The 47610-nt window shown below is 71.5% G+C and carries 42 protein-coding genes and 2 pseudogenes (1 of these 44 only partly in view); 9 read left to right on the forward strand and 35 right to left on the reverse strand.

All coding sequences use genetic code 11. The features are described from left to right. The 4 genes from ACFVFH_RS34020 to ACFVFH_RS34035 all read right to left on the reverse strand — a co-directional run. Window positions 1-1270, reverse strand: the beginning of a protein-coding gene (locus ACFVFH_RS34020; RefSeq protein WP_383776273.1) for a DUF6493 family protein. It extends 1385 nt beyond the left edge of the window; only the first 1270 of its 2655 coding nucleotides appear in the window; it begins with the start codon at window positions 1268-1270; its stop codon lies off the left edge, out of view. Beyond that, on the reverse strand, window positions 1267-2640 hold the full coding sequence (locus tag ACFVFH_RS34025) for an SWIM zinc finger family protein (RefSeq protein ID WP_383776275.1): 1374 nt from the start codon (window positions 2638-2640) through the stop codon (window positions 1267-1269). The genes ACFVFH_RS34020 and ACFVFH_RS34025 overlap by 4 nt, the downstream gene beginning before the upstream one ends. A gap of 73 nt (window positions 2641-2713) precedes the next feature. Beyond that, window positions 2714-4294 carry an alkaline phosphatase D family protein gene (locus ACFVFH_RS34030; RefSeq protein WP_383776278.1) on the reverse strand — a complete coding sequence of 527 codons (1581 nt, stop codon included), beginning with the start codon at window positions 4292-4294 and terminating at the stop codon, window positions 2714-2716. A 91-nt stretch (window positions 4295-4385) separates the two neighbouring features. After that, a complete protein-coding gene (locus ACFVFH_RS34035) occupies window positions 4386-5873 on the reverse strand; it encodes a PLP-dependent aminotransferase family protein (RefSeq protein WP_383776281.1) in 1488 nt (495 codons plus the stop codon). A gap of 47 nt (window positions 5874-5920) precedes the next feature. Between ACFVFH_RS34035 and ACFVFH_RS34040 the strand changes: the two are divergent. Next, a pseudogene (locus ACFVFH_RS34040) lies at window positions 5921-6769 on the forward strand (DMT family transporter); the annotation flags it as partial. 75 nt (window positions 6770-6844) lie between these two features. On the opposite strand, the gene ACFVFH_RS34045 reads toward ACFVFH_RS34040, so the two are convergent. Beyond that, window positions 6845-7675 carry an alpha/beta fold hydrolase gene (locus ACFVFH_RS34045; protein ID WP_383776283.1) on the reverse strand — a complete coding sequence of 277 codons (831 nt, stop codon included), beginning with the start codon at window positions 7673-7675 and terminating at the stop codon, window positions 6845-6847. Window positions 7676-7828: 153 nt separating this feature from the next. Here ACFVFH_RS34045 and sigJ point away from each other — a divergent pair, with 153 nt between their 5' ends. Both sigJ and ACFVFH_RS34055 read left to right on the forward strand, forming a co-directional pair. Further along, window positions 7829-8722, forward strand: coding sequence for an RNA polymerase sigma factor SigJ (gene sigJ, locus ACFVFH_RS34050; protein ID WP_383776286.1), 894 nt, complete (start codon window positions 7829-7831; stop codon window positions 8720-8722). 334 nt (window positions 8723-9056) lie between these two features. Beyond that, window positions 9057-9824 (forward strand): GntR family transcriptional regulator, encoded by a 768-nt coding sequence (locus tag ACFVFH_RS34055; RefSeq protein ID WP_383776289.1) that lies wholly within the window; start codon window positions 9057-9059, stop codon window positions 9822-9824. 58 nt (window positions 9825-9882) lie between these two features. On the opposite strand, the gene ACFVFH_RS34060 is transcribed toward ACFVFH_RS34055, so the two are convergent. The 3 genes from ACFVFH_RS34060 to ACFVFH_RS34070 form a co-directional block, all read right to left on the reverse strand. Then, window positions 9883-11040 (reverse strand): ROK family protein, encoded by a 1158-nt coding sequence (locus ACFVFH_RS34060; protein ID WP_383776292.1) that lies wholly within the window; start codon window positions 11038-11040, stop codon window positions 9883-9885. A gap of 99 nt (window positions 11041-11139) precedes the next feature. After that, window positions 11140-11790: a response regulator gene (locus ACFVFH_RS34065; RefSeq protein WP_383776295.1), complete on the reverse strand. Its 651-nt coding sequence runs from the start codon at window positions 11788-11790 to the stop codon at window positions 11140-11142. A 220-nt stretch (window positions 11791-12010) separates the two neighbouring features. After that, on the reverse strand, window positions 12011-13192 hold the full coding sequence (locus ACFVFH_RS34070) for a sensor histidine kinase (protein WP_383776298.1): 1182 nt from the start codon (window positions 13190-13192) through the stop codon (window positions 12011-12013). 108 nt (window positions 13193-13300) lie between these two features. Here ACFVFH_RS34070 and ACFVFH_RS34075 point away from each other — a divergent pair, with 108 nt between their 5' ends. From ACFVFH_RS34075 to ACFVFH_RS34085, 3 genes are all read left to right on the forward strand, one after another. After that, window positions 13301-14233: an ATP-binding cassette domain-containing protein gene (locus tag ACFVFH_RS34075; RefSeq protein ID WP_383776300.1), complete on the forward strand. Its 933-nt coding sequence runs from the start codon at window positions 13301-13303 to the stop codon at window positions 14231-14233. 2 nt (window positions 14234-14235) lie between these two features. Then, window positions 14236-14973, forward strand: coding sequence for an ABC transporter permease (locus ACFVFH_RS34080; RefSeq protein WP_383776303.1), 738 nt, complete (start codon window positions 14236-14238; stop codon window positions 14971-14973). Window positions 14974-15092: 119 nt separating this feature from the next. Further along, window positions 15093-15530 (forward strand): hypothetical protein, encoded by a 438-nt coding sequence (locus ACFVFH_RS34085; protein ID WP_383776306.1) that lies wholly within the window; start codon window positions 15093-15095, stop codon window positions 15528-15530. 211 nt (window positions 15531-15741) lie between these two features. Here ACFVFH_RS34085 and mug read toward each other — a convergent pair whose 3' ends face one another. The 6 genes from mug to ACFVFH_RS34115 all read right to left on the reverse strand — a co-directional run bounded on the left by mug (window position 15742) and on the right by ACFVFH_RS34115 (window position 22949). Continuing rightward, window positions 15742-16305 carry a G/U mismatch-specific DNA glycosylase gene (gene mug, locus ACFVFH_RS34090; RefSeq protein ID WP_383776309.1) on the reverse strand — a complete coding sequence of 188 codons (564 nt, stop codon included), beginning with the start codon at window positions 16303-16305 and terminating at the stop codon, window positions 15742-15744. Between the two features lie 19 nt (window positions 16306-16324). Next, complete coding sequence (gene purB / locus ACFVFH_RS34095; RefSeq protein WP_383776311.1) at window positions 16325-17767, reverse strand: adenylosuccinate lyase; 1443 nt, start codon at window positions 17765-17767, stop codon at window positions 16325-16327. Window positions 17768-18210: 443 nt separating this feature from the next. Further along, window positions 18211-19512, reverse strand: coding sequence for a BNR-4 repeat-containing protein (locus ACFVFH_RS34100; RefSeq protein WP_383776313.1), 1302 nt, complete (start codon window positions 19510-19512; stop codon window positions 18211-18213). A 225-nt stretch (window positions 19513-19737) separates the two neighbouring features. Further along, on the reverse strand, window positions 19738-21036 hold the full coding sequence (locus ACFVFH_RS34105) for an extracellular solute-binding protein (RefSeq protein WP_383776315.1): 1299 nt from the start codon (window positions 21034-21036) through the stop codon (window positions 19738-19740). 66 nt (window positions 21037-21102) lie between these two features. Continuing rightward, the gene (locus tag ACFVFH_RS34110) at window positions 21103-22023 is read right to left on the reverse strand and encodes a carbohydrate ABC transporter permease (RefSeq protein WP_383776317.1); all 921 of its coding nucleotides are present in this window, start codon (window positions 22021-22023) and stop codon (window positions 21103-21105) included. After that, window positions 22020-22949 carry a carbohydrate ABC transporter permease gene (locus tag ACFVFH_RS34115; RefSeq protein WP_383776320.1) on the reverse strand — a complete coding sequence of 310 codons (930 nt, stop codon included), beginning with the start codon at window positions 22947-22949 and terminating at the stop codon, window positions 22020-22022. The genes ACFVFH_RS34110 and ACFVFH_RS34115 overlap by 4 nt, the downstream gene beginning before the upstream one ends. A gap of 434 nt (window positions 22950-23383) precedes the next feature. On the opposite strand from ACFVFH_RS34115, the gene ACFVFH_RS34120 reads away from it, so the two are divergent. Beyond that, window positions 23384-25684, forward strand: coding sequence for an FAD-dependent oxidoreductase (locus tag ACFVFH_RS34120; RefSeq protein WP_383776323.1), 2301 nt, complete (start codon window positions 23384-23386; stop codon window positions 25682-25684). 63 nt (window positions 25685-25747) lie between these two features. On the opposite strand, the gene ACFVFH_RS34125 is transcribed toward ACFVFH_RS34120, so the two are convergent. From ACFVFH_RS34125 to ACFVFH_RS34195, 15 genes are all read right to left on the reverse strand, one after another. After that, window positions 25748-26536: an IclR family transcriptional regulator gene (locus tag ACFVFH_RS34125; RefSeq protein WP_383776325.1), complete on the reverse strand. Its 789-nt coding sequence runs from the start codon at window positions 26534-26536 to the stop codon at window positions 25748-25750. Window positions 26537-26904: 368 nt separating this feature from the next. After that, complete coding sequence (locus ACFVFH_RS34130) at window positions 26905-27654, reverse strand: DUF6390 family protein (RefSeq protein WP_383776328.1); 750 nt, start codon at window positions 27652-27654, stop codon at window positions 26905-26907. Beyond that, a complete protein-coding gene (hypE, locus tag ACFVFH_RS34135; protein ID WP_383776331.1) occupies window positions 27655-28755 on the reverse strand; it encodes a hydrogenase expression/formation protein HypE in 1101 nt (366 codons plus the stop codon). After that, entirely contained in the window at window positions 28752-29855 is a 1104-nt protein-coding gene (hypD, locus tag ACFVFH_RS34140; protein WP_383776334.1) for a hydrogenase formation protein HypD, read from the reverse strand. The genes hypE and hypD overlap by 4 nt, the downstream gene beginning before the upstream one ends. Beyond that, window positions 29852-30148: a HypC/HybG/HupF family hydrogenase formation chaperone gene (locus ACFVFH_RS34145; RefSeq protein ID WP_383776337.1), complete on the reverse strand. Its 297-nt coding sequence runs from the start codon at window positions 30146-30148 to the stop codon at window positions 29852-29854. Before ACFVFH_RS34145 ends, hypD begins: the two co-directional genes overlap by 4 nt. A gap of 56 nt (window positions 30149-30204) precedes the next feature. After that, the gene (hypF, locus tag ACFVFH_RS34150; protein WP_383776340.1) at window positions 30205-32721 is read right to left on the reverse strand and encodes a carbamoyltransferase HypF; all 2517 of its coding nucleotides are present in this window, start codon (window positions 32719-32721) and stop codon (window positions 30205-30207) included. Between the two features lie 38 nt (window positions 32722-32759). Further along, window positions 32760-33290: a hydrogenase maturation protease gene (locus ACFVFH_RS34155; protein WP_383776342.1), complete on the reverse strand. Its 531-nt coding sequence runs from the start codon at window positions 33288-33290 to the stop codon at window positions 32760-32762. A 7-nt stretch (window positions 33291-33297) separates the two neighbouring features. Next, on the reverse strand, window positions 33298-33510 hold the full coding sequence (locus tag ACFVFH_RS34160) for a hypothetical protein (RefSeq protein WP_383776345.1): 213 nt from the start codon (window positions 33508-33510) through the stop codon (window positions 33298-33300). A 37-nt stretch (window positions 33511-33547) separates the two neighbouring features. Continuing rightward, window positions 33548-33667, reverse strand: a complete 120-nt coding sequence (locus ACFVFH_RS34165) for a DUF6893 family small protein (RefSeq protein ID WP_383776348.1) — start codon at window positions 33665-33667, stop codon at window positions 33548-33550. Continuing rightward, entirely contained in the window at window positions 33664-35067 is a 1404-nt protein-coding gene (locus ACFVFH_RS34170; RefSeq protein WP_383776351.1) for a hypothetical protein, read from the reverse strand. The genes ACFVFH_RS34165 and ACFVFH_RS34170 overlap by 4 nt, the downstream gene beginning before the upstream one ends. After that, window positions 35064-35705, reverse strand: coding sequence for a DUF6084 family protein (locus ACFVFH_RS34175; protein WP_383776353.1), 642 nt, complete (start codon window positions 35703-35705; stop codon window positions 35064-35066). Before ACFVFH_RS34175 ends, ACFVFH_RS34170 begins: the two co-directional genes overlap by 4 nt. Next, on the reverse strand, window positions 35702-36355 hold the full coding sequence (locus ACFVFH_RS34180) for a DUF5947 family protein (RefSeq protein WP_383776356.1): 654 nt from the start codon (window positions 36353-36355) through the stop codon (window positions 35702-35704). The genes ACFVFH_RS34175 and ACFVFH_RS34180 overlap by 4 nt, the downstream gene beginning before the upstream one ends. Then, window positions 36352-37272 carry a NifU family protein gene (locus ACFVFH_RS34185; RefSeq protein ID WP_383776358.1) on the reverse strand — a complete coding sequence of 307 codons (921 nt, stop codon included), beginning with the start codon at window positions 37270-37272 and terminating at the stop codon, window positions 36352-36354. The genes ACFVFH_RS34180 and ACFVFH_RS34185 overlap by 4 nt, the downstream gene beginning before the upstream one ends. 23 nt (window positions 37273-37295) lie before the next feature. Further along, a complete protein-coding gene (locus ACFVFH_RS34190; RefSeq protein WP_383776361.1) occupies window positions 37296-39089 on the reverse strand; it encodes a nickel-dependent hydrogenase large subunit in 1794 nt (597 codons plus the stop codon). A gap of 45 nt (window positions 39090-39134) precedes the next feature. Further along, window positions 39135-40190 (reverse strand): hydrogenase expression protein HypE, encoded by a 1056-nt coding sequence (locus ACFVFH_RS34195; RefSeq protein WP_383776363.1) that lies wholly within the window; start codon window positions 40188-40190, stop codon window positions 39135-39137. Window positions 40191-40448: 258 nt separating this feature from the next. On the opposite strand from ACFVFH_RS34195, the gene ACFVFH_RS34200 reads away from it, so the two are divergent. After that, the gene (locus ACFVFH_RS34200) at window positions 40449-40778 is read left to right on the forward strand and encodes a hydrogenase maturation nickel metallochaperone HypA (protein WP_383776365.1); all 330 of its coding nucleotides are present in this window, start codon (window positions 40449-40451) and stop codon (window positions 40776-40778) included. A 51-nt stretch (window positions 40779-40829) separates the two neighbouring features. Next, complete coding sequence (gene hypB / locus ACFVFH_RS34205; protein ID WP_383776367.1) at window positions 40830-41567, forward strand: hydrogenase nickel incorporation protein HypB; 738 nt, start codon at window positions 40830-40832, stop codon at window positions 41565-41567. 23 nt (window positions 41568-41590) lie between these two features. On the opposite strand, the gene ACFVFH_RS34210 is transcribed toward hypB, so the two are convergent. From ACFVFH_RS34210 to ACFVFH_RS34235, 6 genes and pseudogenes are all read right to left on the reverse strand, one after another. Further along, window positions 41591-43261: a hydrogenase maturation protein gene (locus ACFVFH_RS34210; protein WP_383776387.1), complete on the reverse strand. Its 1671-nt coding sequence runs from the start codon at window positions 43259-43261 to the stop codon at window positions 41591-41593. A 242-nt stretch (window positions 43262-43503) separates the two neighbouring features. Continuing rightward, window positions 43504-44352, reverse strand: coding sequence for an SGNH/GDSL hydrolase family protein (locus tag ACFVFH_RS34215; RefSeq protein ID WP_383776370.1), 849 nt, complete (start codon window positions 44350-44352; stop codon window positions 43504-43506). A 112-nt stretch (window positions 44353-44464) separates the two neighbouring features. Then, window positions 44465-45484, reverse strand: coding sequence for a hemolysin family protein (locus tag ACFVFH_RS34220; RefSeq protein WP_383776373.1), 1020 nt, complete (start codon window positions 45482-45484; stop codon window positions 44465-44467). Next, window positions 45481-46818, reverse strand: coding sequence for a hemolysin family protein (locus ACFVFH_RS34225; RefSeq protein WP_383776375.1), 1338 nt, complete (start codon window positions 46816-46818; stop codon window positions 45481-45483). The genes ACFVFH_RS34220 and ACFVFH_RS34225 overlap by 4 nt, the downstream gene beginning before the upstream one ends. Window positions 46819-46991: 173 nt before the next feature. Continuing rightward, window positions 46992-47417, reverse strand: a complete 426-nt coding sequence (locus ACFVFH_RS34230; RefSeq protein ID WP_383776377.1) for a GNAT family N-acetyltransferase — start codon at window positions 47415-47417, stop codon at window positions 46992-46994. Between the two features lie 67 nt (window positions 47418-47484). After that, window positions 47485-47610, reverse strand: a pseudogene (locus ACFVFH_RS34235) (lytic transglycosylase); the annotation flags it as partial.

A 47610-nucleotide genomic window follows, 5' to 3' on the forward strand; every position in this document is an offset into this window, starting at 1 on the left:
CCAGCTCCGGCAGCGTCGCGGGCGGCGGGCCGAGGAGCCGGAGGACCGGCACCGGGGGCAGCAGCTCCTCGTACTCCGCCGTTCCTGACGGCCCGGCCGCCGGACCGCCGAACAGCTCGGCCACCATCGTGCGGTGCGCCGGTCCCAGCAGCGTGGCCGACCGGGCGAGCTCTTCCCGCACCGGGGCGCCGACGGCGGACAGATACCGGCCCACGAGCTTGAGCGCCCGTTCCTGGACGTCGATGTCCTCGTGCTCGAACGCACCCGCGACGACGGGCAGCAGCGTGTCGGCCGCCGACGGATCGCGGCGCAGCACCTTGCCGAGCAGCACGAGCTGGGACCGGACCAGCTTCTTCTCGGTGCGGAACAGCACCGACACCGAGACGTCCGCCAGGGCCCGGACGGAGAGCGCACCGCGCCCGTCCAGCCGGGTGAGCACCCCCTGGGCGTGACCGGCCACGGTGGAGGGGCCGTCCGCGGCCATCCCGATCCAGTCCGGGATCCGCTCCGCTTCCTCCTGCTCGGTCAGGCCCAGCGCACGCAGCACGGTCAGGAAGAAACGCAGTTCGCTGGAGCTGCCGCCGCGCAGGAGCCGGGTCACACAGCCGTCGACGAGCACCGACCGGTCCAGCAGCCCTTCCGCCGGGAGAGCGGCCAGCGTACTGCCCCACTGGCAGGGATCCTCCGGATAGTCGGTCCAGAGCATCTGCGGCGGCAGCTCCGGCACCTCGAAGAGCCGCGGCAGGAGGACCGCCGCGTACGGGTCGGCCCGGAGCACCTCGACCAACGGCTTTCTGCGGCGCTGCCGCCACTGCCCCGCGGTCAACGCATCGGCCCAGCCCCGTACGAAGCCCTCCGTCGTGGGCACGGGACACTGCGCCTTCTTCACCAGCCCGGAGATCAGCTCGTAGGTGGCCTCCGCCGTCGCGGGCCGGGCCGCCAGACGGTGCGCGACGTCGGCGAGCCAGTCCGGCTCGCGGTCCGCGAGGGCCGCGAGGATCAGTGGGACGGGTGAGCGGTGCCAGCCGGACAGGTCCCGGCCGCCGATCCAGGTGGCGCATCCCGCGGCACCGGTGTGGCACCCCGCACCGGCCACCATCAGGGCCTTGGCGATCTTGCGCTGCTTCTCCCAGTGCCAGCCCCGCATCTCCTTCCGGAGGGCCTTCAACTCGACCAGCGCCGCCCTGCGTTCCCCCTGGTCCATCCGGACCAGCAGCGCCGGCACCTCGTGGGTGCGTGATTCCCGTACGGCGGTGAGCAGTTCCTTCATCGGACACCCCCGGCGACCTGGACCCCGCGGCGGACCATCCGGACGGCCAGGGCGTGTTTGCACGGGCCCCGCCGTCCTCGGTAGTCGGCCCACCACTGACAGGTGCAGCTCAGCATGCCGTCCCTCTCCCTCACCTGGTAGTGGCGCTCTCCCGAGGCCACGGACGCCACGTCCCCGTCGAGGACGACCGCACCCGAGGCGGCCAGCTGCCGGGCCGCCACCAGGCGCGGGTTGTGCCGCTCGGCCCGGTCGGCGTCGTAGGGCAGCTCGCGGTGGAAGTAGGCCGCGTCGGCGAGGTCGTAGCCGACCCGGCCCGCCGTGCCCAGCCGGGTGAGCGCGGCCCGTACCCGCTCCACCGCGAGTCCGGACTGCTCGGCCAGGTCGGCGGTGTCGATCCGCGGCTCCCAGGCCAGCAACACCGACACCAGCTCCGCATCGGCCGCGGCGTCGTCGGTGGCCAGCGCGTCGAGCACCCCGCCCTCCCCCGAGAAGCCCCGGGAGGCGTCGGGCGAGAGCGTCAGGGTCAGACGCATGCCCGGCAGCACGACCTCCCAGGCGCTCGCGGTCGCCGCCCCGTCGGCGACCGGCCCGTACACCCGCAGCGACGTGGCATGGCGCAGGACCCGTTGCAGCGCGGTCAGCCGTTCGGGGCCCGGCAGGCACACGGCCCCCGCCACGGGCCGGGTCGTCGGCCGGAGCGTCTTCCCGGCGGGAATCACCCACCGGGCGCCGCGCGATGAGCTCCCCGAGGAACGCGGCAGCGAACGGAGGAACCGGACGGCCTCGGCGGCCGGCAGCTCGGCCCGCAGATCGAAGCCCGCGGAGACCACCTGTGCCTCGGCGAAGCCGCGCAGCCACCGGTCGGGCAGCGGCACCTTCTTCTCCACGACCGGACCGTCCAGCGTGGTGACGGCCAGCTCGTCCGGGCCCACCCGCAGATGCAGCGGATCGTCGCCCCCTATCCGTGAGAGCGCCTCCCGCAGTGGGTTGTTGACATCGACATTCGTGGTGCCATGGCCCGTCCGCTCGCCGTCCAGACCCTCCTGGAGCACATCGAGGCGTGCGTACACCCCACAGCATCCGGAGAAGGACTCGAAGCGCAGACGGTCGCCGTTGCCCGTCACCACCGGGTCCAGCGACGAGGGCAAGGTGCGCTGGTAGTAGCGCGTGGACGCCACGTCCGCCACGGCCAACAGCCCCCGGGCCGCGATCTCCGGCGAGGTGAGGAAACCGGAGAAGAACCGGGGGTGGGGCTCGGCGCCGCGCGGAGTGAGACCACCGGCGGTCTCCAGACCGAGAAGCGGCCCCGCCTGCGAGGACTCCAGGGCGGACGGGCGTGCGTAGGCCAGTGCCTGAACGGATCGGGTCATGGAAAAACCGTAGAACCCACCACTGACAATCGGTCCCCGGAGACAGTCCGGGGACCGACCACCGGGCGGTGGTTCACTGCCCGACGCGCCCCGGCCGCAGCACCTTGGTGAACAGCACGGAACCGCCCTGCGCCCGCAGCCGCACGGTCAACTCGCCGCTGTCGCCGTCGATGTCGACCTCGCCGAAATACTGCGGCGACTCCATCGGCGACACGTTCGCCCGGTCGGGCGCCCGCACGAAGACCCGGTCGGGTCCGAACGTGGCGTCGAGTTCGTTCGCCTGGAACTGACCCGCCGCCAGCGGCCCCGACACGAATTCCCAGAACGGCGCGAAGTCCTTGAACGCCGCGCGCTCCGGCGCGTAGTGCTGCGCCGACGTGTAGTGCACATCCGCCGTCAGCCAGACCGTGCCGGTGATCCGGCGGTGCTTGATGAACCGCAGCAGTTCCGCGATCTGCAACTCACGCCCGAGCGGGGCTCCGGGATCGCCCTGCGCGACCGCCTCGAAGTCCGTCTCGCCGTCGGTGACCACCAGTCCCAGCGGCATGTCCGCGGCGATGACCTTCCACACGGCCCGGGACCGGGACAGCTCGCGCTTGAGCCAGCCGAGCTGCTCCGCGCCGAGGATGCCCGTCGTGTCGTCGGGCTGTCGGCCGGGGGAGTTGGCGTTGCGGAAGGATCGCATGTCGAGGACGAACACATCGAGCAGCGGACCGTGCCGCACCACGCGGTGCATCCGGCCCTCCCTGGAGCGGCCGTGCAGTGTGGACACCGGGAAGTACTCGGTGAACGCCCGCATCGAACGGGCCGCGAGCACGTCCACGTCCTTCTCGGTGTACCGGGCGTCGTCGAGGATCTGCCCGGGATACCAGTTGTTGCGCACCTCGTGGTCGTCCCACTGAACGATCGACGGCACCTGGGCGTTGAACGCCCGGAGGTTGTGATCGAGCAGGTTGTAGCGGAAGTTCCCGCGGTACTCGGCCAGGGTCTCGGCGACCTTCGCCTTCTCCTCGGTGGTGACATTGCGCCAGACCCGCCCGTCGGGCAGCGTCACACGCGGCTCGATCACCCCGTCCGCGTAGATGTTGTCACCGCTGCAGAGGAAGAAGTCCGGGTCGAGCCGGCGCATCTCGTCGTACACCACGTAGCCGCCGATGTCCGGATTGATGCCCCAGCCCTGGCCCGCGATGTCGCCCGACCACAGGAAGCGCACCCCGTCCCGGCGGCGGGCGGGCGCCGTACGGAACGTTCCGCGCACCGGTTCCCCGGTACGGCGGGGGTCATGGGGGTCGGCGAGCGTCACCCGGTAGTGCACCTGCTCGCCCGGCGGCAGCCCGTACAGCGGTGTCGTCCCGGTGAAGTCGGTGCCGGACCCGACGAGAGGGCCGTGCCAGACGCGCGCCCGCCGGAAGGAGTCCGTCGCCGACGTCTCCACGATCATCCGGGCCGGTCGGTCCGACCGCACCCAGACCAGCGCGGAGGAGGCGGTGACATCGCCCACCTGCACGCCCCATGCGGCACGCGGCCGGCCGGACAGCGCGAAGGCCGGGGCCGCCGCGCCCACCGCGGGGAGCGCCAGCGCGGCCGGGACGGCGAGGGAGCCGCGCAGCACACTGCGACGGGCGGGGGACGGGAATCGTGGACGGTCGGGCATCGGGCGCCTCCGGGGCACTGGTCGGCGGGACGAACGGGTGGCTGGGCCGGCGATTCCACCCTTGTGCCCGTCGGCGGCGCGCACACCAACCTCAGATGAACACCCGGCCCCGGTCGGCCGCGGGTCCGCCCGTGTCCCGTACGGCTGCCGCCAGCAGCCGTACGCCGTTCTCGATCTCGGACGGGGCCAGATGCGCGTAGCCGAGAACCAGACGCACCGCCCGGTCCGTGCGGGGCGCGGTGCCGCAGTCGCCGAGCGGCCGCAGGGCGACCCCCGCGGCCGCCGCGCGCGCCAGGAACTCCGGCTCCGGGCCGTACCGTCCCGGCAGCGCGGCGATGATGTGGAGACCCGCGGCGATCCCGCTCACCTCGGTGCCGGGGAAATGCTCCGCCAGCATTGACGCGAGCGTGTCGCGGCGTTCGCGATAGGCACGCTGACAGCGGCGCAGCTGCCGGTCGTAGCCGCCCCGGGCGATGAAGTCGGCGAGCACCGCCTGGTCGACGGCGGGATTGCCCAGATCCATCGTGCGCTTGCGGTCGACGAGCTCGTCGGTCAGCGCCGCGGGCGCGAGGAGCCAGCCCAGCCGGAGTCCGGGTGCCAGCGACTTGCTCACCGAGCCGGTGTACGCGACGCGCTCGGGGTCGAGCCCCTGAAGGGCTCCGACCGGCGCTCGGTCGTATCGGAAGTCGCCGTCGTAGTCGTCCTCCACGATCAGCCCGTCCGCGGTGCGCGCCCAGTCCAGGAGTCGGCTGCGGCGAGCGGCGGAGTAGGCGATTCCGGTGGGGAACTGGTGCGCCGGTGTGGTGACGACCGCGCGTACGCCCGAGCGTACGAGGGGCTCGACGGCGAGGCCCTCGGCGTCGAGCGGCAGCCCGAGGGTGGTGACCCCCGCGGACGCGAACAGCGCGGAGTGCTCGGGACTTCCGGGGTCCTCGACGCCGACGGTCCGCAGCCCCCGCCCGTGCAGTACGAACCCCAGCAGGGTCGTCGCCTGGGCCACGCCGGAGCACACCACCAGGCGCTCCGGATCGGCGACCACCCCCCGGCGCCTGGACAGCAGCGCGGCCAGCGCCTCCCGCAGCGCGGGCAGCCCGCGCGGATCGGGGTAGCCGAGCGCGCTGTGAGGCAGCCGGCCGAGCACCGAGCGGTACGCGGCGGCCCAGGCGCCGCGCGGGAACAGGGACAGGTCGGGGGTGCCGGGCCGGAAGTCCACGCGTACGCCCACGGCGCGCGGCGCGAGATCACGCGCCCCCGGCACCGGCGCCCGGACCGACTCGCTCACCCAGGTGCCCGCGCCGCGTCCGCTGCGCAGATAGCCCTCGGCCGTGAGCTGCTCGTACGCCTCCGTGACCAGCCCCCGCGACACCCGCAGATCGGCGGCGAGCGCCCGGCTGGACGGCAGCCGGGTACCGGGTACGAGACGGCCGGAGCGCACGGCGTCGCGCAGCGCCGACTGCAGGGCGCGACCGCGTCGGCGAGCCGGTTCCGAGACGGCCGGGAGCAGCAACTCCCAGGCGGCGGAGGCGGGCTCGTCGCAACCCGGACGGTCCGGCGGCGGATTGGTCCCCGAAGACGTCATGAAAGTGGACCTTAATCGGGTCCGCCGCGCTGCCTAGCGTCGGTTCCATGAACGCCAGCTCTCTGCGCGGGCCGCTCCTCGCCGCCTTCGCCTGCATCCTCGTGGGTGCTTCCTTCACCGCCAACAGTGTTCTCGGCGAGTATCCGTACGCGGGCGGCCAGGCCCTGCGCTACGGCCTCGCGGCCCTTCTCCTCGTCCCCCTCCTGGCCCGCGACGGGCAGCCCCGGCCGACCGCCGTGCTGCGCACCCTCACCCCGCGCCAATGGGGACGGCTCGCCCTGCTGGCAGCCGTCGGCATGGTCGGGTTCAACCTCGCCGTGCTCGGCGCGGAACGGTCGGCGGAACCCGCCGTGCCCGGGGTGTTCGTCGGCTGCGCCCCGATCCTGGTCGCCGTGCTCGTCCCGCTGGCCGACGGCCGCAGGCCCACGCGCACGGTCCTGTACGCTGCCGCGCTCGTCGCCGCAGGGGCCTTCACCGTCCAGGGCTGGGGGCGCACGGACCTGGCGGGCATCCTCTGTTCGGCCGGTGCTCTCGCGGGCGAGGTGGGCTTCGCCGTCCTCGCCGTACCGGTCCTGCGGCCACTGGGGCCGAAGCTGCTCTCCGCCACGGTCTGCGCCATCGCCGCCGTCGAATCGGCCGGGCTCGGCGTGGTCCTCGACGGCGGGGGCGCTCTGAGGATGCCCACCGGGGCGGAGGCGGTCGCGCTGCTGTGGCAGGCAGCCGTGGTCACGGTGATCGGTTTCGTCTGCTGGTACATGGGCATGCAGCGCATCGGCGCCGAGCGCGCCACGCTCTTCTCCGGTCTGATCCCGGTCTCCGCCGCGCTCACCGCCCCGCTCGTCGGCACCGGTTCCTACGGGGCCGCACAGGCGGGCGGCAGCCTTCTGGTGGGGCTGGGCGTCGCCCTCGGATCGGGCGTCCTGAACCGGAACGGGGCGGCCCGGAGCGCGGAGGCGGCGCCCGGTGCGGGCTCAGCGACTGGTGTCGAGGACGACGCGCGCCACGAGCGCCGGATCATCGTTCATCGGCACATGGCCGCAGCCCGGCAGCCGGACCAGCCGGGCGCCGGGGATGGTGTGCTTGGCCCTGACCCCCTGGCGGCGCAGCAGGATCCGGTCCCGGCTGCCCCAGGCGACAGTCACGGGCAGCCCCGGCACATCGGCGGTGAACGCGGCGTTCCGCCCGGTGGCGAGCGTCCGGTGGAAACCGGTCGCCTCGCGCAGGGCGAGGGTCTCCGCGACGACGGCATCGGGTGAACGACGGCCGGGCCGGGCATAGATGGTGCTGGTCAGCGCGGTGCGTCCGGCCGCGCTGTGCGAGAGCCGCTCGATCAGCGGGACCGGCATCGCCGACGCCGCCCGCCGCATGGCCCGCAGCGTTCCGAACGCGTAGCGCCGCTCGCTCTCGGTCCAGAAACCGGCGGGCGAGAGGGCCGTCACCGACCGCACGAGCTTCTCCCGGCCCAGCTCCAGCGCCAGGAGACCGCCGAGCGAATTGCCCGCCACATGCGGACGGTCCAGGCCTATTTCCTCGCAGAACGCGCCGAGCACCCGCGCCACGGTCGACAGGTCGTACGGCAGTCCGTCGGGCAGCTCGGGCGAGGTACCGAAACCGGGGAGGTCGATGGCCGTCACGTCCCGCTCCACGGCGAGCACGGACACCACCGGGTCCCAGGCCTGACGGTGGTGACCGATGCCGTGGAGCAGGAGCAGCGGCTCACCGGAACCGGTCCGTTCATACGCCACGGACACCGTCCGAGGGCCGTTGGGCGAGTCGACGCTGAACGAGACCGTGGTGGCCATGCTGGTGCTCCCGGGGTGATCCGGCATGAACGGGCCATGCCTGAAGGCGACTTAGACGTCTCGTCAATAACAATTACCGTTCGGTAGCCTGCAGTTCAAGGGGGCGGGCGATTCGCGCTGGACAGGGTGGGACGGTTCGGCTGGGATGGAGGAGTGACAGCCGACACCGCGACCGATGTCTTCGAGAGCCACCGCCCCGTGCTCACCGGCGTCGCCTACCGCATGCTGGGCCGGGTCGCCGACGCCGAGGACGTGGTGCAGGAGGCCTGGCTCCGCTGGTCCTCCGCGCCCCGCGAGGATGTACGGGAGCCGCGCGCCTTCCTGATGAGGATCGTCACGCGCCTCGCCATCGACCGGCTGCGACAGGCCCGGTCCCGTCGTGAGGCGTACGTCGGGCCGTGGCTGCCGGAGCCGGTGGTGACCGACTTCGGACCGGCCGTGCCCGACACCGCGGAACGGGCTGTCCTGGCCGACTCCGTGTCGGTCGCCGTGCTCGTCGTCCTGGAGTCCCTCTCGCCGCTGGAACGCGCCGTCTTCGTGCTCCGCGAGGCGTTCGGCTTCCCCTACGCGGAGATCGCCGAGGCGCTGGACCGGACCGAGGCCGCGGTGCGTCAACTGGCGGGACGGGCGCGACGCCACGTGGAGGAGCGCAAACCGCGCTACGACGTCGACCCGGCCCACCGCCGTGACCTCACCGAGCGGTTCCTGGCCGCGGCGGCCGGAGGCGACATCGAAGAACTGCTGGCCCTGCTCGCGCCCGACGCGCGTCTGGTCGGGGACAGCGGCGGAAAGTCCAAGGCGCCCCTGCGGGTCATCGAGAGCGCCGACAAGGTGGGGCGCTTCCTCTTCGCGGTCGCCCATGGCCAGGCCGAGCCCTTCGATTCCCGGCTCCTGGAGTTCAACGGAGGGCCGGGCCTGCTGCTGTTCCTGGGCGGGAAGGTCGACTCGGTTCTTCAGGTGGATGTCAGGGACGGGCTCATCCAGTGCGTGTACATCGTGCGGAACCCTGACAAGCTCACGCGTTTCGCGGACCTCCCCAAGGAGTAGCGGAGCCGGGGCCCAGGCTCGGCCCGCCGCTCGCTGTGCGTTCGGCCGACGTCGGCGGCTCCGGCCCGCCCGGGGCTCCTGCTCTCCCGGGTCCGCGTCGTTTTCTGGCAGAACCTCCCGCATCGTGCGTGTTTGCGGTGCTTCGCCCTGTGCTGGCCCCACAGCTCTACGAACGTCCTGTGAACGCTCTGCGGCAGAAGCCCGTTTCGCTGTGTGACCGACCGAGGATTGGTCTTGACCAAGGATGTGTACGGTCTTATGGTCTCAACGTTAAGACAGGAACCTTTAATAAATAACATCGCGGAATAGCCGCTGGGCGATTGCGGAGGACAGGGTGGGGACCACGCAGCTGGAATCGGTGCAGGAGCCGAAGTACTGGCACCTCAAGACCGTGCTCAGTGAGGCACTCGACTCGGACTTTGCGGTGGGGGAGATCCTGCCCAACGAGCGCGAGCTCGCCGCCCGCTTCGGAGTCGCCCGAGCCACGCTCCGGCAGGCGCTGGAGCAGCTCGAACTCGAAGGCAGACTGCAACGCCGCCGCGGTGTCGGGACCACCGTCGCCCCGCCCCGCGTCGGAGTCGCCGTCTCCACGGCGCAGCGGGACTGGTCCGGCGGCGGCGCGGGGGAGGCCTGGCAGCCGGTGGACTGCACCATGGCGGTGGCGCCCTCCTCGGTGACCTCCGTGCTCGACGTGGAGGCAGAGGAAGCGGTGCACATCGTGCGCCGGATCCGAATGACCCACGGACAGACGGTCGCGGCGGAGCTCCTCTACGTCCCGTCCTCGTCCGTGCCCGAACTCTCCGCGATCGAGGCCCCGTCCGGGCCCGCACGGGCCCGCGGAGTCCTGCGCGAGCTGCACCGACTCGGTCTCGACGGCCAGGACCGGTCGGTGGAGCTGGGGTCGGCGCGGGCGGACGACGCCAAGGAGCTCGACCGGCTTCCCGGTGCTCCCGTGCTCGTCGTCACCACCCGCTACCTCGTGGCGGGCGGTACCGCCGCGCTCTCCGTCGCCACCTACCGGGCCGACACCTGCCGACTCACCTTCGGTGACTCGGGCGACCTGGAGATCAGCCACCACGACCAGGAGCGCCAGGCGTCCTGAGCGCGGTCGGCTCGACCGACTCCACCGGCTTCCCGTCGGAACTCACGGCCCGTCGCGCTCAGCGGCGGGCCGTCACCGATCCCTCCACCGCGAAGAGCTGCTCCTCGACATGGTCGAGCGCCAGCCGCAGGGCGCCGGTGCCCACCGCGGCCTCACCGAGCAGCGACAGCGTCACCCGCGGCGGCCGAAGGCAGTAGCGGGCCAGTTCATTACGGAGCGGGTCCAGCACATCGTCCAGTCCGGTGGCCCAGCCGCCCACCACCACGAGCTCCGGGTCCAGCGCCAGGGCCAACGCGGCGACATCGTGCACCAGGCGCTGGATGAAGCGCTCGACCGCCGCCTGCGCCCGGACATCGCCCCGCCGGGCCTCCGCGAACACATGGGCGACCGCGGGTTCGTCCAACGGATCGAGCGGGGTGTCCGTCGTGGACAGCAGCCGCTCCGGAGTCACTTCACGGCCGAGTAGATGCAGCGCACCGATCTCGCCCGCCGCACCGCCGAAGCCGCGGTGCAGCCGCCCACCGATCAGCGAACCGGCCCCCGGACTCAGACCCGCCAGTACGAACACGATGTCGTCGGACTCGGTGGCCGCACCCTTCCAGTGCTCCGCGACGGCCGCGGCATTCGCGTCGTTCTCCACCAGGACGGGGCAGCGGAAGGAGCGCCTCAACCGCTCGCCGAGCGCGAGACCCGTCCAGCCGGGCAGGGCGGTCCCCAGCCGTACCGTCCCGTCCGCCTCCACGATGCCGGGGCTGCCCACGCCCACCGCACGGAGGCTGCTCCGGGCCACACCCGTCCGGCGCAGGAGATCGGCCACCACGGCCCTGACCTTGTCGAGCCGGTCGTCGGCGCAGGCGGTCTCCGAGACCTCGCGGGCGCCCGCGCCGATGATCCGTCCGTCCAGCCCCGACAACAGCGCCGAGACACGGTGCGGACCGATCTCGATGCCGAGGAGATGACCGGCCTCGGCACGGAACCGGAACCGGCGGGCCGGACGCCCCTGACGTCGGGCCTCGCCCTCGTCCGGTACCGACTCGACGACCAGTCCGGCCTCGAAGAGCCCCTCCATGACGCCTTCGACCGTAGGCCGGGACAACCCGGTGATCCGGGTCAGGTCCGTCAGCGTGGGGGAGTCGGCGCCACGCAGAGCGTGCAGCACCACCGCGGAATTGATGCGTCGCAACAGCGACGGATCCCCACCGGTCAGCCGGCCCACGGTGTGTCCTCCCAGCTCTAGCGCATGTCAGGCGGATGGTACTCGCTGCCCAGGTACGGGGCGACCGCGGGCCGTGACGGGTTTTCCCGGCCGGGGGTTTCAGCCAGGAGCGACGAACCCGGATTCGTACGCCGCGATCACCGCCTGGGTGCGGTCTCTCGCACCCAACTTGGCAAGCACCGAGCTGACATGGGTCTTCACCGTCTCGACACCGACCACGAGTTTGGCGGCGATCTCCGCGTTGGACAGGCCACGGGCCATCAGCCGGAGGACCACCGACTCCCGCTCGGTGAGCGCCGCCCGCTCCATGACGGCGCGCGCCTTGCTCGTCCCGTACTCGGCGGCGAGCTGCCGGACCGCTGCCGGGAAGAGCAGCGACTCGCCTTCGGCGACCAGGCGTACCGCGTGCACGATCTCGGCGGGCCGGGCGCGCTTGAGCAGGAAGCCGTCCGCACCGGCACGCAGCGCCTCGTAGACGTACTCGTCGTTCTCGAAGGTGGTCACCACCAGGATCTTCGGCGGGTCCGGCACCGTGCGCAGCACCACCCGCGTGGCCTCTATGCCGTCCATCAAGGGCATTCGCACATCCATGGCCACCACGTCGGGGCGCAGCTGACGCAGCAGCGGGATCACGGCGGCGCCGTCCCCCGCCTCGCCCACCACCTCGATATCGGGCTGAGCCTCCAGGACCGCGCGCAACCCCGCGCGGACCAGGGGTTCGTCGTCGACCAGAAGCACGCTAACCGCCATTGGGCCAGCCTACGGGCTGCCCAAGGGGGCCCTGGCCGACGTACGGCCGGCATCGGACCACAATCCCCGCCTGCCTTCCCGCCCTGCTGCCCACCCGTCCGGAGACGTCCTGGTGGATGCTCCTGGTGCCGCACCGGGCGCCCCTGTCGGTCCGGTACGCAGGTGCCACCTCCGCCCCGTGACGGATGGCCGACGCCGCCGCAGGCGGATTCTCCACGGCTCACGGAGCAACCCTCAGACCGTCCAGCGGCAGGCTCACATGCACCCGCCATATCCCCTCGTGCGGGCCCGTCTCGGCCTTCCCGCCCAGCAGAGAGGCCCGCTCCCGAATGCCCCGCAGCCCGCTTCCGCCCCCCGGTGCCACAGTCGTCCGCGTAAGCGGGTTGGTGACTTCCAGCTCCAGCCGGCGGTTGGCGACGGCGATCCGCACCCGGACGGGAACCGCCCCCGAATGACGCAGCACGTTGGTGAGGGACTCCTGGAGAATGCGGTACCCCTCGCGGGATATCGCGCCCGGCACCTGCTCCAACGGACCCGACACGTCCGCGTCGATCTTCGCACCCGAACCGCGCGCGGAGTCCAGGAGCCGGTCCGCTTCCACCAGCGTCGGCCGCTGCCCCATCGGGGGGCCGGATTCACGCAGCACCCGCAGGACCCGTTCCAGATCATCGAGCGCGTCCCGGCCCGTCTCCTCGATCGCGGCCAGTGCCCGTTCGGTGAAGTCCGGGTCGTGAGCCGCTCTGGCCGCGCCTGCCTGCACGACCGCGACCGTCAACGCGTGCCCGATCGAGTCGTGCAACTCACGTGCGATGCGGTTGCGCTCCAGCAACTGCTCGGTGCGCTCCTCCAGAGCGGTCAACCGCTGCACCTGCGAAGGGCCGAGAAGACGTCGAGCGCACGCGGTGGCCAACCGACCGCTGATGACGACGACGGAGAGCAGCACCAGGAGCGGCAGGGGCGCCAGCACGGCATACCACCAGTGCGGTTCCACCGCGGGCAGCAGCGATTCATCGCTCGGGCCGTTGCCGAATGAGGTGAGGACGATGTCCACCGTGGTTGCCGACAGCCACACCGTGGCGAACCCCACGGGAATCGCGAGCACTATGCGCGTTTCCAGCCACAGCACCGTTCTCCAGCGATCGGGCCACGTAGCCGCTTTGGCGGCCGAGATCGTGGGATGGGCACGGCCTCTCTGCTCGGGCGCGAGCAGAAGCTGTGCCTGTATCCCCTCGGCGAGCCGCATGCCGGGCACGAGTCCGACCGGCACAGCGAGGAGCGCGGGCACCCAGGGGGTCTCCGGGGAGATGAACACCCACACGCTGTAGCCCGCCATCGGCATGAGGAGATGAAGCCACCGGGTGTAGGTGGCCGATGCGGCGAGCGGGTGCAGGAGACGGAACATGCGGCCATCGTGCCAGTGCGCCCGGCCGTGGCGGCTCCCCCGCGAGAGGGAGACGGTACCCGCTCGTGGGGGAGGCGAGGCGTGCGGCACGGCCGCGAGGCTTGGGACATGACCAGCATCGACGTCCATGAACTCACCAAGGAATTCGGCACGACCCGCGCCGTGGACAACCTGACGTTCAGCGTGCGACCCGGACGTGTCACCGGGTTCCTCGGCCCCAACGGCGCGGGCAAGTCGACCACCATGCGACTCGTTCTCGGCCTCGACCGGCCCACCGGCGGCACGGCCACCATCGGCGGGCAGCCCTACGCCACCCTCACCGATCCGCTGCGCCGGGTGGGCGCCTTGCTGGACGCCCAGGCCGCGCATGGCGCACGCACCGCGCGGAATCATCTGCTCGCCCTGGCGGTCAGCAACGGCCTCGGTGCGCGCAGGGTCGAGGAAGTCCTGGAGGAGGCCGGCCTCGGCGAGGTGGGCGCAGCTCGGATCAAGACCTTCTCACTCGGTATGCGACAGCGGCTGGGCATAGCGGCAGCCCTGCTGGGTGATCCGGAGGTGGTGATGCTGGACGAGCCGTCCAACGGCCTGGACCCGGAGGGAATCATCTGGATCCGCGAGCTGATGAAGCGGCTCGCCCGCGAGGGACGTACGGTCCTGGTCTCCAGCCATCTGATGAACGAGACCTCGTCGTTCGCGGACCAGCTCGTGATCCTCGGCCGCGGCCGGCTCCTCGCCGACCTTCCGATGCAGGAGTTCCTGGACTCCCGCAGCAGACCCCGTGCACACGTACGCACGACCGAGTCCGCACGGCTGCGCGACGTTCTGGTCCGCAGGGGGTACGACCCTGTGCGGGGCGAGGACGGCCGTTGGGCCGTCGAGGGAGCCAAGGCAGGGGAGATCGGAGCGATAGCCGCCACCGAAGGCATCGCGATCCTCGAACTCGCCGACGAGCAGGCCACGTTGGAACAGGCATATCTCGACCTCACCGCCGATGCCACGGAATTCGCGTCGGCCCCGTCCGTCAACCGTCAGGAGGCCTGACCATGTCGACCACCGCAGTGCTGCGTTCCGAGTGGATCAAGATGAGATCGCTCCGTTCCGCGGCGGGATCACTGATAGCCGTCCTCGTCGTGACCCTCGCCATCACCTTGCTCGTCTTCCCCACCGTCGGTGTGTCGGAGGCGTCCCACACCGGTGCCGATCCGGTCTTCGGCGCCTTCTACGCACTGAACTTCGGGCAGATCGCGGCCATCAGCTTCGGGGCGACCGTACTCTCCTGCGAGTACCTCAACGGAGCTCTGCGGATATCACTGGCCGCTGTGCCGCGCCGCAATCTCCTCTACGCCGCCAAGATGGCCGTTGTCGGGGCGCCGGCGCTCGCCGTGGGCCTGGTCAGCAGCTTCAGTACCTTCCTCCTGGGACAGCTGTTCCTGGGGAAGTACGCGATCGACCTGGGCGAGCCGGGGGCTCTGCGCGCGGCGTTCGGCGGCGGCGTCTACCTGGCGTTGATGGCCCTGTTGGCGGCCGGACTCACCGTCGTGCTGCGCAGCGCCGTCGCCGCGCTCAGCCTGCTCATCCCGTTCGTGCTCATCGTCTCCTTCGTGGTCGGCGATGCCTCCAGCGGTGTCGCACAGTTCCTGCCGGACAGGGCGGGACAGTTGGTGCTTCAGCAGAACCCCGAGGGAAGCCTCGGGCCGTGGGGCGGACTCGCGGTGACCGCGGCCTGGGCCGTGGCCGCACTGCTGGCGGGCTGGTGGGCGGTCCGGCGCAGGGACGCGTAGACCACCACGACGAGTTCGAGACGGTGCGGAGAATCCGTCATGCGGCCCAGAACCACTGAAACCGCCTCAAAGCTTCTGTCGACGAGCGGATTGTCAGTGCCGGGCGGTTTACTGGCGGCATGACCACCGCACATCATCTCCGCCTCATCGACACGATGCGCACCTTGGACTTTCCCACGGAGCGCATCCGGTCCGGCTCGGGAGTGAGTGGGCCCGGGTATCACACAGCATCCCTGCACGCGGATGTCGATCACTGGGACGACGACGAAGTGCGGAGGCTGGAGCACCGGGCCCAGTGCCTCGCGGAGCACGACGCGCTGCTGACGCTGCTCACCGGTCGCTGGGGCGAACCGCAGATGGTCAGCCTGTGGAGCGCACAGGAGCGGATGGCCTCCGGGGAGGAGATACCGGAGGCCTGGGCCGAGACGATTGCGGGCTGCGAGTATCTCCAGCTGTGGAGGATCGAGGACCGTTGGATCGCCATGGGGCTCTACCTGGAGGAGGAAGGTCCCGGGTGTGAGCTGAGCGTCGTGGTGACCGAGATCGATCCCCCCTGAGGCGAACCGGCAGCTGTCCAGTGGCCCTCCCCGCCGAACGGGCACCGGGCCGTCTGCCGTGGCGACCGGGCGGGGAGAGGGTGAACCGCGCCGCGGGGGTTCTGCCCGAGGGGGGCGACGGTGCCGGGCCGGTCGCCACGGCAGACGGCCCGGTGCCGGTGTGGAAGTCGGTGAGGGGCAGACGTCGGGGGTGTGACGGTGCGGGGGTGCTTCAGGGCCCGGCGATGGTGCGGACGGTGTCGGGGTCGACGTGGGCGAGGAGGCGTCCGTACTCCTCCGCCATGGTCTGAGCGGTCCAGTGGGCGTTCAGTCCACTGGGGTTGGGCAGGGCCCAGACACGGGCATCGCCGATCGTGTGGTCCTGCGGCCCGATGCGGGCCGAGGGCCTGCGGAAGGCGGTGCGGTACGCGGTGACACCGACGACCGCCAGCCACTGCGGCCGCAGGTCCTCGACCTTCGCCGCGAGGATCTTCCCGCCCTCGCGGAACTCCTCGGCGGACAGCTCGTCCGCGCGGGCGGTGGCCCGCGCGACCACATTGGTGATGCCCAGGCCGTACCGCAGCAGCTCGGTCTGCTCGTCCGGCTTCAACTGCCGGGGGGTGAAGCCGGACCGGTGGAGTACCGGCCAGAAGCGGTTGCCGGGGTGGGCGAAGTGATGGCCCGTAGCCCCTGTCATGAGGCTCGGGTTGATTCCGCAGAACAGCACACGCAGGCCGCCCGCAACCACATCGGGAACGGTGCGGTCGCGGGCGGCCTGGAGCTCTTCGGGTGTCATCGGGCTGCGGTCGAGGCCGTCAGAGGATGGAGCCCGGCGTGTACGCGGCGGCCTCGGGGTGCTGCTTGGCGAGCTCCTCGATGCGGGCGATCAACGCGGTGACCTGGTCGCCCGCCGCCCCCGTGAAGGAGAGCTTGTCGGCCATCAGGGCGTCGAGCTGCGCGCGGTCCAGCGGGATGCGGTCGTCGGCGGCGAGCTTGTCGAGCAGCTCATTGCGCTCGGCGCCCTGCTCGCGCATGGCGAGGGCCGACGCGACGGCGTTCTCCTTGATCGCCTCGTGGGCGACCTCACGGCCGACACCCGCGCGCACCGCGCCCATCAGGACCTTGGTCGTGGCGAGGAACGGGAGATAGCGGTCCAGCTCGCGGGCGACGACGGCCGGGAACGCTCCGAACTCGTCGAGCACCGTCAGGAAGGTCTCCAGCAGACCGTCGAACGCGAAGAAGGCGTCCGGGAGCGCCACACGACGGACCACGGAGCAGGACACGTCGCCCTCGTTCCACTGGTCGCCGGCCAGTTCGCCGGTCATCGACGCGTAGCCGCGCAGGATCACCATCAGGCCGTTGACGCGCTCGCAGGAGCGGGTGTTCATCTTGTGCGGCATCGCGGACGAGCCGACCTGTCCCGGCTTGAAGCCCTCGGTCACCAGCTCGTGCCCGGCCATCAGGCGGATCGTCTTGGCCACCGACGAGGGCGCCGCGGCCAGCTGGACCAGCGCGGTCACCACGTCGTAGTCGAGGGAGCGGGGGTAGACCTGGCCGACCGAGGTGAAGGCCTGTGCGAAGCCCAGGTGCGCGGCGATGCGCTGTTCGAGGTCCGCGAGCTTCCCGGCGTCGCCGCCCAGCAGGTCGAGCATGTCCTGAGCCGTGCCCACGGGGCCCTTGATGCCGCGCAGCGGGTAGCGGCCCAGCAGGTCCTCCAGGCGCCCGTACGCCACCAGGAGCTCGTCGGCGGCTGTCGCGAAGCGCTTGCCGAGCGTGGTCGCCTGAGCGGCGACGTTGTGCGAGCGACCGGCCATGACCAGCTCGCGGTACTCGCCCGCCAGCTTGCCGAGCCTGGCCAGGACCGCCACCGTGCGGTCGCGCATCAGTTCCAGGGAGAGCCGGATCTGAAGCTGTTCGACGTTCTCCGTGAGGTCCCGGGACGTCATGCCCTTGTGGACCTGCTCGTGGCCGGCGAGGGCGTTGAACTCCTCGATCCGGGCCTTGACGTCGTGCCGGGTGACCTTCTCGCGCTCGGCGATCGAGGCCAGGTCGACCTGGTCGAGGACACGTTCGTAATCGGCGAGCGCGGCGTCCGGTACCTCGATCCCGAGGTCCTTCTGAGCGCGCAGCACCGCCAGCCACAGCTGGCGTTCCAGCTTCACCTTCTGCTCGGGGGACCAGAGGACGGCCAGCTCCGTGGAGGCGTAGCGGCCGGCCAGGACATTGGGGATGCGAGGCTTCGCAGACACAGCAGTCACGTGTCCAGAGCTTACCTGCCGTCTCCAGCGGTCCGTGAGCGCCCGCAGGGTCCGCGGGGTCAGGGAAGGACCAGGTCAGAGGCGCCGCCCGGGTGACCTTCTCGCGCACCGCGTGCGACGCCTGCGGGACGAGACGGCCCCGGCCCCGGCCCCGGGCCCGGCCCCGGCCCCGGCTTCGGTCTCGGCCGTGGCTTCGACCCCGGCCCGGTCCCCTCCGTGAGCGCAGCGACGCCGCACCCGGAGGTGCTGGCCGCAGAGACGCCGGGCCCGGAGGCGCCGGGCCGGGCAACGGCGCGCCCGCAAGCGCCGTACATGGACGGAGCCCCGCCGGGAATCCGGCGGGGCTCCGGTCGGGGCTCCGTGGTGCGGCGGGCCGCGGTCCGGTCACCGCGGGCCGCGGTGCTCCGGCACGAGGGCGCCCGGCGCGCTCACGGCGCAGGAGATCAACGGCGGCCGTAGTACAGCGAGCCGTGGGCGGTGTCCGGCAGGTACAGCACGTCGTTCCCGTCCGAGTCGCGGCGCACCGCGAGCCGGTCCGCGCCCACGCCCGGCGCGGCGGACTGCGAGGTCCAGGTGCTGCCCGTCGCCGTCGCGGCGAAGACGCGGTCGGTGCCGGAGCCGGTCACGTAGTAGACGCGCCCGGTGTCCGTCTCGTCCCAGGTGATGCCGAGGGCCGCGGCGGTCTGGCCGCCGGAGTACACGGTCTGGCGGGCCCAGCCGCCGCCGCTCGGAGCCGCGTAGTAGACGCGGAAGTCGCCGGCGCTGTCGGCCGAGCGGTAGCGGTAGGCGACCTTCGGGGTGGAGCCGTCGAGGGTGAGCTTGGCGCTCTGCACCGCCGGACCCGTGTAGGCGTTGTCGATGCTCCACTCCTCGCCCGCGGTGAGGTCCTGGATCACATCGGATGTCGCGGGCGTCACCGGAGTCGTGGTGGCCGCGCCCGCGCTGTCCGTGAAGGCACCGGTCGACGGGTCGTAGCGCAGATAGGAGAGCTGGTGCCGGAAAGCGGTCGCCGGGGCCTTGGCCCACTCGTACAGGAGGTGCACGCGTCCGGCGGCGTCCACCGTCAGGTCGTCGGGGTAGACGGAGCGGTTCGGCGCACCGGCGAAGGTGGCGACCACGCTCCACCGCGCGGCGGTGTTGTCCCAGCGGTACAGCTTGCCGGGCCGCTGGTCGGCACCGGCGCCCACGCGGGCGGCCAGGTACAGATCGCCGTTGGGCGCGGTCGTCACGACCGGGTAGGTGATGCCCACGCCCTGGTCGGGCAGCTCGGCCGCGTGGTCCGTGACGTCTCCGCCGGGGGCCTCGGTGCGGAAGTAGCGCCAGGCGTTGGCGTGCATGGAGGCGAACACGTGCAGGCGGCCGCTGCCGTCGCGCGCGACGGACGGCTGGTTGTGACCGTTGTCGTCGGCGAACTCGGCCTGCTGACCGTTCTTGTCGAGCAGCGGCAGACGGCTCCAGACCCCGTCCGGGTCGCGGCGCGCGATGGCGGGGCGGTGCGTGGCGGCCGTCGCCCCGGGCTCGTTGAAGGCGAAGTACGTGTACTGGCCGCGGCCCTTGTACGTGGCGGCCGGAGTCCACCACGCGGCCTGGTTCGACGAGTCCATCGCGTACGGGACCTTCTCGATCACCGTGGTCGAGGCTGCCGTGAGGTCCGTGCTGTCGGCCTGGGCGGCCGGGACGAGCGTGAGCAGAGCGGCCAGGGCCGCGGCCGAGGCGGCGTACGCGCGTGCCGTGGGACGACGCAAGGTGAACTCCTTCGCGGGCGTGATGGTGAGGGGGCGGAACGGGAGGGACCCGAAGAGCGGCCCACCCCTCCGCCGCGCCGGAAACTTACAACAGATCCCATACTGTGAATAGAGATTGCGCAATGCGGATCTGAAGTACGTCCTAAGGAAGGAATATGCAGGCATGGCAAGGGGCCCGGCGAAGGGCGTACCCCTTCGCCGGGCCCCGGACTGCCGTGCTCCGGTTCAGCGCCTGATGAGGTCCGTGACCTCCTCGGCGGCCTTCTTCATCGCGTCCTTCGGCTTCGACTTGCCGACCAGGACCGCCTGGACCTGCTTGGCCACCGCCTCCTCGATCTGCGCGTTCTGCGCGAACTGCCAGAACGGGCTGCCGGTCGCCGTGTCCGTGATCTTCTCGGTCCACTCGGTGGTGAAGGTGTCCTTCGCGACCTTCGGGTCGGCCAGGCCGGCCGTGGTCGACGGCGGCAGCGCGCGGGCGGCGAAGTAGTCGGTGACGGTCTCGCGGTCGGACGTGGCGTGCAGCGCGAACTCCGTGGCCGCGTCCTGCCCCTTGCCCTTGACGATCGCGATCACACCGCCCCACAGCAGCGCCTGCGGGGTGTCCCCGGCGCGCAGCACCGGTCGCTTCATCGGCTGCATCGCGTCGGCCAGCGTCTTGTCCTTGGACTGCGCCGCGGTCACGCCCTTGCCGATGATGGCGTCGTCGTAGAAGGCGGCCTTGCCCTGCCCGAACAGGGCACGGGCGTCGAAGCGGTCCACGTCGGCGGCGATCAGCTTCTCGTCGTGCAGCTTCTTGTACCAGGTGACCGCGTCGATGGAGGCGTCGTCGCCGATGGTCACCTTGCTGTCCTCCAGGAGCGTGCACCCGAAGGTCTGCATCCACGGGAAGATGTCCTTGAGCTGCGCGACCTTGGTGGCCGCGGCGTAGGGCACGACACCGCCGCCGAGCCCCTTCAGCTCCCGCAGCGCGCCCTCGAACTCCTCCACGGTGGTCGGGTGCTTCTTGATGCCGGCCTTCTCCAGGAGCTTGGAGTTGGCGATCACGCCGATGGAGCCGGTGTTCCAGGGCAGGCCGTACTGCTTGCCGTCGTACATGCCGCTGTCCAGCGCCACGTTGGTGTAGCCGCCCTTCAGGGCCACGGAACCGAGGTCGGCGAGCTTGCCCATCTGCGCCACCGCGGCGAGCCAGGCGATGTCGAGGTGCACCGCGCCGGTCGTCTCGCCGCCGCCCAGCTTGAGGGTGAGCTGGCTCAGGTACTCGTTGTACGGGTACGAGACCGCGCGGACCTTGGAGCCCTCGGCCTTCTCCCACGCCGCGATGATCTTCTCGATCGAGGGCTTGGCCGCCTCCTCGTTGAGCGACCAGGAGGTGAAGTCGAAGTTCTTGGACTTCGTGTCGCCGCCGCCGGAGGTGCCGGCGCCGGACGGCGCACAGGCGCCGAGCGCGCCGACGCCGGCCACACCGAGCGCGCCGATGCCGAACATGCGCAGTGCGTCGCGCCGGGTGATGCCAGAGGTGGTCATGGTGTCTCCATGGGATTGGGCGGAAGGGGACGTGCGTGGGGGAGAGTGCGGGCGGGGCCCGGCGGCTCAGCTCTTGACCGACCCGGCGGTCATGCCGCCGACGAGGTAGCGCTGCAGGAACATGAAGGCGACGACCACCGGCGCGGACACCACCAGCGAGGCGGCCATCAGCTCGGGCCAGGCCGTCTGGAACTCGCCGATGTAGGTGGAGACGAGGCCGGGCGGCAGCGTCTGCTTCTCCTTGTCGGCCAGCGTCACCGCGAAGATGAAGTCGTTCCAGCCGCGGACGAAGGCGAACAGCCCGGCGGCGATCATCCCGGGCGCGGCCAGCGGCGCCACGATGGAGTGCAGCGTCCGCCAGCGGGACGCGCCGTCGATGGACGCGGCCTCCAGCAGCGCGTCCGGGATGGTGTCGAAGATCCCCTTCAGCATCCAGACGCACAGCGGCATCGTGAACGTGGTGAAGGACAGCACCAGGGCGGTGTACGTGTTCAGCAGGCCGAAGCTGGAGAACACCGCGTACAGCGTCACCAGCAGGAGCGCCTGCGGGAACATCTGGGAGGCCAGCACCATGTGCATCAGCGACCGCCGCCCGCGGTAGCGGAACTTGGAGAACGAGTAGCCCATGTACGTGGCGACGACCACGCTCAGCACGGCGGTGATCGAGGCCACGACGAGGGAGTTGACCAGGTAGGTGATCAGCTGGTCGTTCTCGGCGAGCGCCGTGAAGTTGCTGAAGGTGATCTCGGTCGGGATGAGCTTCGGCGGGAACTGGAAGGTCTGCTCGGGGCTGCTCAGGGCGGTGACCAGCAGCCAGTAGACCGGCAGCATGCCGAAGGCGCCGATCACCAGGACCGCGGTCCAGGCGGCGATCCGCGAGCGCAGCAGGTCCTTGCGCATCCGGCGTCGCGAGGTGCGTCCGGCCGGTCTGGCGGCGGCCCTCCGCCGGTCGGCGCGGGACAGCGGGGTGGTGGTCATGGAGGTCATCGGGCGTCGCCCTTCCGCTCGGTGATCCTGAGGTAGACGACGACCAGGATGAGCAGCAGCACCATCCACAGGCCGCCCAGCGCGGTCGCCCGGCCGATGTCGAAGCCCTTGAAGGCGGTCTGGTACACGGCGGTCGCGAAGGTCTCGGTGGTGCCGGCCGGTCCGCCGCCGGTGAGCACGTAGATGGTGTCGAAGTGCTGGAAGTTCCAGATGAACTCCAGCAGCAGCACGATCGAGGCGACCCCGCGGACCTGGGGCCAGGTGACGGCGAAGAAGCGCCGGATCGAGCCCGCCCCGTCCATCGACGCGGCCTCGTGCAGTTCCTTCGGCACGGTCTGCAGACCGGCCAGGAGCATCACCATCATCCAGGGGAAGCTCGCCCAGGTCTTGGTGACGATGACGGCCAGCATGGCGGTGCCGGGCTGGCCGAGCCAGGAGATCGACTCCTCGATGATCCCGGCCTTCATGAGGACGCCGTTCAGTACGCCGTAGTTCGCGTTGAAGATCCACATCCAGAGGAAGGAGACCACCACGCCCGGGATCACCCAGGGGAAGAGGAACAGCCCGCGCAGGAAGCCGCTGCCCTTCAGGCCCGAGTTCAGCGCGAGCGCCAGGGCGAAACCGACCACGAAGGGGACGAGCGTCGCGCCGACGGTGAAGATCAGCGTCTGCTTGAGGATCGTGAGGAACTCGCCGTCCAGCCAGTAGCTGAAGTTCTCCAGGCCGACGAACTCCCGGCCCGGCAGGCGCAGATCCTGCTTGAAGAAGCCGGTGAACAGGGCGGACACCAGCGGATAGATGATGATCGCCGCGAACAGGGCGAGCCCCGGTGCGGTCAGCAGCAGTGCGAACGCGCCGTTGGAGAGCCGTCCGCCGGACCGCTCACGGCGTGGAGCGGCCTTCTGCGGAGGTGCGGCCGTACTCATGGGTGTGTCCTCTCGAACGGGGCGGGAGCGGTGGTACAGGGCATGGCACGGGAGCCCGTGCGCCGGTGGACGGACGTGACGTGGCCGGGAGTGAGCGGCGAGCCGCGCCGTCCCCTGCTTCGACCGAGGCTCCGTCCCCACGCCATGCATGCTCCGTCGAACGCAAGTTGCAGCATGCGGGATCGTTCTCCATATCGTGCGACGGCGTCAACCCTTTTGGTCGGTGAATCGCCGGTTCCGGACAGGCCGGCGAAGGTGCCGCACATGCCATGAGCTTGGCTTTGGCCCACGGCGGCGATGTCGTCGGCTGCGCTGGAAACTTACAACACATCCCACTGTACGAACAGTGGTTGCACAATATGGATGTGATGTACGTTCAAGGCCGCTCCGCTGCGGCGGAGAGCATCCGAGCATCACACCAAGGAGGCCGCACCGTGCGGGAAGAAGAGGTCCATTACGACATCGCCGTCATCGGCGGTGGCCTGGCGGGGACCTGCGCGGCCATTGCCGCGGCCCGGCTCGGCCGACGCGTCGCCCTGGTCAACAACCGGCCCGTCCTGGGCGGCAACGCCAGCAGCGAGGTGCGCGTCTGGGTCTGCGGCGCCACGGCCCACGGTGTGCACCGCTGGGCCCGTGAGACCGGCATCATGGGCGAGCTGTACACCGAGAACCAGTACCGCAACCCCGAGGGGAACCCGTACTACTGGGACCAGGTGGTCCTCGACGCCGTCCGGGCCGAGCCGAACATCGACCTGTACCTCAACACCGACGTCCGGGAGGCCGATGCGAGCGGCCCGGACGACGCACGCCAGGTGCACTCCTGCACGGGCTGGATGATGGGCTCCGAGCGGCGCATCACCTTTCACGCACGGCAGTTCCTCGACTGCACCGGCGACGGCCTGCTCGGCCACCTCGCCGGCGCCCACTACCGGATCGGCCGCGAGGCGCGCTCGGAGTTCGGGGAGCCCTGGGCGCCGGAGGACGGCGACGAGGCGCTGCTCGGGTCGACGATCCTGTTCCACACCAAGGACACCGGCCGGCCGGTGAAGTTCGTGCGCCCCGACAGCGCCCGCGACCTCACCACCACGCCCATCCTGCGCAACCGCGTCCTGCGCACCGGCGACAACGGCTGCGACTACTGGTGGATCGAGTGGGGCGGCGAGCTGGACACCGTCCACGACAACGAGCGCATCCGCGATGAACTCCAGGCCGTGATCATGGGCATCTGGGACCACATCAAGAACTCCGGCGAATTCCCGGACGCCGAGAACCTGACCCTGGAATGGGTCGGCAGCCTCCCCGGCAAGCGCGAGTACCGCCGCTTCCTCGGCGACCACATGCTGACCCAGCAGGACATCCTCGAACAGCGGCAGTTCACCGACCGTGTGGCCTTCGGCGGCTGGTCCGTCGATCTGCACCCGGTGCAGGGCATGTACGCCGACGAGCCCGGCGCCCGCCAGCGGTACGCGGACGGCGTCTTCCACATCCCGCTGCGCTCCCTCTACTCGAAGAACGTCACCAACCTCCTGTTCGCCGGGCGCAACATCTCCGCCACCCACATCGCCTTCGGTGCCACCCGTGTCATGGCCACCTGCGCCACGCTCGGCGAGGCCGCGGGCACGGCAGCCGCCCTGTGCGTCGCCGAAGGGATCGGCCCGCGCGAACTCGCCACCGACCACCCCGAGCTGGTACGCCGCACCCTGCTGCGGCAGGACGCCTCGGTCATCGGCCTGTTGGACGACGACCCCGGCAACCTGGCGCGCACGGCCCGCGTCAGCGCCTCCTCGCACCTGAGCCGCCTGGCAGCCGAGCCCACCGACGACGTGCCCGGTGAGCCGTACCCGCTCAGCCGCGACCTCGGGCTGCTGCTTCCGGTGGACCCGGCGCTCGACACGGTCGACCTGCTCGTCCACGGCGCCCCGGACGAGCGGACGAGCGAACTCACCGTGGAGCTGTGGAGCACCGGCCGCCCCGAGAACGCGGTCCCCGTCGACCACCTGCTCACCACCTCGGTGACGGTGCCCGCCGGCGGACCGCACTGGGTCACGGCCCGACTCGACCACCGCCCGGACGCCCCGGAGAACGTCGTCCTGATCGTGCGCGCCTGCCGGGACGCGGCACTGGTCCTGGTCCCCGAGCGCACCGACGGCGTCCTCGCCCTGCGCAGCAGGGTCGACGGGGACGCGGCCGTCGACCACGACATCCCGGAGGAGGAGGGGCAGCTGGTCCTGGAGTGGCAGGCCCGCGGCCTGCGCCGCCGGACCTTCGCCTTCCGGGCCGCCCCGGACACCGCCGCGTTCCTGCCCGAGCGTGCCGTCGGCGGATTCCAGCGCGCCTACGGGGGACCGCAGATGTGGTCGTCCGAAGCGCTGCCCGACACCGACCGGGCCGCCCAGTGGCTGCGCCTCGACTGGGACGAGGCGCACGAGCTCACCGAGACGCGCCTGGTGTTCGACGACGACGTCGACGAGTACCTCAACAACCTGCACCGGCACCGCACCCCGTTCGAGGTCATGCCGGAACTGGTCCGCGACTACCGCGTCCAGAGCCGCGAGCCCGACGGCACCTGGCACACGCTGCTGACCGTGACGGGCAACCGCCGCCGCCACCGCGTGCACGCGCTGGAGGGCCCGGACGGCGGGCCGGTGCGCACCGACGCGCTGCGGCTCGTGGTCGACGCGACCCACGGGGCGCGGCACGCGCACGTGACCGCCTTCAAGGCGTACGGAGCGTAGTCGCACGGCGAAGGGGCCGTGCGGAGGCCGAACAGCCCCCGCACGGCCCCTTCGCCGTGCGCTTCAGAGGGCGCCGAGGGCCTGGCTGATGGCGTCGGCCGCCTCGATGACCTCGCGGGTCAGGGCCAGCCGCTGTCCCTCGGCCTCGGAGTGGTTGCCGAGGAGGGAAGTGGGGCCCCACAGGGAGATGGCGGCGACGACGTCCCCCGAGGCGTCGCGGACCGGCGCGGCGAGCGAGGCGCGGCCCAGGGCGCGCTCCTCGGCCTCGATGGCGTAGCCCGTGCGGCGGACGGTGTCGATCTCGCCGTCGAGGAGGTCGTGGCTGGTCGTCGTGTAGTCGGTGTGGGCCACGAGCGGCTCGGGGAGCAGCTTGCGGCGCTCCTTGGGGCTGAGCCCGGTGAGGAGGCATTTGCCGATGCTGGTGGCGTGCAGCGGGGCGGTGTGCCCGGCCTGCGTGTACGACTTCGGGGCGCGGCGCCCCTCGAAATTGCACAGGAACATCAGCTCGGTGCCCCGGCGGACGGCGACATTGGCCCCGAGTCCGGTGCGGGTGGCGAGGTCCTGGAGGACCATGCGGGCGGCACGGTGGACGGGGTGGCGGTTGGTGGCCGTGGCGGCCAGCGGGAGGATGCCGAGGCTGAGGCGGTAGAGGTTGCTGACGGGGTCGCGTTCCACCATGTCGAGGCGTTCGAGCGTGGACAGGAGGCGGGACGTGGTGGAGGAGCCCAGTCCGGTGAGTTCGGCGACGTCGGAGACGCGCAGTTCCGGACGGCCGGAGTCGAGTGCGCGCAGCACCGAGACCGCTCGTTCGACGCTCTGGTTCGTCCCGGCGTCGGTCGCCCGCGTGGCCATGACCCTCCTCGTTTTGCAAACGGCTTGCACAATCTGCATCAGCATATCGTGGCGACCTGAGCCCTGTTCCTGGAATTCCTCGGCTCGCGGCCGGAGCGTATACGGGTCGGCCCACCGTGCCGCAGGAGGCGCACATGGGCGGACACCGGCCACGCGAAGGGAAAGGGCATGGCCGGACGAGGGCCTACGCGAGTGGCTCCGGCCCCGCCGCCACCGCTGGGCCGGCCGTCGCCCGGGGGAGCCGGACTCGCGGCGGAAACGCCGACATGAACCGGATGAACCCCAAAAGCCCCGGGCCCCCTGCGAACGCCGGGGCGATCACGATCACGCGGGGCGGTCGGGAACGCGGACGACGGCGCCGCCGGCCTTCAGCCCGCGGCGCCGTGGCCGCCGGTGTCCGGCGCACGGGACGAGAGGCCCAGGCCGGTGCGCCGTCGTTCTTCAAGGAGCTCGATGCGGCGCGCCTGCTCGTCGGTGATCACATCGCACACCCAGTCCCAGTGCAGTGCCACCCGGTCACCGGCGGACAGCCCGTCGAGCAGCGTCAGCCCGCCCGCCGAGCAGCGCACGGTCTCCTCCCGCCACGCGCCGTCGGCCAGCCCCGTACCGTCCCAGCACAGCGGGCGTGACCGCACGGTCGCGAAGTCCCGGTCGGCGGCCACCACCACTCCCGTACGGACACGGCACTGATCGAGCACGGACAGGGCGGTCGGATGGCCCGTGGACCGCAGCATCGGGGCCCACGGATACACCTCGAACACCTGGAAGCTGTGATGGGCCAGGGCACGCCGCCCGGCGTCGCGCCAGGTGCCGCCGGGCTGCCCCCGGAACCAGTCGGTCATGCGCTCCACCAGAACGCCGGGATCGGCCCGGTCCAGGAGCTCGTTGCCGATCCAGTACGCCTCGACCACCCGCGCGTCCAGCGGGTCCGCCAGCCCGGCCGTCTCCGCGAGGAACTGGAGATAGCACCAGGCCCCCTCGAACTGCCGGGCGTGCCGCTCGATGTCGGCGGTCGCTCCACGGCGCAGGAGGGCCGCCGCGTCGGCGGGACCGCAGTAGCCGAGCTCGTTGGGCGGGTAGGCGTATCGCGCGAACAGCAGCGCTCCCTCGGCGCTCACTCAGCAGATCCTCGGCAGCTGTTCGCCGATCGGCAGCCCGATCACCCGGCTCCCGCCCAGCCCCGTCTTCGCGACGACCATCCCGGAGTGCCCGGGGACGCAGCTTCCGATCCGGCAGGCGGACCGGCCCAGGGGATGGGCCCGCATGGCCTCCAGCACCCGGTCCGCGTCCTCGGCCGGGACGATCGCGATCAGTTTGCCCTCGTTGGCCACCTGGAGCGGATCGAGCCCGAGCAGACTGCAGGCGTCGCGCACCGTGGGCGGCACGGGAAGCAGCCGTTCGACCAGTTCGATGCCCACGCCGGAGGCGCGGGCGATCTCGTTCAGCGAGGCCGAGACGCCTCCGCGGGTGGGGTCCCGGAGCACATGGAGGTCGCTGCCGGTGGCGAGCATGGCGGCGACCAGCCCGTGCAGCGCGGCGGTGTCGCTCTCCACCGTCGTACCGAATTCCAGGCCCTCCCGGCAGCTCATCACGGCCACCCCGTGCACGCCGATGTCGCCGCTGACCAGCACGGCGTCGCCCGGCACCGCCCGGCGCGCGTGGATGTCGACGCCGGGAGGGACCACACCGATGCCCGAGGTGTTGAGATAGACGCCGTCACCACTGCCGTGCTCCACGACCTTCGTGTCCCCGGTGACCAGACGTACACCGGCGTCCTCGGCGGCCCGGCCCACGGCCTGCGCGATCCGGCCGAGGTCGCTCAGCGCGGTGCCCTCCGCGAGGATGAAGGCGGTCGACAGGAACAGCGGCGTCGCACCCGACATGGCCAGGTCGTTGACCGTTCCGTTCACCGCCAGGTCACCGATCGACCCGCCGGGGAAGAACATCGGCTTCACCACGAACGAGTCCGTGGAGAAGGCGAGACGGGTGCCGGAGCCGACCGTCAGGACGGCCGAGTCACCGAGGTCGGCGGCGGCCGCGGCACCGTACGCCGGCAGGAACAGGTGCTCGATCAGCTCACCGGACATGGCGCCGCCGCCCCCGTGCCCCATGACGACGGACGGGCTGTCCCGCAACGGCACCGGGCAGGCCCACCCCTCGAAGTCGAGGTCCGGCACGTCGTTCACCACGGCGGTCACGTCCTGCGTCACGTCAGTCACTTCGCATCCACCAGTTCCAGGCGGCGGTGGGTGTAGTAAGCGGCGCACGCGCCCTCGGACGACACCATGGTCGCGCCGAGCGGGTTCCTCGGTGTGCACTCCTTGCCGAACGCCTCGCACAGGTGCGGTTTGATCAGGCCCTGGAGCACCTCGCCCGAGCGGCAGAGCGACGACTCGTCGGTCCGGATGTCCGTCACCTCGAACCGCTGCTCCGCGTCGAACTCCCGGTACTTCCCGGCGAGCCGCCAGCCGCTGCGCGGAATCGCCCCGATGCCGCGCCAGGTCCGGTCGGTCACCTCGAAGACATCGGCGAGCATCTCCATGGCGGGCGCGTTGCCCTCCTCGCGCACCGCCCGCGGGTAGGCGTTCTCCACCTCGTACCGGCCCGCTTCCAACTGGACGACGGTCCGGCGGACCCCTTCCAGGATGTCCAGCGGCTCGAAGCCGGTGACCACGATCGGCACCTTGTACTTCCGGGCCAGCGGCGGGTACTCGGCCGTCCCCATCACACTGCACACATGACCGGCGGCGAGAAACGCCTGCACCCGGCACGTCGAGGACTCCATGATCGCGGAGATCGCGGGCGGCACCAGCACGTGGGACACCAGGAGGGAGAAGTTCCGCACCCCGAGCCGCCGGGCCTGATACACCGCCATGGCGTTGGCCGGGGCGGTGGTCTCGAACCCGATCCCGAAGAAGACCACTTCGCGGTCGGGGTTCTCCCGGGCCAGCTTCAGGGCGTCGAGGGGCGAGTACACCACGCGTACGTCCCCGCCGGCGCTCCTGACGGAGAACAGGTCCCGACTGCTGCCGGGCACGCGCAGCATGTCGCCGAACGAGCAGAAGATGACGCCGGGGCGGGCGGCGATCGCCAGCGCCCGGTCGATGGTCTCCAGCGGTGTGACGCAGACGGGACATCCCGGTCCGTGGATCATCTCCACGCTGTCCGGCAGCAGTTGGTCGATGCCGTGCCGGATGATCGAGTGGGTCTGGCCGCCGCACACCTCCATCAGCGCCCATCTCCGCGTGGTGGCCGACTGGATCCGGTCGATCAGCCTCTTCGCGACCTCGGGGTCACTGAACTCGTCGAGGTACTTCACCGGGCGGCTCCTTCGTGGGACGCGCCCTGCCGGGCCGCGTCGTCGAAGCCGTCCCCGAACTCCTCGGCCAGGATGCCGAGCCGTTCGAAGGCGGCGAGGGTGTCCAGGGCCGACCGTTCGTCGAGGCGCTGGATGGCGAATCCGACGTGCACGATGACGTATTCACCGACGGTCACATCGGGGATGTACTGGAGGCACACCTCCTTGTGCACCCCGCCGAAGTCGACCTCGGCCATCACGGTGCCGTCGACTTCGGCGGTGCTGAGGACGCGCCCCGGAACAGCCAGACACATGGTCCCTCTCCTCTGTGGATCCTCGTGGGGTACGGCGGTACGGTCGTGCGGCGGCGTCAGCCCGAAGCGGCGATCATGAGCTGGCCGAGGGCGATCCCGCCGTCGTTCGGCGGGAGCAGGCGCGGCCGCAGCACGGTGAATCCCCTGTCGGCCAGGCCGCGTCGCGCCGCGTCGAGCAGCACCGCGTTCTGGAAGACACCGCCGCCCAGCGCCACGGTGGAGAGGCCGGTGGACGTGCGGCAGGAATCCGCGAGGCGGACGGTCAGGGCGGCGACGGCGGCGTGGAAACGCGCGGCGACCACACCGGCCGGGACGCCGTCCCGTACGTCGGACACCACGGCACGCACGACCGGACCCGGATCCGCGACGGAGGGTTCCCCCGCCGCCCCGGGCCGGAGCCCGAAGCGGTAGCCGTCCTCCGGCGGAGCGGAGCCGGCCGCCGCGGTACGGGCGAGCCCCTCCAGCTCCATGGCCGCCTCCGCCTCGTACGCCACCACGTGCCGGACACCGGCCAGGGACGCGACCGCGTCGAAGAGCCGGCCCATCCCCGAGGTCGGCACACAGCCGAACCCGGTCGTGAACTGGCGGGCCAGCAGCTCGCGTTCGGCGGGCGGACAGGCGCGGACCGCGGGCAGGTCCTCGTCCCAGGGGATCCCGGCCGCGTGCAGATGGGCGAGGGCCATCCGGTACGGCCGCAGCACACTCGCGTCCCCGCCCGCCAGCGGTACGTATCCCAGGTGCGCGGCCCGGCTGAACGAGGCGTACCCGGCCACCAGGACCTCGCCGCCCCAGGCCGCCCCGTCGGTGCCGTGGCCGGTGCCGTCGAAGGCGACGCCGATCACGCGCTCGTCCGCGCCCAGGCCGTGCTCCGCCATCACGGACGCGATGTGCGCGTGGTGGTGCTGCACGGTGCGGACCGGCCGCCCGGCCGCGTGGGCGCGGGCCCAGGCGCCGGAGTGGTAGCCGGGGTGGCGGTCGGCCACCAGCCGGGTGGGCGCCACCCCGGTGAGCTCCTCCAGATGCTTCTCGGTCCGGGTCAGGGCATCGACCGTGGACAGGTCGTCCATGTCGCCGATGTGCTGGCTCAGCCAGGCGTAGCGGCCCTCGGCCACCGCACAGGTGTTCTTGAGGTCGGCGCCCACGGCGAGCGTCGGGGGCACGTCGAAGGGCAGCGCCAGCGGCAGCGGGGCGTAGCCGCGCGAGCGGCGCAGCGGCAGTTCGGCACCGGCGGCCCAGCGGCTGACCGAGTCGTCGCACGGCACATGGATGCGCCGGTCGTGCCGCAGCCAGGCGTCCACCAGCGGTGCCAGGAGGGTCAGCGCCGCGCCGTCGTCGGTGACGATCGGCTCGCCCGACAGATTGGCCGACGTCATCACGAGCGCGTCCGGGCCCGGCGGGTCGTCACCGATCCCGAAGAGGAGGACGTGCAACGGGGTGTACGGCAGCAGCAGTCCGAGGTGCGGGCTGCCGGGTGCCACGGCGTCGGACACCCCCGCCCCCCGCGGGGCGGTGCGACGGGGGAGGAGGACGATGGGCCGGCGCCCGCCGCTCAGGAGCTCCTCCTCGTCCGCCGCGAGGGTCACCAGCTCACGCGCGACACCGAGGTCCGCGACCATCACCGCGAACGGTTTGCCACCGCGGCGCTTGCGCCGCCGCAGCTCCGCCACGGCGGCGTCGTCGCGGGCGTCGCACACCAGGTGGTAGCCGCCGAGGCCCTTGACCGCGATGATCCCGCCCTCGGCGAGGAGCTTCCGCGCGGTCCGCAGCGCGTCCTGGTCGTGCGAGGGGACCGCGCCCTGCTTCCCGACGAGTTCGAGCCGTGGTCCGCAGTCGTGGCAGCCGATCGGCTGGGCGTGGAAGCGCCGGTCGAGCGGGTCCTCGTACTCGGCCCGGCAGGCCCCGCACATCTCGAAGCCCGCCATCGTGGTGGCGGCCCGGTCGTAGGGGAGGCCGGTGACGATCGTGAACCGGGGCCCGCAGTGCGTGCAGGTGATGAAGGGGTGGCGGTGGCGCCGGTCCGAGGGGTCGGCCAGTTCGTCCAGACAGTCCCGGCAGGTGGCGATGTCGGGCGGGACCAGCGTCCTGGCCCGGCCGGAGGCGCTGGACGGCTCGATGGTGAAGCCGGTGCCGCCGAGCAACGGCCGTTCGCTGGTACGCACGTCCTCGACGACCGCGAGCGGAGGGGCGTCGGAGCGCAGACGGCGGCCGAACTCCTCCACGGCGTCCGCCGTTCCCTCGACCTCGGCGAGCACCCCTTCGCCGGTGTTCGTCACCGAACCCGTGAGCAGCAGCTCCGAGGCGGTGACATAGACGAAGGGGCGGAAGCCCACGCCCTGCACGACGCCGCGCACCTCGAATCCGCGCCGGATCCGCCGCTCCCGCCCGCGGGCCATCATCTCCAGCCCCGACAGGGCCTCTTCGGCCTTCGCGCGGTCGATGCGTTCGACGGCGAAGCCCATGTGGAGAAGCACCCAGTCGTCGCGACCGGGTGCCTCGTCGAGCATGCCGATGTTGACACGGCGTCTGGCGCCCTCCACGTCCACCAGGGCCAGTTGGCCCGCATACCCGTCCACGATCTCCACGACGCGGCCAGGAATGCCTAGGCACATGATCAGGATCTCCGGGGTTCGTTGCTGTTCACGGACGCGGTCGGCACGGACGGCGCGAGCTGCCGGACCAGGGTGTGCACCGCTCGCATCGCCTCGGGCACCGCGCTGTCGACGGCCTCGCTGAGCCCGATGCCCTCCTCGACCCCGGCGGGTGTGCAGCCGACGAGGTAGGTGAGCGGAAGCGTACCGCCCAGTTGATCCAGATTTGCCAGCACAGCAACCGGATTCATGCCGTGTGCGTCGAATTCACCCGAACCGAGGTCCTCGGCGTCGATGCGGAGCACCGTCACCTCCCCGGGGGCGCCGCCCCCGGGACAGGCGTCGACCAGAACCAGCGCGTCGTACCCGTCGAGCAGGTCGTACGCGAGGTGCATGCCGCGGATGCCGTAGTCCACCAGCCGGACCTGTGGGGGCATCCCCCCGTCGCGGGCGAGCCGGCGCACCACCTCCGGGCCGAAGCCGTCGTCGCCCAGAAACAGATTGCCGATGCCCGCGACCAGCACACGGGCGGCCGTCTCGGGTTCCGTCGTCATCCCCGGCTCAGCCGTCCCCGGTCGGGAGGTCGGGCGAATCCGGGTCCTTGGTCTTCTGCGGGTGCACGGAGGTGTCGGACCGCTCGTCGGAGGTGCCCGACGGACGGTCCGCCGGGCCGCCCGACGGCCGGTTTGAGCCGGTGTCGCGGGATCCCTTCGGGCCCCGTACCTCCTGCGGCTCCTCCTGGACGCCGCCGTTCTTCTCCGGTGTCTCGGCCATGGAGTGCTCCTCACTGCTCACATCACTCGGATCGGGTTCACAACGAACGGATGCGCAGGTAGCGGCGGATGTCGGGGATCGACCTGATCCCGACCGCCACGGCGACGACCGCCACGGCCGCCGCCGCTCCGGCGGCGATGATGCCGAAGGTCTTCACGATCGGTTCTCCTCTCGGTGTCGCGCCGACTCCTCGGCGCTCAGGGGTGTCAGCTCGTCGGGGGCGAAGTAGAAGTAGCGGCCGTACCAGTCGTGCAGGTCCGACGCCGGGTCGTCGACGAGGACCAGGGCGATATGGGTGCCCCCGTCCACGTCCGAGAGGACCGCGGTCACCCGCGCCACCTGGCCGGCGAAGAACAGGTCCTGCGCGTCCGCCCGCCGGGAGGGATGGACCCGGACCAGGCTGTCCTTGGCCACCCGGACCCCGTCGATCACGACCGCGTCGCTCCCGGGCCGTACCGAGGCGTCGGCCGCCGGATCCCACCAGGGGGCGCCCGCGGTGTCGAAGGCGGCGGGCTCCAGGTCGCGGACATCGGCCACCGGGCCCGCCGGAGCCGGGGGCCGCGGCGGGTGCGGGTCGCGCAGCAGACCGTGCAACTGCTGGAGCCCGGCGGGCGACATGCCGTCGCACCGGTCGATGATCTCCCGGGCCCGGGGATCGGTGGCCCTGGCCTCGGCCTTCTCCTCCTCCGTCATGGTCATCACCCGGAGGGTCAGGATCTCGTCGATCTCGGTCGAGTCGAACAGGGCGCCGGGGCTCTGCTCGGCGACCTCCGGGTAGTCGTACAGGATGATCGGCGCACCGAGCAGGGTGTCCGTCGACCCCCGCGGTCCGGCCAGCACGGGCCAGCACCTGCGCTGCCGGCACCGGCCCGCGGCGGCGGCCGCCCCGGCGGGCGGTTCGAGCAGCGAGACGAAGGCGGCGTCGTGCGCCCGCAGCAGCAGATGGGCGCCGATCAGCGAGGACCGGATCGCGTCGTCCTTGGTGGACACGGGCTCCGGATGCTCGTTGCGCACCGCCACCGAGAGGCGCACGTACCCGTCGTCGACGACGGCCCGCGTGCGCACCCGGAGCGTCAGTGGCAGCCGTCGCCGCACGATCCGGCCCACCACCGCGCCCCGCGCGTCGGTCACCGGCTCGGTCTCCTCGCCGCCCGGAACCACGTGGACGGTGTCCGTGGCCTCGCCCAACGGCAGTGCCGCCAGGACGACTTCACGCTCGACGGCCTCGTCCCAGGACAGCACGGGCACCCCGTCGACGACGAGCTGCCCGACTGGTACATCCGTCCCGTTCTCGTCCGTGCCGCGCACTTCGCGGACCTGGAGCTGGAGAAAGCGCAGGTGCACGGTGACGGCGGCCGGCCCGTCGTGCGGCGCCAGCAGGCACTCCGTCTCCATCTCCGGCTCCTCGCCGAAACTCGCCGCCGTGGCCAGCGGCGGACCGAGGACCCCGAACTGCCAGCGGGACCGGTTCTTGTGCGAACTCGCCCGGTACGGATACAGGAGGTACCCCTCGTACAGGACGGCATCGGCGATCGAACGCACCTGGTCGAGACTCACCGGACCACCTCCTCGTGACCGGCCAGGAGGGCCTGGACCGTCTCGTCCCAGCTGATCAGCCCGCGCCGGGCCCGGAAGTCCGCGAAACGCGCCAGTACGTCGTGGTCCAGCCGGATCCATCCGGTGTTCGGGTAGTGCGCCGCCACCATCCGCCGCCACACTTCGACCGGCATCGGGTGCCGTGCCTCGCAGTCCCACGGCACCTGTTCGACCCCGAAGCCCTCGCCGCCGCGGGTGAAGACCGTGCCGGAGAACAGCAGGGCGAGCGGCACCGAACCCTCGCCCAGGGCGTGCAGATAGCGGGAGCCGACCACATCGAAGTCATAGGTGCAGGGCAGGGCGAGATCGACCTCGGTGGCGCCGCTGAACCCCTGCACGGTGGTGTCGCAGCTCATCCACCGGAACGGCTTCAGTGTGTCCGCCCAGCGTTCCCGGCCGCCGAACAGCGCCACCAGCCCGCTCCGTTCGGCCTCGTCGTAGTGGCGCCGCTGCGGCTCGATACGGACCTGGCAGTGCAGCGCGATGGCGTGGATCCGCCGCCCCGTCCGCTCCTCGATCCGCAGCCGCGCGGTCAGCTGCGGGGCGGCCGCGTACGGCTCGGCGACGATGTCGAGCACGGAGAACGTGAAGTCGTTCACGGAGCCCCGATCCCCGCGGCGGGCCGGCTGCGGTCCGCCACCCGCGCGAAGAAGCCGTCCATCGCGGCACGGGCCTCGGAGCCGCCGTCGAAACCGCGCCACAGCGAGCGCAGCTGCCCCACCAGTTCGTAGCAGGCATCGATCGGCACCAGATGGCACGACGCCTCGTCCCCGTCCGTCCGCCGGATCAGCAGGGCCTCCACGTCCGGACGCAGCACGGAGAGTTCCGGGCTCGCCCCGACGACGGCCGCCCAGGCGTCCAGCGGCAGTTCCGACTCGGTGGCCCCGGCGGGCCCGGGGTAGAACGCGATCATCCGGTCCTGGGCGGAGTTGCGGAACAGGAAGGCCAGCCCCACGGGAATCTGCAACTCGTCCCAGGCACGCCCGTCCAGGGTCAGCCCCTCGAAGCGCAGATAGCGTTCCGGGACCGCCCGGTAGCGCAGCTCCGCGTCCTCGTCGGTGAAGAGCAGATAGCAGGCCCGGCAGCCGCACATCAGGGCACGGCTGTCGAGGTTCACCACATGGGGATGGTCCTCGCCGATCGGTTCCGCGCACATCTCGCAGCGCTCACCGGCGGGCGGCCGCGGCCGGTCGCGCCTGAGCCGCAGCAGGGTGGAGGCCGCCGAGGCGGAGCGGCCCGCGGCGATCACCGCGCCACCGCCGCGGGGACCGACACCGAGACCGAGGCGCCGTCCGACAGCAGGGGCAGCGGGGCCAGGTGCGCACCGTCCTCGTCGAGACAGACCCCGGCCCGCCGCACGTCGTAGTGCGCGCGGCACCCGGCGCACCGCAGGACCGCGTCCCCGGTCGGACCGCCCAGCCGCCGCGCCAGAGCCGCACCCTCGAACGGCCGCTCGCAGCGCGCGCACCGGTCCTCGAAGGCGAAAAGGTCCGCGCCCACCCGGCAGGCCACCACCGGCATCCTGCCGACACCGAACCGGGCCACGGCGCCGGGCGCCAGCCCGGACAGCTCCGGCACGGCCTCCCACGACCCGCCGTCCCCGTCCACCGTCCCGGACTCCGCTTGGAGCCGGGCGAACAGCGAGTCCACCGGAACCAGCGGCCCCGTCGCCCCGGCGCCCTCGTCGGACGCGGTCTCGACCTCGATCGAGGTGACCTCCGGCGCCGCGGCCTCCACCGCACCCTGCACCGCCAGCTTGAGCGTGACCGAGGACGACGGGCACCCGTCGCAGCTGCCCAGCAGCCTCAACCGGACCGCGCCCTCGTCGCTGACGGCCAGCAGCTCGACATCGCCGCCGTGCGAACCCAGATACGGCCGTACGCTCTCCAGCGCCCGCTCGACCCGGGTCTCCACGCCGTACGGATGCAGCCCGTGCACCAGCAGGGCACCGGACACCAGCTCGTCGTCGGCCAGCGCCGCCAGCACATGGTCGTCCAGCCGCCCCCGCTCGTGCACGAGGTCGAGCAGCCGCTCCAGCGCGGCACCGTAGAAGTCGGCCACGACCCGCACCAGTTCCTCGCTGCGCTCGCGGGCGACCGCGCCGCCCGAGCCGCTGGCGGCGATCAGGGTGTCGATGCGCGCACCGGCCGTCCGCCAGTCGGGCACGGCGGGGGAGTCCTCCCGCGCCATCACTCACTGCCCGCGGACTGGGTGGGGGAGTGCAGGAGCTCCAGCTTCTTGCCCTCGCCGAGGTACATGTGCACACCACAGGGCAGACAGGGGTCGAAGCTGCGCACCGTGCGCATGATGTCGATGCCCTTGAAGTGCTCCCGGTCGTTCTCCTCGAAGATCGGCTGCCCCTGCACGGCGTCCTCGTAGGGCCCCGGAGTGCCGTACGTGTCGCGCGGGCTGGCGTTCCACGGAGTCGGCGGATACGGGTGGTAGTTGGCGATCTTGCCGTCCCGGATCACCATGTGGTGCGAGAGGACTCCGCGGACCGCCTCGGTGAACCCGCAGCCCACGCCCTCCTCGGGCACCTCGAACTTCTCCCAGGTCTTGGTGTTGCCGGCGCGGATCTCCACGAGCGCCTTCTCCGCGAAGTGCAGCGCACAGGCGGCCGCGTAGGCCTGGAAGTAGCTGCGCGCCCGGTTGCGCTCGATGGTGTTGCTCCACTTCGGGACGTGCCACTCCAGCTCCACCGGCCCCTTGAGGGCGGTCTTGGGGAGGTTGATCCTGACGCTGTGGCCGGTGGCCTGGATGTAACCGATGTCGACGAGACCGGCCAGCGCGGTGGTCCACAGCCGGGCGAGCGGCCCGCCGCCCGTGTCGAGCGCCAGATAGTCCTTGCCGTCGAACCACCGGGGCGACATGACCCAGCTGTACTTGTCGTCCAGGTCCCGCTTCTGCGGCTGCGGGTTGGTGTGCTGGTTCCAGGGGTGGCGCCGGTCGACCGGATTGCCGAGCGGGTCGTGGGAGACGAAGGTCTCCTGCTCGTCCCAGTCGTTGTAGTACGACGAACCCAACAGGATCCGGATGCCGAGGTTGATCTTCACCAGGTCGGTGGTGACCAGCTTCCCGTCGACGACGACACCGGGGGTGACGTACATCTTCCGGCCCCAGTCGGTCATGTCCTTGTAGGCGAAGTTGCAGTGCTCGGGGTCCTGGAAGGAGCCCCAGCAGCCCAGCAGGATGCGCCGGTTGCCCACCTGCTCGTACCCCGGCAGGGCCTCGTAGAAGAAGTCGAAGAGGTCGTCGTGCATCGGCACGACCTTCTTCATGAACTCGACGTACCGCTGGAGGCGGGTGATGTAGTCCGTCATCAGCTGGATGGTCGCCACGGTGCCGACCCCGCCGGGATAGAGCGTGGAGGGGTGGACGTGCCGGCCCTCCATCAGGCAGAACATCTCCCGGGTCATCCGGCTGACCTGGAGCGCCTCGCGGTAGAACTCGCCGGTGAACGGGTTCAGCGAGCGCATGATGTCGCCGATCGTCCTGTACCCGTGCGCGTCGGCGTGCGGGGAGGGGGTGCGGTTGGCCTGTTCCAGCACTCCCGGATTGGTCTCCGCGACCATCTTCTCGCAGTAGTCGACCCCGACCAGGTTCTCCTGGAAGATGTTGTGGTCGAACATGTACTCCGCGGCCTCGCCGAGATTCACGATCCATTCGCCGAGGTGCGGCGGCTTCACCCCGTACGCCATGTTCTGCGTGTAACAGGAACACGTGGCGTGGTTGTCACCGCAGATTCCGCAGATGCGACTCGTGATGAAGTGCGCGTCCCGCGGGTCCTTTCCCTTCATGAAGACCGAATAGCCGCGGAAGATGGAGCTGGTGCTGTGGCACTCGGCCACCACCTTCTGCTTGAAGTCGATCTTCGTGTAGATGCCCAGGCTGCCGACGATCCGGGTAATGGGATCCCAGGCCATTTCGACCAGGTCGCTCTTGCCCTGGCCGCCTCCGGCACCCTTGTGCTGCGTCGCGGTCATTGGCCGCCTCTTCTTTCTGTACGTTGAGGTGATGTACGCGGTCACTCACCAGGTGCGCGTGGCCCCGGTCGTGAGCTCCCTGCCGGGCGTGCGCCATTTCGGCTCGCGGTCCAGGGTGTGCGTGGTGAGGTGCCGCAGCCGCCGGATCGTCGCCCCGTACGGTCCGACCGCGTTGGTCGAGAGCTTTCCGCCGGGGGGCTCGTCCATGAACGGCATGAACTTGTCCGGGAACCCGGGCATGGTGCAGCCGATGCAGATGCCGCCGACGTTGGGGCAGCCGCCGATGCCGTTCATCCAGCCGCGCTTGGGGACGTTGCACTTGACCGCGGGGCCCCAGCAGCCCAGCTTGACGATGCACTTCGGCGAGCCGTACTCCGTCGCGAAGTCGGCCTGCTCGTAGTAACCGGCCCGGTCGCAGCCCTCGTGGACCGTCGACCCGAACAGCCAGGTCGGACGCAGCGCGTCGTCGAGCGGGATCATCGGCGCCTGGCCGGTGGCCATGTAGAGCAGATAGGTGAGGGTCTCCGAGAGGTTGTCCGGCTGGATCGGGCATCCGGGGACGCACACGATCGGGATGTCGGCCTTGGACCTCCACTCCCAGCCCAGGTAGTCGGGAACCCCCATTGCGCCGGTCGGGTTCCCCGCCATGGCGTGGATGCCGCCGTACGTGGCGCAGGTGCCGACCGCGACGACCGCCGTCGCCTTCGGAGCCAGCCGGTCGAGCCACTCGCTGGTCGTCATCGGCTGGCCGGTGGCGGGGTCGTTGCCGAACCCGCACCAGTAACCCTCGTCGTGCAGCTGTTCGTTCGGAATGGACCCCTCGACCACGAGGACGAACGGTTCCAGTTCGCCGCGGTCGGCCTTGAAGAACCATTCGAGAAAGTCGTCGGCGCCGCCGTTGGGGCCGCATTCGAAATCGATGAGCGGCCAGTGGACGGCGACCTGTGGAAGCCCCGGAAGGGCACCGAGCGCGATCTCCTCGATACTCGGCTGCGTGGCGGCGGTCAGGGAAACGGAATCGCCGTCGCAGCTCAGTCCCGCGTTGATCCACAGCACATGGATCAGTGTGTCCTCCGCCTTTACCGCTTCCTCTGTCGGCATGGCAGTGCCGCCTTTCAGAATGACGGCCCTTTGGCCGTCGGCCCCCACAGGTGGGTATGCGCACATTGCTACCATCACGCCTCGATTCGCGAGTCCCGGCAACAGCGGTATTCGCCGCTCCGCCGCGTCAGCGGGGCCCGAATGACGGCATGCGGTGGGCCGCTCGGGTGGTCCGGACGGGGGGCCGGTCCCGTCGGACGGCGCCCCGGTCCCCCCGTGGCCCTACGGTCGGAGCCACCCGCGGAAGGACGAGCACCGGTGCACGAGCTGGCCATCACACAGAGCGTCGTCGACTCGGTGTGCGAACGCGCCGAAGGGCGTCCGGTCCGCTCGGTCCGCGTCCGTGTCGGCGCGCTCACGGCGGTGGTGCCCGACTCGATGCGGTTCTGCTTCGGCCTGGTCACCGAGGGAACGGCCGCCGAGGGCGCGCGGTTGGAGATCGACCAGCCGCCCGGCACCGGCCGCTGCCGCACCTGCGCCGTCGCATTCACCTTGACCGACCTGATTCTGCTGTGTCCCTGCGGCAGCGCGGATGTGGAGATCACATCGGGCCGGGAACTGCAGATCGTCTCCATGGAAGTGGGCTGAACCATGTGCGGTACCTGCGGCTGTGCCGAGGAGTCCGGCGGGACCAGGATCATGATGCTGAGGGAGGAGGATGCACCGGACCACGGACACCCGCATCCCCACCCGCACCCTCATCCGCACGGGCGTCATCGGCCGGGCGGAGCCGGTGAGACCGTCACCATCGAGCAGAAGGTACTCGCCAAGAACGACCTGCTCGCGGAGGGCAACCGGGCATGGATGCGCGACCGCGGTGTCGTGGCCGTGAACATGATGAGTTCGCCGGGCGCGGGCAAGACGACCCTGCTGGAGCGCGCCGCCACCGATCTCGGCGGCCGCAGGCCACTGGCCGTCGTCGAGGGCGACCAGGAGACGAGGCTCGACGCCGACCGGATCAGGCGTACGGGCTGCGCCGTGGTGCAGGTGAACACCGGGGCCGGCTGCCACCTCGACGCGGAGATGATGCGGGACGCCCTCACGGCGCTGTCCCCGGCCGGGGGTTCGCTGCTCATGGTGGAGAACGTCGGGAACCTGGTCTGCCCCGCCCTGTTCGACCTGGGGGAACGCAGCAGGGTCGTGATCATCTCGGTCACCGAGGGCACGGACAAACCGTTGAAGTACCCGTACATGTTCGCCGCCGCCGACCTGATCCTGATCAACAAGTCCGATCTGCTGCCCCATGTCGACTTCGACGTGGAGCAGTGCGAGCGGCACGCGCGCTCGGTGAACCCGGACGTACGCGTGCTGACGGTCTCCGCGACCACCGGCGAGGGCCTGGGCCACTGGTACGACTGGCTGGCGGAGCAGCGGTAGCCGCTCCGCCGGCCGCACCGCGCTCACACCCCGGGCGCCGGGGTGGCGGCCGCGGGGCGCTCCTTGCGGACGAAGGCCCGGCGCAGCCCGTGGTACGGGTGGTCCGGGTCGGCGAAGATGCGGTGCATACGGGCGAGCTCGGCCTCCCGGTACGGGGCCAGGTCGACCCGGTCCCGGTCCCGCTTCTTCTCGTGGATCCGGGACTGCGTCGCGGGCAGGGCCGCCAGACGGGATGCGAGGGCGCCGACCTCCGGTGCGAACGACCGGGGGGCGCACGGGATCACCCGGTCGATCAGCCCGAGCCCGTGGGCGGCGGTGGAGCCGACCGGCAGGGCGTCGCGCATCAGCCGGTCGGCCGCCGCCGCCCCCACCCGCCGCGGCAGCGTGTACGTCCAGTACTCCGATCCGTACAGCCCCATCAGGCGGTAGTGCGGATTGAGCACCGCGCCCGCCCGGCACCACACCTCGTCGGCGGCGAGGGCCAGCATCACCCCGCCCGCGGCGGCGTTCCCGGCCAGGGCGGCGACGACGAGCCGGTCCGTGGTGGTCAGCACCGCCTCCACGAGGTCGTCCATGGCGTTGATGTTGGCCCAGGACTCCGCGCCGGGGTCGGCCGCCGCCTCGATCACGTTGAGGTGGATGCCGTTGGAGAAGAAGTCCCGGTCGCCGCCGAGGACCAGCACCGAGGTGGGCCGGGAACAGGCGTACCGGTAGGCGCGCAGCAGGCGTCGGCACTGCTCCGTGCTCATGGCACCGCCGCGGAACGAGAACGACAGGAACCCGGCCCCGGCCTCCTCCCGGTAGCCGATCTCCGACCAGGTGCCCTCGTCCCCGGTCCGGTGCAGCGGCGCCGGCCGCTCGGGCACAACGGGCAGCCGTCCGGCCAGCGCCGAGGTGGCGGGGAGCTTGAAGGTGGCCGGGCCGCCGGGCACCCGCCGGGGCCGCAGCTCGGGAATCCACACCGCGCCGTCGGTGGTCGCCCGGCAGATCGCGCCGTCCCGGGTGGCCACCACCTCCCCAGGACGGCCGCGCAGCCGGGACTCGGGGTGCCCGCCGTGCAGGAACCACTCGCCGCCCAGCAACGTGTCGAGCACACCGGGCTGGGAGTCCGCCGCCCTGAGCTTGCGGACCACCGTCCCGGTGGAGTCCGACCGCCAGTCGATGCGGCGCAGCGACTGCCGGAACAGGGGGCGGCAGCCCTCGCCGGGGCCGATGGCCTGCGGCACCGGGGTGTACGTCCCCGACGCGAAACGTCCGACCGCCAGGAGCACCGCCTCCAGGGCGGCGTCCGAGATCTCGTTGCGGTACAGATCGCTCTTGCCGACCGGGGGCAGCGGACAGGACACGGACGCCCAGACGTCGCCCGCGTCCATCTCCGCGTTCGCCTGGAGCACGGTGACGCCCCAGCGCTCCGCCCCCTCGTGCACGGCCCAGTCCAGCGACGACGGCCCGCGGTCGCCGACCGGCCCCGGATGGACGACGAGACAGGTGTGGACCGACCAGACGTCCCTCGGGATCGCGGACTTCAGGAAGGGCGCCACGACGAGGTCCGGACGCTCCCGGCGGACGGCTTCCCGGACCGGGTCCTCCCCGTGCGCGAGCTGCACGGCGACGGAGTGCCCGTGGTCCCTCAGCTCCGCGTGGACGCGTTGGGTGAGGCTGTTGAAGGCGCTTGCGACAAGCAGGATGTGCACGGCGATCTCCCGGTGGCTCGGCTGGTCCCGACCGAGCGTGGGCGTGGACACCGGCTCAGCGGGGCCCACCCGGCGGGAACATGCCGGGAATTCACCCGAAGCGGCTCCTGCGCGGGTGCCTCCCGTCGGTTCGTGCGCGAGCCGACGGGACCAAGGTGCGGCGCCCCGGCGTGCGGCGTTCGCGGCCCGGCCGCCCGCCGTGGACCCGAGCGGAACCGGTACGCCGTCCGGTTCCCGCGCCGCTACGGGAGCGGCGTCGGGTCGACCCGACGCCAGGTGGCCACGGGCCCGGGGGCGCGGCCCTCCTCGGGGGTGACCCAGAACGCCCGCCGCAGCTCGGAGCTGTACTGGGCGCCCGTCCGTCCGTCGCCGGAGGAGCGCCCGGTCAGACGGCGCCCGATCCATGGCATCAGGTGTTCACGGGCGAAACGGAGGTCGTCGACGCGCCGTCTGGCCCACCGGGGCGGCACGGCGGCCGACAGGGGCGTCCGCCAGTCCTCCTCCGGCGGCAGCCCCAGCGTCTGCCAGACCGCCTCGGCCACCCTGCGGTGGCCGTCGGCCGTCAGATGCAGCCGGTCGACGTCCCAGAGCCGGGGATCACCCAGCGCCGGGGCTCCGTACAGATCGACGACCACCGCGCCGTGCCGCGCCGCCAGATCGTCGATCAGGGAGAACAGCTGCTCCATCCGGGGCCGGAAGCGCTCCATCACCGGGCCGTCGCGCCCCGGGCTCCGCATGAGCACGAGCGTCCCGCACGACGGCGCGAGGCGTTCCACCGCCTCCTCCAGCCGACCGCGGACCATGCCCATGTCGCACGTGGGCCGCAGGGTGTCGTTGAGGCCGCCGACGAGGGTGACGACATCGGCCCGCATGGCGGCGGCCGCGTCGACCTGCTCGTCGACGATCTGGCCGATCAGCTTGCCCCGTACCGCGAGGTTCGCGTAGCGGAATCCCGGGGCACGGGCGGCGAGCCGCCCGGCGAGGACATCGGCCCAGCCGCGGTACGAACCGTCGGGCAGCAGGTCCGACATGCCCTCGGTGAACGAGTCGCCGACCGCGACAAGACTGGTGTACGAGGCATTTGTTTCCATGGCGAGGCGATCGTATCGCGGCGGCTCCGGCCGCCTTCGGCGTCCGCGGGCACGGGCGGGGGAGGGAACGGGGAGGGGCGCGGCCGGAATCCGTACCGCGCCCCCGCGCCCGTCAGCGTGCCTTGGAGCGTCCCACCAGCTCGCGCAGCACGTCCTCCATCGTGACCATCCCGGCCAGCCGGCCGTCCTCGTCGAGCACCACCGCCAGGTGCGTACGGCTGCGCCGCAGCGCGGTCAGCACGTCGTCGAGCGGTGTACCGGCCCTGACCCTGGCGATGGGGCGCATCGCGGTCACCGGGAAGGGCACGTCGCGCGGCGTGGCGTCGAGGGCGTCCTTCACATGGAGATATCCCAGGATCCGCTCCTCCCCGTCCATCACGGGGAAACGCGAGAAGCCGGTCTCGTGGGAGAGCCGTTCCAGCTGCTCGGGAGTGGTCCCGATCCTGGCGTACGTGACCCGGTCCACGGGCATCACCACGTCCCGCACCGGGCGACGGCCCAGCTCCAGGGCGTGCCGCAGCCGCTCGGCCGAGCGGTCGTCGACCAGACCGGCGTCGCCCGCGTCGGTCACCAGCCGGGCCAGTTCGTCGTCGGAGAACGTGGCGGACACCTCGTCCTTCGTCTCGACCCGCAGGATCCTGAGTATCCCGTTGGCGAAGGCGTTGATCGCGAAGATCACCGGGCGCAGCGCCCTGGCCAGCGCCACCAGCGGCGGTCCGAGCAGCAGCGCGGCCCGGACGGGCTCGGCCAGGGCGATGTTCTTCGGCACCATCTCGCCGAGGAGCATGTGCAGATACGTCGCCACGGACAGCGCGATCACGAACGAGATCGGATGGATCAGTCCGTGCGGCACGCCCACCGTGTCGAAGACCGGCTCCAGCAGGTGCGCGATGGCCGGCTCGGCGACGATACCGAGCACCAGCGTGCACAGGGTGATGCCGAGCTGTGCCGCCGCGAGCAGCGCCGATACGTGCTCCAGGCCCCAGATGACGCTGCGCGCCCGCCTGTCGCCCGCCTCGGCGTCGGACTCGATCTGGCTGCGGCGTACGGAGATCAGCGCGAACTCCGCGCCGACGAAGAAGGCGTTGACGACCAGGGTCATCAGTCCGATGAAGAGCTGGACGGCGATCATCGTGCGTCCTCCGTCCGCTCGTCGTCGCTGGGCAGCGGCGCGTGCAGCAGGGCCCGCGCGGCGCGGCGCCCGGAGGCGTCCGCCACGTCGATGCGCCAGCCCGCCAGCTCGACCGTGTCGCCCACGGCGGGGATGCGGCCGACCTCGTTGGCGATGAGCCCGGCGAGCGTCTCGTACGGTCCGTCCGGCACCCGCAGTCCGATCGTCCTGAGCCGGTCGACGCGCGCGGCGCCGTCGGCCGACCACAGCGTCCGTCCGTCGGTGTCCTCACCGGCCGGTGCGAGGTCCGCGGTCTCGTGCGGGTCGTGCTCGTCGCGTACCTCGCCGACCACTTCCTCCACGATGTCCTCCAGCGTCACGACCCCCGCCGTGCCGCCGTACTCGTCGATGACGACGGCCATGGCGAGCTGTCCGGACAGCCGGTCGAGGAGCCGGTCCACCGTGAGGGTCTCCGGCACCAGCAGCGGCTGGCGCAGCATCTCCGAGACACGGGTCCGGGGTCGCTGCTCGGCCGGGACGGCCAGCACGTCCTTGATGTGCACCACACCGACGACGGTGTCCAGGCTGCCGCGGTAGACGGGGAAACGGGACAGGCCCGTCGCCCGGGTGGCGTTCGCGACGTCCTCGGCCGTCGCCTGCGCCTCCAGCGCGGTGACCTGGACCCGAGGGGTCATCACGTTCTCCGCCGTCAGTTCCGCCAGGTTCAGCGTGCGGACGAACAGCTCGGCCGTGTCGGCTTCCAGCGCGCCCTCCTTGGCGCTGTGCCGGGCCAGTGCCGCCAGCTCCTGCGGGCTGCGCGCGGAGGCCAGCTCCTCGGCCGGTTCCAGGCCGAAGCGGCGCACGATCCGGTTGGCGGTGTTGTTGAGGTGGCTGATGAAGGGCCGGAAGACGGCGGTGAAGGCCCGCTGCGGAGTGGCGACCGCCTTGGCGACGGCGAGCGGGGAGGAGATGGCCCAGTTCTTCGGGACCAGCTCGCCGACGATCATCAGGAACACGGTGGACAGGGCGGTGCCCAGGACGAGGGCGACCGAGGACGCCGCGCCCGGGGGCAGACCCACCGCCTCCACCGGGCCGCGGATCAGTTTCGCGATGGACGGCTCGGACAGCATGCCGACCACGAGGTTGGTGACGGTGATGCCGAGCTGGGCGCCCGAGAGCTGGAAGGTGAGGCTGCGCACGGCCTTCATGGCGCCGGCCGCGCCCCGCTCGCCCCGCTCGACGGCCCGTTCGAGCTGGCCGCGCTCGACGGTCGTCAGAGAGAACTCGGCCGCGACGAAGGCGCCGCAGGCCAGGGAGAGCAGCACTGCCACGAGCAGCAGGAGCACTTCGGTCATCGGTTCACCTCCGTCCCATGATCGGGCAGGGTCGGGAGGATCGCTCGGTACCGGCGATGTCGGCTACTGGGAGGCTCGCCCATGGGCGGACGCTCACACCTTTCGGAAGGATCGGACAGTGGAACACCCATAGTAAAGGATCGGCAAAGTCGGCCGGGTCCTCGGTGATCGTCTCAGTCCGCGAGCGGCTTCACCCAGCGGCGCCAGTGGTCCTCGCGGTGATAGCCGCCGGAGGCCCACGTGTGGTGGGCCCGTTCGTTGGCCTCCAGGACCATCGCGTCGACCCGTCGCCCGCCGAGTGCCAGGAAGCGTCGTTCCGCGGCTTCCGTCAGGGCGGTGGCGATGCCCTCCCGGCGGCAGCCGGGGTGCACGGCCAGCCGGTAGACGGAACACCGCCAGCCGTCGAAACCGGCTATGACGGTGCCCACGAGACGGTTGCCGCGCTCGGCCAGCAGCAGGGCTCCGGGGTCCCTGGAGAGGAGCCGGGCCACCCCGTCGTGGTCGTCGCTGATGCTCGTCCCCTCGGCGGCTTCGCGCCAGAACCGCAGTACGGCGTCGATGTCGGGGAGGTCGGCACGGCGGATGCGGAGATCACTCATGGGATGAGCCAAGCAGAGTGCCGTTCCGTTCGGCGAGCGGTTTCGGCACTCGGGCACTACCGGTGGCTCAGTAGGCGGAGTTGACGTTGTCGATGGATCCGTAGCGGTCGGCGGCGTAGTTGGCGGCGGCGGTGATGTTGGCGACGGGGTCGGTGAGGTCGTGGGCGGTGCCGGCGACGTGGTAGGCGTTGAA

Origin of the sequence: Streptomyces sp. NPDC057697, assembly GCF_042799335.1 — a bacterium.
Lineage (GTDB): Bacteria > Actinomycetota > Actinomycetes > Streptomycetales > Streptomycetaceae > Streptomyces.

Excerpts from the sequence above, each read along its gene's own strand:
- ACFVFH_RS34045 (WP_383776283.1), bottom strand. The coding sequence starts at position 7,675 with ATGGCCACCACGGTCTCGTTCAGCGTCGACTCGCCCAACGGCCCTCGG.
- ACFVFH_RS34035 (WP_383776281.1), bottom strand. The coding sequence starts at position 5,873 with ATGACGTCTTCGGGGACCAATCCGCCGCCGGACCGTCCGGGTTGCGAC.
- ACFVFH_RS34075 (WP_383776300.1), top strand. The coding sequence starts at position 13,301 with ATGACCAGCATCGACGTCCATGAACTCACCAAGGAATTCGGCACGACC.
- ACFVFH_RS34160 (WP_383776345.1), bottom strand. The coding sequence starts at position 33,510 with ATGGCCGAGACACCGGAGAAGAACGGCGGCGTCCAGGAGGAGCCGCAG.
- ACFVFH_RS34125 (WP_383776325.1), bottom strand. The coding sequence starts at position 26,536 with ATGGCCACGCGGGCGACCGACGCCGGGACGAACCAGAGCGTCGAACGA.
- mug (WP_383776309.1), bottom strand. The coding sequence starts at position 16,305 with ATGACACCCGAAGAGCTCCAGGCCGCCCGCGACCGCACCGTTCCCGAT.
- ACFVFH_RS34030 (WP_383776278.1), bottom strand. The coding sequence starts at position 4,294 with ATGCCCGACCGTCCACGATTCCCGTCCCCCGCCCGTCGCAGTGTGCTG.
- ACFVFH_RS34080 (WP_383776303.1), top strand. The coding sequence starts at position 14,236 with ATGTCGACCACCGCAGTGCTGCGTTCCGAGTGGATCAAGATGAGATCG.
- ACFVFH_RS34155 (WP_383776342.1), bottom strand. The coding sequence starts at position 33,290 with ATGACGACGGAACCCGAGACGGCCGCCCGTGTGCTGGTCGCGGGCATC.
- ACFVFH_RS34110 (WP_383776317.1), bottom strand. The coding sequence starts at position 22,023 with ATGACCTCCATGACCACCACCCCGCTGTCCCGCGCCGACCGGCGGAGG.
- ACFVFH_RS34190 (WP_383776361.1), bottom strand. The coding sequence starts at position 39,089 with ATGACCGCGACGCAGCACAAGGGTGCCGGAGGCGGCCAGGGCAAGAGC.
- ACFVFH_RS34230 (WP_383776377.1), bottom strand. The coding sequence starts at position 47,417 with ATGAGTGATCTCCGCATCCGCCGTGCCGACCTCCCCGACATCGACGCC.
- ACFVFH_RS34215 (WP_383776370.1), bottom strand. The coding sequence starts at position 44,352 with ATGGAAACAAATGCCTCGTACACCAGTCTTGTCGCGGTCGGCGACTCG.
- ACFVFH_RS34105 (WP_383776315.1), bottom strand. The coding sequence starts at position 21,036 with ATGACCACCTCTGGCATCACCCGGCGCGACGCACTGCGCATGTTCGGC.
- ACFVFH_RS34085 (WP_383776306.1), top strand. The coding sequence starts at position 15,093 with ATGACCACCGCACATCATCTCCGCCTCATCGACACGATGCGCACCTTG.
- ACFVFH_RS34220 (WP_383776373.1), bottom strand. The coding sequence starts at position 45,484 with ATGATCGCCGTCCAGCTCTTCATCGGACTGATGACCCTGGTCGTCAAC.
- ACFVFH_RS34070 (WP_383776298.1), bottom strand. The coding sequence starts at position 13,192 with ATGTTCCGTCTCCTGCACCCGCTCGCCGCATCGGCCACCTACACCCGG.
- ACFVFH_RS34025 (WP_383776275.1), bottom strand. The coding sequence starts at position 2,640 with ATGACCCGATCCGTTCAGGCACTGGCCTACGCACGCCCGTCCGCCCTG.
- ACFVFH_RS34115 (WP_383776320.1), bottom strand. The coding sequence starts at position 22,949 with ATGAGTACGGCCGCACCTCCGCAGAAGGCCGCTCCACGCCGTGAGCGG.
- ACFVFH_RS34065 (WP_383776295.1), bottom strand. The coding sequence starts at position 11,790 with ATGGCGGTTAGCGTGCTTCTGGTCGACGACGAACCCCTGGTCCGCGCG.
- ACFVFH_RS34145 (WP_383776337.1), bottom strand. The coding sequence starts at position 30,148 with ATGTGTCTGGCTGTTCCGGGGCGCGTCCTCAGCACCGCCGAAGTCGAC.
- hypB (WP_383776367.1), top strand. The coding sequence starts at position 40,830 with ATGATGCTGAGGGAGGAGGATGCACCGGACCACGGACACCCGCATCCC.
- ACFVFH_RS34195 (WP_383776363.1), bottom strand. The coding sequence starts at position 40,190 with ATGCCGACAGAGGAAGCGGTAAAGGCGGAGGACACACTGATCCATGTG.
- ACFVFH_RS34225 (WP_383776375.1), bottom strand. The coding sequence starts at position 46,818 with ATGACCGAAGTGCTCCTGCTGCTCGTGGCAGTGCTGCTCTCCCTGGCC.